We start from the raw sequence: 54,787 nt of genomic DNA, 5'->3' as shown, positions 1-54,787 counted from the left end.
ACCGACCTGTCCAGGAACGCGGGCCTGTTCGTCATCGCGCGCAACTCGGTCTTCGCCTACAAGGGAAAGGCGATGGACGTGCGCGCGATCGCCGAGGATCTCGGCGTGCGCTACCTGCTCGAAGGGAGCGCGCGGCGCGCCGCCGGGCGCGTGCGCATCAACGCGCAGCTGGTCGACGCGGTGAGCGGCGAGCACCTGTGGGCGGAACGCTTCGATCGCAGCCTGGAAGATATCTTTGCCGTCCAGGACGAAGTGACGGCCAAGATCGTCGAGGCGTTGCTCGGCAGGCTGCGCGCATCGCCGCCGCGCAACCGGCCCAAGAATCTCGAGGCCTACGATCTCTGTGTGCGGGCGCGCAAGCTGATCGACGACTCGCCGCAGACGGCACAGGAAGCGCATCTGATGCTGACGCGCGCGGTCTCGCTCGATCCCGAATACGCCGAGGCCTATCGCTGGCTTGCCATGAACCATTGGATGGGGTGGGTACACTGGGGCGAACCCATCGAACCCAACCGCGGCCTTGCGCTGGAACTGGCCCGCAAGGCCGTGGCGATCGATCCCAACGATGCCGGCTGCCGCTGGGTGCTGGCCAACCTGCTTGCCTATGAGCGCCGCTTCGACGAGGCCGATGCGGAATTCGCCAAGACGTTCGAGCTCGACCCGAACGAGGCCGATGCATGGGCGACATTGTCCGACATCAAGGTCTTGGCCGGGCGGGTGGAGGAAGGCCTCGAGCACATTCGCAAGGCGTTCCGGCTGAACCCGTTCCCCCCAAGCTGGTACTATCTGACGCTCGGCGCGGCGCAATATGCGGCGGGCGACTATGAGGCCGCCGTCGAGACGCTGCGCCGGGACGAGACCTATCGCACCAGCTCACGCCGTTTCCTGGCGGCGAGCCTTGCGCAACTCGGCCGGCTCGACGAAGCCCGGGCAGAGGTCGAACTGTTCCTCGTCAGCAATCGGCATTTCACGACCCGCCATTGGGTCTGGACCGAGCCGTTCCGCGACGACGCGACGCTCGAGCATTTCGTCGACGGCTTCCGCAAAGCCGGTCTTCCGGAGTGACGGCTGGCGAGACTACCCAGGCGGCCATTCGATCCGGAACTTGGTTGTCGCCCGCTACTCCTCGAAGCGGCCCTTGGCCTCACGGTCGCGCTCATATCGTCTCGTGAGCGGAAACGGCGGCAGCCACGACTCGCGACGGATGGTCCAGAGCTCGTAGGTTGGCATCAGCTGGTCCGGCGCGTCCAGGGATCCGAGATGCACCTCGACTTCGTCCCCGCTGCGCGCGAAGACGGACGAGCCGCAACGCGGACAGAAGAACCGCCCGGCATAATCGCCTGTTTCGCCCTCGATCGTCACCGCATCCTGGGGGAATATCGCCGCAGCATAGAAAAGCGCGCCATGGTGCTTGCGGCAGTCGAGGCAGTGACAGATGCCGACCCGGTATGGGCGGCCCGACGCCACAAGTCGGACATTGCCGCACAGGCAACTGCCCCTGAACCGGTCCATGCTGTGTCTCCTTCCAAATCAAGCGGTCGAAATGCTTACAACGAACGGCGAGAGAAAGCCTGGGTCGCGCATGCCGACACCCTTCCCTTCGGCTTGCGTTGCCCACAAACCGAATTGCATAACGTATCGCATGACTGCCGGAATCTCCGAGCGGATATCCGCCTTCGTCGAAGCGCTTCCATTGAAGCCGGGACTGCGCGTCCTGGAGATCGGCTGTGGCCCCGGCGTTGCCGCGCGTGCTGTCGCTCGCCGTGTCGGCCACGGCTTCGTTCTGGCCATCGACCGGTCGGAAAAGGCAATCCGGTTGGCGCGGGCGGGATCGGCCGATGAGATGGCTGTGGGCAGCCTGGATTTCAGACATGCGGCAATCGAGGACTTCGCATTGAGGCCTGGTGATGCGCTCTTCGATATCGCCTTTGCCATGCGGGTCGGCGCGCTCGACGGGCGTCACCCCGAGGCTGGCCGGGCGGCCTTGACGCGTATCAAGGCGGCACTGAAACCACATGGCAGGCTCTTCATCGATGGAGGCGATCCATTGAAGGAGATCGATTTGGGCCGTGGCTGGCCGTCCTAGAGCGGTTCAGGAATTCACGGCATCGCCGAGCCATTCTAAGTATTTGTTTTTACGCAATTCCGGACGGAAAACCGTTACATACCTCTCCTGGAATTGCGCTAGAAAAATCCGTCGAGAAACGCCGCCGCCTCGCCAGAGATGCCGACGATCTTGTCCGTCGCCTGACGATAGAATTTGAAGTTGAGCTCGGTCTCGGGCCGGCCATCGTTCCAGTCCTTGAAGCGCTTGAGTTCGTTCCTGCCCACCCTCTTGGCCGCAGTCGCAGTGCGGCGGACGGAGATGCTGACGCGCGGCGTCTGCCGTTCGAGGTCGGGTCTCCTTGGCGTGGTCTCGGAAGATATGACGATGCCGCGCGCGACAAGCCCCTGCCCGCCTTCGTTCTCGCTGGCGAACACGAAGATCGTGTCGCCTTCGGCAATATGCTTGCCGCCATACATGGTCTTCTGCGCGGCGAATGAGAACATCTGCGCCTGCGGGTCCTTGAGCTCGGCCTTGATCGCAAAAGCCATGCCTTACCGCTCCCGGCTGACGGCGATCCGATAGGTCAACGTGCGCTTTGCGCCCGGCTCGATCAGCATCACGCCCGGTTTGTCGGCAAACTCGCCGTCGAAATCGACAGGGCTTGCGATGCCATGCCAGGGCTCGATGCACAGGAACGGCGCCCCGCCCGGCTTGGACCAGATGCCCAGCTCGTTGAAACCCTGCCACGACATCTCGATCGCCGGCCCGCGCTCGGCGGCATAGCGCACGCTGGAGCTGGCCGGCCGGTCCAGGATGACGGCGTCCTTGTCGAAGAGCCGCTCGGAGAGCGCGAGCGTCTTGCCTTCGATGGGCGTGGGTAGCGGCGTTGGCAGCAGCAGACCATCCTTCAGGCGGCGGATCGGCGCAGGGTCGTTTTCGGCAAAGGTCAGCCGGTAGGCTTCCTTGGGCAATTCCGGCAGCAGCGGCCAGTTGAAGGCCGGGTGAGCGCCGATCGAAGCCGGCAGCACTTGATCGCCCGTGTTGGCGACCTCGAAGGTCACACCAAGCTGCCGAGGTGCGAGGCTGTAGCTTATCGCCAGTCGGAACACGAATGGGTAATGGCCGCGGGTTTCGGCGTCGTCGGTGAGGACCAAGGTGCAGGAGGAAGGCCCCTGCTCCGCCCAGGCAAAGCGCTTGTCGCGCGCGAATCCATGCTGCGTCATCGGATAGGCTTGGCCGCCATGGCGCAACTGGTCGCCTTTCAGACGGCCAACGATTGGGAACAGGACCGGAGAATGGCGACGCCAGGCGGGTCCCGCCTGCCACAACAGCTCTGTACCATCTGCATCGCGCAAGGAGACCAGTTCAGCCCCCTGCCCGACGATGGTCGCCGAGATGCCGTCAGCGTGAAGCGTCACCTGTTCCATGTGTCCTCGCGATTGCCTGATGCGGCCGGCAGGCTAGCAAAAGGCCTCGCGTGAACTCAAGGGCGGCGGGTTGCGCCCAGCCTCACGGAACTGCGATGAACGCCGTTCCAAAAAAAGCTGTGGCCGAAAGTCGCCCTCCGGCCACGATGATATCCGAAATGCTGCCTGACGCGGTTCGGACTATTCGCGCTCGCCGGTGAAATTCAGCAACAGCTGGAAGATGTTGATGAAGTTCAGATAGAGCGAGAAGGCGCCGAAGACGGCAAGCTTCTGCTGCGATTCCGCATCGAAATTCTCGGCATACTGCTCCTTGATGGTCTGCGTGTCCCAGGCGGTCAGGCCGATGAAGACGGCGATGCCGATCACCGAGATGGCGAACTGCAGCGCGGTCGAGCCGAGGAACAGGTTGACGAGGCTGGCGATCACCACGCCGATCAGGCCCATGATCAGGAAGGACGAGAACTGCGTCAGGTCGCGCCTAGTCGTGTAACCGTAGAGGCTGGTGGCGCCGAACATCGTCGCAGCGATGAAGAAGGTGCGAGCGATGCTGGTGCCGGTGAAGACCAGGAACACCGAAGCGAGAGACAGGCCCATGACGGCGCAGAAGGCCCAGAACATCATCTGCGCGCTTGCCGCCGACATCGTCTGCATCTTGAAGGAGAAGAGCATGACGAAGGCGAGCGGCGCCAGCATCACCACCCATTTCAGCGGGCTGGAGAAGATGGGCACATAAAGCGCCGGCGTCGAGGCTACCGCAACGGCGACGAGGCCGGTGACTACCAGGCCAAGGCCCATATAGTTGTAGACGCGCAGCATGTGCCGGCGCAGGCCCTCGTTATAGACCGCTCCGGCCTGGGCGCCGGCGCCCATTCGGTATCCCAGATTGGGGCTGTTCATTCGGGTTCTCCTTGGTTGGATCGGTTGTGGGTTCAGTAAAGCGTCCGGGCCAGCTTTTCGGCGGCCCGATCGAGATCGCCGGCATCGCTTCGTCCGACGACCGCATAGGCCACCTCGCCGATCTGGAAGTAGGCGGATGAGATATCGCCCGAGGGGGCGGCCGTCGGCTTCACCACGTCGAAGGTGCCTGGCCTGATGGCAAACAGCGAGACCAGCCCGAGGTCCTTCGTTTCGACCGCCATCTCGACGGTTGGCCCGAAGCGCGACGGATAGACCTGGACGTCGCGTATCCTCCAGTCGTCCGGCAGCACAGGCATGACGATCGCGGTCGCGGCGCGGATTTCATCGGCATTGTAGCCCGGCGCTTCCTGCTGCGACGGCATCGTCTCGCGCACCAGGGTCGTCCGATGCGCACTCACCGCTTCCTCGACATAGGCGGGCGGCTGCGTCGAGGCGACCACCTTTGTCACCATGATCGGTCCGAAGATGCCGTTGGCAAGCCAGCCCGCCGCCACCAGCACAGCCGCCGCTGCAGCCCGTTGCAGCAGGGAAAGGACACGCCCCCTGGCGAGCGCCCTTTCCAGCCGCCGCGCCGCCTCGGTCGTTGCCGGGCGCGCCGTTGCGCCTGGTCCGGCCAGCGCCACGCGCAACTCGTCACGCGTCCTGAGATCGGACATCACCCGCGCAGCCACCTCGGGTCGGGCGGACAGGAATGCTTCGACCTCGATGCGGCGAGCAACCTCGAGCTGATCGTCGACGTAAGCGTCGAGATCGGCATCGGTCACGGGATCGACGATAGCGGTCATGATTCACCTCCCACGATCCTCAAGTGATTTTTGCCGCGCGCCCGAGCGCCCTCTTCCATCTCGCGCAGCGCCGCACGCGCGCGGCCGATGCGCGACATCAAGGTCCCAAGCGGCACGCCGCTGACCTCGGCCGCCTCGGCGTAGCTCACCCCTTCGATGGCGACGAGATGCAGCGCGGAGCGTTGCTCTTCAGGGAGCGACAGGAAGGCTTCCCGCACCTGCGACAGGCGCACCGAATGGTCCTGCGATGCAGGCGCGCTGGTATCGGCGACATGTCCGGCCTGCTCGATGCGCGCAGCTTCCGACCGGCGCGAGCGCATGCGGTCGATGAAGATGTTGTGCACGATCGCGAGCAGCCAGGCGCGCAGGTTGCCGCCCGAGCGAAAGGTCCCGCGCCGCTCGTAAGCGCGCACCAGCGCATCGTGCACGAGATCCTCGGCATCGGCGCTGTCGCGCGTCAGCGAGCGCGCATAGCGCCGCAGCGATCCCAACTGCCCGACGATATCGAAGCGTGCCATCGACCGTTCCATTCCCTGTTTACGGAGCATGTGGGGACTTTAATCCCTGCCCGCCGTTTCTTTTGCGATCCGGCGGGCGTCGTGTTGCGTCGGCGAGCGGGCATCCGGACGAAACTGCTGGCGAAGCGCGGCCGATTTGCGTATCACTCCCCCGCCATTGGAGCCTGATCGATGTTCGAAAGCCTGCAGCCCGCGCCCGCCGACAAGATCCTGGCCTTGATCGGCCTCTACCGCGCCGACACGCGCCCGGGCAAGGTCGACCTTGGCGTCGGCGTCTACAAGGATCGGGACGGCAGGACGCCGGTGATGCGCGCCGTGCGCGAGGCCGAGAAGCGGCTGCTCGCCACCCAGGACACCAAGACCTATCTCGGCCTTGCCGGCGATACCGGCTTCAACGCCGCGATGATCAAGCTTGCCTTCGGCGACAAGGCCGACCTTTCGCGCATCCGTGCCGCGCAGGCGCCGGGCGGATCGGGCGCGCTCAGGCTGGTGGCCGAGCTTTTGCAGCGCACACGCCCCGGCGCGACGGTCTGGCTCTCCAATCCAACGTGGCCGAACCATCTGCCGGTGATGCGCGCCGCCGGCCTTGAGGTCCGCGACTATCCGTATTTCGACGCCGCTTCCGGCACAGTCCGCTTCGACGACATGCTGGCGGCGCTCAAGACGGCCAACAGCGGCGATGTCGTGCTGCTGCACGGCTGCTGCCACAACCCGACCGGCGCCAACCTCGATGCCGCCCAGTGGGCCAAGGTTGCCGACGTCCTGCTGGATCGCGGCCTGCTGCCCTTCGTCGACATCGCTTATCAGGGTTTTGGCGAAGGCCTCGATGCCGATGCCGCCGGGCTGCGGCTGCTCGCCGGCAAGGTTCCGGAGATGGTGGTCGCCTCGAGCTGCTCCAAGAATTTTGCCGTCTATCGCGACCGCGTCGGCGCAGCGATGATCATGGCCAAGGACGGCGCGCAGGCGGACGTGGCGACGAGCCAGATGCTGGCGGCGGCCCGCGCGCTCTATTCGATGCCGCCGGACCATGGCGCGGCAGCCGTGCGCATGGTGCTGGAAGACGCCGACCTGAAGAAGGACTGGGAGACGGAGCTCGAGGAGATGCGGCTGCGGATGCTCAGGCTACGCGTCGCTTTCGCCGAAGCGTTGCGCCGGCAGTCCAACTCCGACCGCTTCGATTTCGTCGCCAGCCACCGCGGCATGTTTTCCCGCCTGGGGCTGACGGAAGCACAGGTCGAGCGCCTGCGCACCGAGCACGCGGTCTACATGGTGGGTGACAGCCGCATCAACGTGGCCGGCCTGCCCGAAGACGGCATGGACGACCTCGCCAAGGCGATCGTCTCGGTGCTCGACTGAAGCCTCGGCAACTGTGGACAACCGGCTTTCGCCAGCCCGCGGCATTGGTCGCTCGCCAAGCTGCGCGTTAGGATTCGCCGCATGAAACCCTCCAAGGACATTTCCCGGCTGGTCGAGATCATGGCGGCGCTCAGGGCGCCGAAGACCGGCTGTCCGTGGGACATCGAGCAAAATTTTTCCACCATCGCGCCCTACACGATCGAGGAAGCTTACGAGGTCGCCGACGCCATCGCGCGCGGTGATCTCGACGATCTGCGCGAGGAACTGGGCGACCTGCTGCTGCAGGTCGTCTACCACGCGCAGATGGCGGAAGAGGCCGGCGAGTTCGCGTTCGGCGACGTCATCGAGGCCATCACCACCAAGATGATCCGTCGCCACCCGCATGTCTTCGGCGACGAGAAGGCGCGCAGCGCCGGCATGGCCAAGGGCATGTGGGAGAAGATCAAGGCGGCGGAGAAGGCCGGCAAGCGCAACGCCCGCATCGCGCGCGGCCTTGACCCGGAAGATCACGGCAAGGGTTATCTCGACAGCGTGCCGGTTGCGCTCCCTGCCCTGACCCGCGCGCTCAAGCTGCAGGAGAAGGCTGCGCGCGTCGGCTTCGACTGGAGCGAGGCGGCGCCGATCCTCGACAAGATAGAGGAAGAGATCGGCGAGTTGCGCGAGGCGCTCGCAGGAGGCGACGCGGCACCGATCAAGGACGAGTTCGGCGACTTGCTGTTTGCCGTCGTCAATCTTGGCCGCCATTTGAAGCTCGATGCCGAAGCCGCGCTCAGCGGCACCAACGAGAAATTCCGTTCCCGATTCCACTATGTCGAGCGGGCGCTCGAGGCCAAGGACAGTTCGCTGGAAGAAGCGACGCTGGACGAGATGGAAGCGCTTTGGCAGCAGGCAAAAAGCGCAAAATAAGCAACGGGTTATCCGCCGTTCCTGCGGTTCAGCCTGCTCTCTATCTCCTGTCTGGCGCTGTGTGTCGCCGTCAGGGAGAGGGTGACGCTGCCGTCCTCATTGTCGGTCCGCGAAACGACATCGCCATTGCGGTAGAGCCAGTCGACCTGGCCGAGCTGGGCCGGATTTAGCGTCACGGTCATGGTCTCGAGCTCGCCTGACACCCTGGTCTCAATGAGCGCCCTCAGCGCGTCGATCCCCTCGCCCGTCGCCGCCGATATCGCGATTGGCGGCGCCTTGCCGCCGACGCTCCCGGCAAGCAGACGTTCGCGATTGCCTTCGTCGAGCAGATCGATCTTGTTCCACACCTCGATCACGCGACCGGTGTCGGCGGCATCGACGCCGAGGTCGCCAAGGATGCGCTCGACATCTTCGGCTTGCGCGGCCGTGTCGGGATCGGAAATGTCTCGCAGATGCAGCACGAGATCGGCCTCGACGACTTCTTCCAGCGTCGCACGGAACGCCGCGACCAGATGCGTCGGCAGGTCGGAGATGAAGCCCACCGTATCCGACAGGATGATCGGTGTGCCATGCAGCAGCCGCACCCGGCGCAATGTCGGGTCAAGCGTGGCAAACAGCATGTCCTCGGCCAGCACCCCTGCACCGGTCATCCGGTTGAACAGCGTCGACTTTCCGGCATTGGTGTAGCCAACGATCGCCACAACCGGGAATGGCACCTTCTTGCGCTTGGCACGATGCAGGTCGCGGGTGCGGCGAACCGTTTCCAGCTCATGCTTCAGCTTGGTGATCTTGTCCTGAAGGATGCGGCGGTCCGATTCGATCTGCGTTTCGCCGGGGCCGCCGAGGAACCCGGCGCCGCCGCGCTGCCGTTCGAGGTGGGTCCAGCTCCGCACCAAGCGGCCCTTCTGGTAGTTGAGATGCGCCAGCTCGACCTGGAGGGTGCCTTCCTTGGTCCTGGCGCGCTCGCCGAAGATTTCCAGAATCAGCCCGGTGCGGTCGAGCACCTTGGCGTTCAGCTCTTTCTCGAGATTGCGCTGCTGCACCGGCGTCAGCGGATGGTCGACGATGACCAGCTCCGCCTTGCGCTCCTTCACGATGTCGGCGAACTCCGCCACCTTGCCGCTGCCGAGCAGCGTTGCCGGGCGCGGATCGGCGACCGTCACCACCGCCGTGTGGACCGGATTGAGATCGATGGCGCTGGCAAGCCCGACAGCTTCGTCGTGGCGGGCATCCGCCGAGCGGCTCAGCCGCGGCCTGCTCGAATCATCGTCGCGCGACTGGCGCGTAAGCACAGGCACAATGACAACCGCCCGGGTCGGATCCTTGGCTTCCGGCCCGAGTTGATGCCCCTGTTTTCCGCGAACGCTGCGGTCCGCGTCCTTTTCACGTGCCAATCAGGCGCCCTGGCTTTCCTCGCCATCGAACATCTGAACCGGCTGGCTCGGCATGATCGTGGAAATGGCGTGCTTGTAGACGAGCTGGGAATGCCCGTCGCGCCGCAACAACACACAGAAATTGTCGAACGAAGTGACGACGCCTGTCAGCTTCACACCGTTGATGAGGAAGATGGTGAGTGGATTTTTGCTCTTGCGAACTGAATTCAGGAACAGGTCCTGAAGGTTTTGCGATCGTTCCGCCATTGTTTTTGTCTTTCGCCGATCCCCTTCGGTCTACGAGCCAATGCGCCAAATTACGCGGCACCTGTCAAGCGCGCAAACCCCCTCTTGCCGCCTAAACGACAAGCAGAACGAGATAGTTGAGGTTCATTCCACCTTTGCGGTTATCAGGCCGGACTTTTTTCCGCAATGTCAAAAAAGGCCTGCCGCAACGAAAGTGTCATAGAACCAGGGTGGCCATTTGCGATCGGCGCACCGTCGATTTCAACCACCGGCATGGCGATCGTGGTCGCCGAACTGATGAAAGCCTCGCGCGCCGCCTTGGCCTCGGCGACCGAAAACCCGCGCTCCTCGATCTTCAAACCGAGCTTGGCGGCGACATCGAACAGCGTCGTGCGGGTGATGCCGCGCAGGATGCCGTGCTCGGCCGGCCGCGTCACCAGAACGCCGTCGCCGGTGATGATCCATGCGTTGGAAGAGCCGCCTTCCTTGACCGTGCCATCCGCGTCGACGAACCAGGCCTCCTGGGCACCCGCTTCCTTGGCCTTCTGCTTGGCGAGCACATTGGGCAAAAGGCCGGTGCTCTTGATGTCGACGCGGTCCCAGCGATTCTCGGGCACGGTGATCACCTTGATGCCGGTTTCGACCCGCTTGGCCGCCGCGGCGGGATCTGCCTTCCTGGCGGTTATCACCAAAGACGACCGGGTGCCGTCTACCGGAAAGACGAATTCGCGGCTGGCGACGCCGCGCGTCACCTGGACATAGACCAGACCGTTCACGACATGATTGCGCCGCACCACCTCGCGGACCAGCAGCGGCAGCACACCCTCCGTGACGGGCCAGGCGATCGACAATTCCTTCAGGGAGCGCTTGAGCCGGGCGAGATGGCGCGGCATGTCGACGATATAGCCGCGCGCCACCTCGCAGACTTCATAGACGCCGTCGGCGAACTGGTAGCCGCGATCCTCGATATGGACGCAGGCTTCAGCGTGGGCGACGTAGCGCCCGTTGACATAGGCAATACGGGGCATGGAACACCTCAGGGAAATGTCCGGCTTTCTTAGGCGATTCCACCGCTGCCGTAATGGACAATCGCGTGGGCCAATAGTCGCTGGGAGTTTACGCAGTTCCGGACGGAAAACCGCTGCGCACTTTTCCTGGAATTGCTTTTACACGCCCAGCGACTTCAGCTTGCGGTGCAGAGCGGACCGCTCCATGCCGATGAACTCGGCCGTCTTCGAGATGTTGCCGCCGAAGCGGTTGATCTGTGCGATCAGATAGTCCTTCTCGAACTGCTCGCGCGCCTCGCGCAGCGGCAGCGCCATGATGTGCTGGTCCGACTGGTTCGGCGTGCGGGGCATGACGTCGCCGATCTCGGAAGGCAGGAGGTCGGCGGTGATCGGCGCGTCGGCGTCGCCGCCGCGCGCCAGGATCATCAGCCGCTCGACATTGTTGCGGAGCTGACGAACGTTCCCCGGCCAGTTGTGCGCCTGCAGCACGGCCAAAGCGTCGTCGCCGATGCGGCGCGGCCTGATGCCGGCCTGGCGCGCGATCTGCTTCATGAAATTGTCGACGAGATAAGGAATATCCTCACGCCGCTCGGCGAGACCCGGCACCATGACCGGAACCACCGCCAGGCGATGATAGAGGTCCTCGCGGAAGCGGCCGTCAGCGATCATCGCCTCCAGGTTTTGCGCGGTCGAGGAGATGATGCGGACATCGACCTTGACGCGCTTGGTGCCCCCTACCCGCTCGAACTGCTGTTCGACCAGCACGCGCAGGATCTTGTTCTGCGTCTCGCGCGGCATGTCGGCCACTTCATCGATGTAGAGGATGCCGCGATGCGCCTCCTCCAGCGCCCCGACCTTGCGCTCGGTGCCGTTCGATTCGGTGCCGAACAGCTCGATCTCCATGCGCTCCGGCGTGATGGTTGCGGCGCTCAGCGTCACGAACGGTCCCGTCTTGCGCGCCGAGAGCGCATGGATGGCGCGCGCCGTCAGTTCCTTGCCCGAGCCGGAAGGGCCGACGATCATGACGCGGCTGTTGGTCGGCGCGACGCGCTCGATGGTCTGCCGCAACTGGCTCATCGCCGACGACATGCCGATCAGGTCGAAGGTTTCGCCGCTGCGCAGCTTGAGGTCGGAGACCTCGCGCCGCAATTTGGAGGTCTCCAGCGCACGTTCGGCGACCAGGATGAGACGGTCGGCCTTGAACGGCTTCTCGATGAAATCATAGGCGCCGCGACGGATGGCCGACACCGCCGTTTCGATGTTGCCGTGGCCGGAGATCATCACCACCGGCATGTTCGGATGCATCGTCTTGATCTCGTCGAGCAGCGCCAGACCATCGAGGCGCGAGCCCTGCAGCCAGATATCGAGGAAAATCAGCCGCGGCGCGCGATCGGCGATCGCCGCCAGCGCGCTGTCGGCATCGTGTGCCGTGCGGGTTTCGTGACCTTCGTCGCTCAGGATACCGGCGACGAGTTCGCGGATGTCTTCCTCGTCATCGACGATGAGAATGTCAGACGCCATTACCGACCTTTTCAGTTTCTCGTTCGTGTTCGTCGCGGCCCTCGCCGCGTGGCGGCGCGGCAACGACCGCCGCCGACGGCAGGATGATCGAGATCATCGCGCCCCGGCCGCCGTGGAAATCCGGCGGCGCGTCGTGCAATTCGAGCCGGCCGCCATGGTCCTCCACGATCTTCTTGACGATAGCGAGGCCAAGGCCGGTGCCTTTTTCGCGCGTCGTCATGTAGGGCTCGAGTAGCCTCTGTCGATTCTCGCGCGGCAGCCCTTTGCCGTTGTCGATAACGTCGATTCTTATGGCGCCATCTTGGCGCCCGGCTTGAATCCGGATTGTGCCGTCGGAACGGTCTTTCGCATCAAGTCCGTCGATGGCTTCAGCGGCGTTCTTGATGACGTTGCCGAAGGCCTGCGCCATCAGGCGGCTGTCGAACGTGCCCTTGAGCGGCTCGTTGCCGAAATCGCGCTGGAAAGCAATGTCGGAGCGGCTGACTTCCACGAGGAACGACGCCTCGCGCAGCGATTCGCGCAGATCGATGACTTTCATCTCCGGCTTCGGCATGCGGGCGAAGGCCGAGAATTCGTCGACCATGCGGCCAATATCCTCGACCTGGCGGATGATGGTGTCGGTACACTGGTCGAAGACCTCGCGGTCCTCGGTGATGACCTTGCCGTAACGGCGCTTGATGCGCTCGGCCGAAAGCTGGATCGGCGTCAGCGGATTCTTGATCTCGTGGGCGATGCGCCGTGCCACATCGGCCCAGGCCGACGAGCGCTGCGCCTGCACCAGATCGGTGATGTCGTCGACGGTGACGACATAGGATTTCTCTTCCGAGCCGTCGTCTCCGGCCTCGATGGTGATCTGGACATTGAAGGTCCGCTCCATGCCGGTGCGGAAGAAAGTCACCTGCTCGCGATAGACCGGCTTGCCGGACTGGCGCCCGATCTCGAACACGCGGCCGACATGCGGCAAGATCGCCGACAGGTTCTGTCCGAGCGCGGCGCTTGCCGAGATCGCGAGCATCGTTTCGGCCGAGCGGTTGACGATGGTGACGATGCCATAAGGATCGACGCCAATGACGCCGGCGGTGACGCCCGCCAGCACCGCCTCGGAGAAGCGCCGCCGCTCGTCGATCAGGTCCTTGGCGGACAGCAGCTCGTTGCGCTGCGATTTAAGCTCGAGGATCATGTTGTTGAAGGTTTCACCGAGCGAAGCGACGTCGCCGTCGGACTGGCGCACGGGGACGGCTACGTCGAGATTGCCGGTCGCCACCTCGTCGGCCGCGCCGATCAGCTGGCGGATCGGCCGCACCAGACGGTCGGCGACCGCAATGCCGGTCCAGATCGCCGACAGGATGATGATCAGCGTCAGCGACAGATATGGCAGCGCGAAGGCCACCTGGGAGGTGCGGCGGTTGTCCTCGAGATTGCGGTATTCGTCGGTGTTGGACCGGACGATCTGGCGCGCCCTGATCACCTCGGGGTCGACCAGTCGGATCGTATAGAGGTAAAGCCCCTCGATCTCGCGCAGCTTGACGATTGCGCCCATGATGTTGCGCGTGCGCGGCTCGATCAGCACAGGCTTGCCGTCGGCGGCAGTGTCGACCGCGCCCGGTGGCGGCCCGGGCATGGCGAAATCGGCGTCGGTCTTGGCGCTCATCACGAAGGAGCCGTCGGGCTTGATCAGCGCCGCGTGCGCCAGACCACGGCCAACCGCTTCCTTGTTCATGAGATCGAGGAAGCCGGTGCGGTCGAGGCCATAGAGCGTGCGCGAGGCGTCGAGGTCATAGGCCATCGACAAGGTCGTGCCCTGCAGGTTGCGCGCGTTTTCCTGGACATAGGCGTCGGCGATCGACAGCGACGAATTGACGATGGTCTTAGTGCGGATCTCGAACCAGCGGTCGAGGCCGATATCGAGAGTGATCGAGGCGATGATCGCCACCATGATCGCCGGAATGGCTGCGACAAGCGCGAACATGGCGACGATGCGCACGTGCAGCCGCGAGGCAGCCCTGCCGTGCCGTCGCGCCATGACGATGCGACGCACCTCGCGAGCGACCAGCGCGATCAGGAACAGGACGAAGACGGCGTTGAGCGCGATCAGCGCCCAGGTCGTGTTTGCATTGGGCGCAATCGGCGTCGCGCCGACCAGAATGGCAAACGAGATCGCCGCCGTGATCATAGCGCCAACGATCGCGACCACGCCGGGCAGCGCCAGCAGCCGGCGGCCGTCGTGAACGCCGACCCGGCTGAAAAGCGGTTGGTTCAATGTTGGAGCCTCAGCAGCCATAGCGCCGTCTAGAGTCGGTCATTGCGTCGGATGTATGCAACGCATTGTGGCGATTATGCAACAAGTGTGGCCGGGACGGAAATCTTTCCCCGGCTCATTCCCGAAAAACAAGGCGCGCTAGATCTGCCTGGCGGACTTGTAGACGTTGACGCCGAGCTCGCGGATCTTCTTGCGCAGCGTGTTTCGGTTAAGGCCGAGCAGCTCGGCCGCCTTGATCTGGTTGCCGCGCGTCGCCGTCATCGAGGCCAGCACCAGCGGATACTCGACCTCGGCAAGGATGCGCTGATAGAGCCCCGACGGCGGTAATTCGCCAGCGAAAGAAGCAAAATAGCGCTGCAGGAAATGTTCGACCGCCTGGCTGATCGACAGATCGTCGGGGATGAGCGGCCCGACGCCCGGCACCACAGGCCTTTCGCCGGTCTTGAGCTCGGTCTCGATGATCTCGGCTGAAATCTCGTCCTGCGAATAAAGCGCGGCCAGCCTGCGCACCAGGTTTTCCAGCTCGCGCACATTGCCGGGCCAGGGGTAGCGCTTCATCAGCTCGATGCCACCCGCCGAAATGCGCTTGGTCTGCAGGCCCTCGCTGGCGCCCTGCTTGAAGAAGTGCCTGACCAGGTCCGGAACGTCCTCGGAGCGCTCGCGCAGCGCCGGCAGCCTCAGCGGCACGACGTTCAGGCGGTAGAACAGGTCTTCGCGGAAAAGGCCCTGGTTGATCAGGGTCCGCAAGTCTTTGTTGGTGGCCGCGACGATGCGCACGTCGGTCTTGATCGGGGTGCGGCCGCCGACTGTCGTGTATTCGCCCTGCTGCAGCACGCGCAGCAGGCGCGTCTGCGCCTCCATCGGCATGTCGCCGATCTCGTCGAGGAACAGCGTGCCGCCTTCCGCCTGCTCGAAGCGGCCGGTCGAGCGGTTCTGGGCGCCGGTGAAGGCGCCCTTCTCATGGCCGAACAGCTCCGATTCGATGAGGTCGCGCGGGATCGCCGCCATGTTGATCGCCACGAAGGGCCCGCCGCGGCGGCGGCCATATTCATGCAGTGCGCGCGCCACCAGTTCCTTGCCGGTGCCGGACTCGCCGCTGATCATCACCGTCAAGTCGGTCTGCATCATGCGGGCCAGCATGCGGTAGATGTCCTGCATGGCGGCCGAACGGCCGACCAAGGGCATTGTTTCCGGCTGCTCATCGGCGCGCGAATCGAGCTTCGGCCGCTTCGGCTCCGACAGCGCCCGGTTGACGATGTTGAGCAGCTCGGTGAGGTCGAAGGGCTTCGGCAGATATTCATAGGCGCCGGTCTCAGAGGCGCGGATAGCGGTCATGAAGGTGTTCTGCGCGCTCATGACGATGACCGGCAGTTCCGGCCGCGCCTTCTTGATGCGCGGCAGCATGTCGAAAGCGTTTTCGTCCGGCATCACCACGTCGGTGATGACGAGATCGCCTTCGCCCGCCGCTACCCAGCGCCACAGAGTTGAGGCATTCGAAGTCACGCGAACCTCGTGCCCCACGCGCGACAGCGCCTGGTTGAGCACGGTGCGTATGGCCGCATCGTCGTCGGCGACGAGAATATTGCCGCGAACGGTCATTTGCGGTCTCCTTCAGTTTCGTCGCCGGCGCCGGGCGAAGTCTCCTTCCAGGCCGGCATCAGGACGCGGAACGTGGTTCCGCGCGACGTCGAATCGCATTCGATGATGCCGCCGTGCTCACCGACGATCTTCGCGACCAGCGCCAGCCCAAGGCCCGAGCCGTTCGGCTTGGTGGTGATGAACGGATCGAACAGGATCGGCAGGATGTCCTCGGACACGCCGGGGCCGTTGTCGTGCACGCAGAATTCCAGCGGCAGCGAGACACGGTCCTGCGTCCCGGGCACGGAAACGCGGATGCCCGGCCGGAATGCCGTCGACAGCACGATCTCGCCCTGCGGGTCGGCGCCGATCGCCTCGGCAGCGTTCTTCACCAGATTGAGGAACACCTGGATGAGCTGGTCGCGGTTGGCAAAGACCGGAGGAAGCGATGGATCATATTCCTCCAAAATCTTGATCCGCTTGGCAAAACCGTTCTTGGCGATCGCCTTCACATGGTCGAGCACGACATGGATGTTGACGGGAAAGCGCTCGATCGGCCGTTCGTCGGAAAATACCTCCATGCGGTCGACCAGCGACACGATCCGGTCGGTTTCGTCGGTGATCAACCGGGTGAGCGCGCGGTCCTCGTCGGATGCCGAAAGCTCCAGCAACTGGGCGGCGCCGCGGATACCGGAGAGCGGGTTCTTGATCTCGTGCGCCAGCATGGCGGCGAGGCCCGTGACCGAGCGCGCGGCACCGCGATGCGTCATCTGGCGGTCGATCTTGTCGGCCATCGACCGTTCCTGGAACATCACCACGACCGAGCCCGGAAACTCGGGCACCGGCGCGACATAGAGGTCAACCATCTTCTCGATGCCGAGGCGCGGCGACGAGACATCGACGCGGTACTCGTTGACCGGCGCGCGGCGCTCGCGGACCTGATCCACCAGCGTCAGCAGCGGGCTGCCGAACGGCACCAGCTTGGACAGCGTGTTGCGGGCAAGCATGGTCGCGCTGGAGCGGAAGAAATCCTCGGCATCCGCATTGGCGAAGGTGATGAATCCTTCGGGATCGACCATGATCACCGGGCGGCGGATGGTGTTCAACACGATGTTGGCGGCATCCGCCATGTCGGTCACCTGTGAGACAGAGCCCTTCATGCCGCGCTCCGCAATTCAGGCGCGCCTTCGGCGAACGCGTGGCGCAGCCCGGTGATGACTTCAGCCGGCTCGAACGAGGTGAGGATATGCTTGCGCTGCTCCGCCGACGCCCCGGCCGCGTGCCGGTCCAGATACCAGCCGAGATGTTTGCGCGCCTGGCGCAGACCGCTTTCGATGCCGTAGAGCGAGAGCATGTCCTCGTAATGGGAAACGACGTAGTCCGCGAGCGCTTGCGGCCTTTCGGGGATGCCCGGCGCAGACATGCCAGCGGCGCCCGCTGCGATGCTGCCTGCGATCCACGGCGCGCCGTAATGGGCGCGGCCGATCATCACCGCGTCGGCGCCGGACTGTTCGAGGATCGTTGCCGCCTCCGCGAGTGAACCGACATCGCCATTGGCAACCACCGGAATCGAAACCGCCTGCTTGACGCGCGCGATCGCGCGCCAGTCGGCCTTGCCCTGATAGAACTGGCAGCGCGTGCGGCCATGCACCGTCACCATGCGTACGCCGGCCTGCTCGGCGCGGCGTGCCAGCATCGGGGCGTTCAGCGCGCTTTCATCCCAGCCGAGCCGCATCTTGACCGTCACCGGCACCGAAACGGCGCCGACCACCGCTTCGATCAGGGACAGCGCGTGGTCGAGATCGCGCATCAGCGCCGAGCCGGCATAGCCGCCCGTTACCTTCTTGGCCGGGCAGCCCATGTTGATGTCGATGATGTCTGCGCCCTCGCCCGCTGCGATTCTCGCGCCTTCGGCCATGTGCGCGGCCTCGCGGCCGGCAAGCTGTACCATATGGACCGGCAGGCCGGAGTGACGGATGCGCAGGTCGCACCCAGCCCTGCCCTTGGCCAGTTCGCCGCTTGCCACCATCTCCGACACGACGAGCCCGGCGCCATGCGCATGGGTGCGCTGGCGGAATGGCTCGTCGGTGATGCCCGACATCGGCGCAAGGAACACGCGGTTGCGAATCCTTACGCCGCCGACATCGAGCGGCGAAGCCAATGTGGTCAATTCATGCATGCACAAAAACCAAGCATGTTCGATTGCTGCACATTCTGTAGCCAGATACAAGCCATTGTGCAACGCGCAATGACGTCACATTAAGGCGCATTTTGGAAAATGCTGGTCTTCCCTTCGAGCCGCGACTAAGCCTCTCGCCATGACTGACGCAAGCGCAAATCAGGGCTCGAACGCGGACGGCAAGGTCGGGGTGGTCATCGTCGCCGCCGGCCGCGGCGCGCGCGCCGGGCAGGCCGACGGCCCGAAGCAGTATCAGCGCATCGGCGGCCGCGCCGTCATCGCGCACACGCTGGAGAGGTTCCTGTCGCATCCCGGTGTCGGGCCGGTGGTCGTGGCGATCCATGCCGACGACCGGGAGCTTTTCGAGCGCGCAGCCGGAGCCGATGCCGGGCGCGTGGTCGCAGTCACCGGCGGCCCGTCCCGCCAGGCCTCCGTCCGGCTCGGATTGTTGGCGCTCAGGGAGCAGGCACCGGCAAAAGTGCTGGTGCACGACGCGGTGCGTCCGTTCGTCGATGCCGGCCTTATCGACCGCACCATCGAAGCCATCGGCGAGCACCAGGGGGCGCTGCCTGCACTGCCCGTGGCTGACACGCTCAAACGGGAATCGGCAACGGGCATGATCGAGGAGACGGTGTCGCGGGCCGGCCTTCATGCGGCCCAGACACCGCAGGGCTTCCCGTTCTGGCCGCTGCTCGCCGCGCATGAGAAAGCGCATCACCTGGGCAAGGCCGAGTTCACCGACGACGCGGCCATCGCCGAATGGGCGCATATTCCGGTCAAGATCGTCGCCGGCTCGCCGGACAACGTCAAACTCACCTGGGCAAGGGATATTGCGATGGCCGACCAGCGGCTTTCCAGCGCGCCGCCGCGCTTTCCGGACATCCGCACCGGTAACGGCTACGATGTTCATGCTTTCGAGCCCGGCGACCACGTCACGCTGTGCGGCGTCACCATTCCGTACACCCAAAAACTCTCCGGCCATTCCGACGCCGATGTCGGTTTGCATGCGCTCACCGATGCGCTGCTCGCCACCTGCGGCGCCGGCGACATCGGCACGCATTTCCCGCCGTCGGACCCGCAATGGAAAGGCGCTGCCTCGAAGATCTTCGTCGAGCATGCCGCGAAACTGGTGCGTAAGCGCGGCGGGCGCATCGCCAATGCCGACGTCACGCTGATCTGCGAGGCGCCGCGCGTCGGGCCGCACCGCGCGGCGATGACGGCGGCGCTGAGCTCCATGCTCGGCATTGCGCCGGAGCGCATTTCGATCAAAGCGACGACGAACGAGAAGCTCGGCTTTGTCGGGCGCGGCGAAGGCATAGCGGCGATCGCCACGGCCAGCGTCGTCTATCCGGGAGATGTGCCGGCATGAGCAACGCAGAACTCGCCATCGCCCTGCTCCAGGCCTGTGAGCAGCGCGGCATCATGCTGGCTACCGCCGAAAGCTGCACCGGCGGTCTGATCATCGCGGCGCTGACCGACATCGCCGGGTCTTCCGCCGTGGTCGATCGCGGCTTCATCACCTACTCCAACGAAGCCAAGATGGAGATGCTCGGCGTCTCCGCCGCGACGCTCGACGCGCATGGCGCCGTCTCGCGCGAAACAGTGCTCGAGATGGCGGATGGCGCGCTTGCGCATTCGCGAGCGAGCCTTTCCCTTGCCGTCACCGGCATCGCCGGCCCGACCGGCGGTTCGGCGGAAAAGCCGGTCGGCCTCGTCTGGTTCGGGGTAGCGCTTACCGGGCAACCGGTCGTCGCCGAGCGCCAGTTGTTTGGCCACAAGGGCCGCGAATTCATCCGTCACGGGACAGTGCGGCACGCATTGCAGCTGGGGTTGCGCGCGCTGGCCTAGGCATTCGCCGGCTCAGGCTGGCTTTGCGCCGTAGATGACATCGGCGCGCTTCTCGAAGGCTTCGGAGAACATGCGGAAGGCACGATCGAACATCGCGCCCATGAGGGCGCCAAGGATGCGGCTCTTGAATTCGTAGTCGATGAAGAAGTGCACCTCGCAGCCGTTGTCGGCCGGATCGAAACGCCAGATATTGCTCAGATATTTGAACGGGCCGTCGATGTATTTGACGTCGATGGCGTTCTCGTCGGGCTTCAGGAGCACCTGCGTGGTGAAAGTCTCGCGGATCGCCTTGTAGCCGATGCTCATGTCGGCGACGAGGATGGTGCGACCATCGCGTTCCTTGCGCGAGCGCACCGTCAGCGCCTCGCAGAGCGGCAGGAATTGCGGATAGGCCTCGATGTCCGCCACCAGCGAAAACATCTCTTGCGGCGTGTGGGCGACGCGGCGGGTGGCTTCGAACTTCGGCATTTAGACGGTCAGCTGGCTTTCTCGAGCTGCGCCTGGCGTGCCTCGCGCAGCCTGGCGAAATCCTCGCCGGCATGGTGCGAGGAGCGCGTCAGCGGGCTCGACGCCATCAAAAGGAAGCCCTTGGTCTTGCCGATCGTCTCGTAGGACTTGAACTCGTCCGGCGTGATGAAGCGGATAACTGGATGGTGCTTCTTCGAAGGCTGCAGATACTGGCCGATGGTCATGAAGTCGACATTGGCCGACCGCAGGTCGTCCATCAGTTGCAGCACCTCGTTCCGCTCCTCGCCGAGGCCGACCATGATGCCGGACTTGGTGAAGATCGACGGATCGAGTTCTTTCACGCGCTGCAGCAGACGGATCGAATGGAAATAGCGGGCGCCTGGCCGGACCGTCAGGTAGTTCGACGGCACGGTCTCGAGATTGTGGTTGAAGACGTCCGGCTTGGCCGCAACAACAATCTCAAGCGCGCCGTCCTTGCGCAGGAAGTCTGGCGTCAGGATCTCAATCGTTGTCGACGGCGTCGCCGCACGGATGGCATGGATGACGTCGGCGAAATGCTGCGCGCCGCCATCGTCAAGATCGTCGCGGTCGACCGAGGTGATGACGACGTGGCTGAGGCCCATCTGCTTGACGGCATGCGCGACGCGCGCCGGTTCATCCGGGTCGAGCGCGGTCGGGATACCGGTGGCCACATTGCAGAAGGCGCAGGCGCGCGTGCAGATCTCGCCCATGATCATGAAGGTGGCGTGCTTCTTGTCCCAGCATTCGCCGATGTTCGGGCAGCCGGCCTCCTCGCACACCGTCACCAGCTTGTTCGACTTCACGATCTCGCGCGTCTCGGCATAGCCCTTCGAAACCGGCGCCTTGACGCGGATCCAGTCCGGCTTGCGCAACACTTCCTGGTCCGGCCTGTGCGCCTTTTCGGGATGCCGCGGACGCGGTGCGTTGGCGATCGTGTCGAGAACAGTGACCATATCAAACCCTTCGCGGCCGCTGGCATCGCGGCCGCCTGTCTGCGTCATCTAAGACTTTTCGGAGCAAAGAAAAAGGCAGCGCCGGCGCATGCCGCCGCAGCCATTTTCGCATAGCGGCGTTCGCTGGGGCTCAGCGGCGTACCAGCCGACCCGCGAAGATCAGCAGGCAGGCGCCGATGAAGCCGGTGATCAGATAGGCGAACCAGCCGACGCCGAAGGCCTCGATGTTGAGCGCTCTCAGGATTGCGTTCAGCACCACCGCGCCGGCAATGCCCAGAATGATGTTCATGAAGATGCCGGTGTTGCTCTTCATGACCATCTCGGCGAGCCATCCGGCCAAGCCGCCGATGATAATGGCTGCGATCCAGCCCACGCCATTCACGTCCATATGCCAACTCCTCCTCGGTCAGGTGAAAATGCATCCGGATACGAACTGCCTTGCCAGAGTCCCTCGGCCGTCGCGTCTGAGTCTGGCGCGGCCAATCTATCACCGATTGGCGATTTATCATGCGTTCAAAGCGCGGCCATAGGCGTCGAGCACGCTCTCCTTCATCATCTCCGACAGCGTCGGATGCGGGAAGATGGTGTGCATCAGCTCTTCCTCGGTGGTCTCCAGGTTCATCGCCACGACGAAGCCCTGGATCAGCTCTGTCACCTCGGCGCCCACCATATGCGCGCCGAGAAGCTGGCCGGTCTTCTTGTCGAAGATGGTCTTGACGAAGCCCTGGTCCTCGCCGAGCGCGATTGCCTTGCCGTTTGCGCCGAACTGGAAGCGGCCGACGCGGATGTCCTTGCCTTCGGCCTTGGCTTTGGCCTCCGTCAGCCCGACCGAGGCGACCTGCGGATTGCAATAGGTGCAGCCCGGGATCTTCAGCTTGTCGGTGGCATGCACGCCGGGGAAATTGGCGATCTTCTCGATGCAGACCACCCCCTCATGCTCGGCCTTGTGGGCGAGCATCGGCGGTCCGGCCACGTCGCCGATGGCATAGATGCCTGGCACATTGGTCTTGCCGTAGCCGTCGACGACGACGCAGCCGCGATCCGTCTTCACGCCGAGCGCCTCGAGGCCGAGGTTTTCGATGTTGCCCTGCACGCCGACGGCCGAGATCATGCGGTCGGCGGTGATCTTCTCGATCTTGCCGTCCTTCATCTCGACATGCGCGGTGACCGAGTTGGCCCCCTTCTCGACCTTCGTCACCTTGGCTTCGAGGTGGATCTTCATCCCCTGCTTCTCGAACTGTTTTTGGGCGAACTTCGAGACCTCGGCGTCCTCGACAGGCATCACCGCAGGCAGGAGTTCGACCACGGTCACGTCGGCGCCCATGGTGCGATAGAAGGACGCGAACTCGATGCCGATGGCGCCAGAGCCCATCACCAGCAGCGACTTCGGCATCTCCTTCGGCACCATCGCTTCGAAATAGGTCCAGATAAGCTTGCCATCCGGCTCGATGCCGGGCAGCGCGCGCGGGCGCGCGCCGGTCGCAAGAATGATGTGCTTGGCCGTGTAGGTGCCCTCGCCCTTGACGCCTTTCGGCACCGGCGGCTGCGGCTCCATCGCCTTCTTGGCGGTCTTGGAGACGACGATCTCGCCGGGCTTGGTGAGTTTCGCCTCACCCCAGATGACGTCGACCTTGTTCTTCTTCATCAGGAAGGCGACGCCGCCGTTCAGCCGCAGCGATACTTTTCGCGAGCGGTCGACGACGGCCGCGGTGTCGGCGCTGACCTTGCCGTCGAGCTTCAGGCCGTAATCCTTGAGGTGATCCGAATAGTGCATGATCTCGGCCGAGCGCAGCAACGCCTTAGTCGGGATGCAGCCCCAGTTCAGGCAGATGCCGCCGAGATGCTCGCGCTCGACGATCGCCGTCTTGAAGCCGAGCTGAGCGGAACGCACCGCGGTGACATAGCCGCCGGGACCTGAGCCGATGATGATGACGTCGTAATTCTCAGCCACGGGTTTTCTCCCTGATCTTTCTGAGGGTTAGAGTGAGAGCATCACACGCACGAGCGGAGCCAGCGCCTGGCCGATCCGCCGCGTGTTTGCCGCATCGAGATGGACGCCGTCGAGTGGCGTGGTCGTCGCCACGGTGCCGGCGTCGAAGAAGCCGCAGCCGGCCTCGTCGGCAAGCGCGGTATATTGCGGCGCCAGCCGCTTCGAGGCGTCGTCGCCGCCGGCGAACATCTCCTTGAATTCGGCATTGTCGGTCCGCGTCACCGCAGGCGGCGCGACGATGAGGATCTGCGGCGCCGGCCAGTCGAACGGATAGTCGTGGCCGCGCACGATATCGATCAGGCGCTGCACGCCCTGCTTGGCTGCGACCGGATTGCCATGGATCCACGGCTTCATGTCGTTGGCGCCGAGCATGAAGATGATCAGGTCGAGCGGTGCATGGGTCGTCAGGATCGTCGGCAGCGTTCGCGCGCCGTTGCGGTCGGCTCCGGCAAGGTGATCGTCAAAGGCGGTGGTGCGGCCGTTCAGCCCCTCGGCGATAACCTCGATGCCGTCGCCCAGCGCCGCCTTGAGCACGCTTGGCCAGCGGTCCTCAAGCGGATGGCGGCCGAGACTGGCGGCGTCATAGCCCCAGGTCAGTGAATCGCCATAGCAGAGAATTGTCTTCATGCGCCTGCCCCACCTCTGCCGAACGTTGTGACCGAGCGTTTGAGCCGCCAGCGCACGAACAGCCATTGCACGATGATCGCCACGGCGCCGGGCAGGATCAGCCCGGCAACGATCGAAAGGTCACTCGCGGTCGCCCGGTTCTCGGCCGGCACCGAAAACGTCCAGTCGGCGAGCGCGATTAGAACGATCCCGAAGATCGCAAGCAGCCACCACAACACCCGGTCGACCGCCCGGATAGGCTCGGCCCGGAACTGGACCAGGAAGAAGGCGATCGTGACGACGATGAGGATCATCACCGCCGCTGCGAAGACCAGCATGTACTCCTCGGTCGCGCCGGTAAGCACGGCCAGCTCTTGAACAATCAGCGCGCCGGCCAGGCCGGAGAGGATGAAGGCGAAAAGGCTGGTGAAGAATTTCCGCACCGCCTTCTTCCTTCCTAGACCAGCATGCCCATCGGGTTCTCGATCATGCGCTTGAAGGCGCCGAGCAGCTCCGCCCCAAGCGCGCCGTCGACGGCACGGTGATCGGTGGACAGCGTCACCGACATCACGGTGGCGATCTTGATCTCGCCTTTCTTGACCACCGCGCGCTCCTCACCCGCGCCGACCGCAAGAATGGTGGCGTGCGGCGGGTTGATGACGGCGGCGAAATCCTTGACGCCGAACATGCCGAGATTGGACACCGCCGTCGTGCCGCCCTGGTATTCCTCGGGCTTCAGCTTGCGGCTGCGGGCGCGGCTTGCCAGGTCCTTCATCTCGTTGGAGATGACCGATAGCGTCTTTTCGTCGGCATGGCGGATGATCGGCGTGATCAGGCCGCCGGGGATCGACACGGCGACGCCGACATCGGCATGCTTGTGCTTGACCATGGCGTTGTCGGTCCAGGAGGCGTTGGCGTCCGGCACCGCCATCAGCGCCATCGCCATTGCCTTGATCACCATGTCGTTGACCGACAGCTTGTAGGCGGGAACCTCGCCCTTCTCGGTTTTCTTCATCGGCGCCGCCGCGTTGAGCTGCGTGCGCAGCGCCAAGAGCGCGTCGAGCTCGCAGTCGAGCGTCAGGTAGAAATGCGGAATGGTGCTCTTGGCCTCGACCAGGCGGCGCGCGATGGTCTTGCGCATATTGTCGTGCGGGACGAGCTCGTAGGAGCCCTCGGCGAACAGCTTCAGCACCTGGTCGTCCGACATCGGCTTCGGCGCCGGAGCAGCCGACGGCGCGCCCGCGGGCGCCTTGGCGGCGGGTGCGGCCTTGGCGCCGCCGGAGGCAATCGCCGCCTCGACGTCAACCTTCACCACGCGGCCATGCGGGCCGGTGCCGGTCAGCGCCGCCACGTCAACGCCGGCATCCTTGGCGATGCGGCGGGCGAGCGGCGAGGCGAACACGCGCTCACCGCCGGCGTGGCCATTGGGGACCGGAGTTGGCTCGGCCTTCGCCGGTGCAGGTGCTGCGGCTGCCGCGGCCGGCTTGGGTGCTTCCTTGGGCGCTTCGGCCTTCGGAGCGTCCGCTTTCGGAGCTTCCGCCTTGGGCGCGGCGCCGCCGTCGGCTTTTGCAGCGGCACTGGCATCCTCGCCTTCACCGGCCAGGATGGCGATCACGGCGTTGACCTTCACGCCTTCGGTGCCGGCCGGAACGACGAGCTTGGCAACCGTGCCTTCGTCGACGGCCTCGACTTCCATCGTCGCCTTGTCGGTCTCGATCTCGGCGATCACATCGCCGGGGGAAACCTTGTCGCCTTCCTTGACCAGCCACTTGGCGAGATTGCCCTCTTCCATTGTGGGCGAGAGGGCCGGCATGGTGATATTGATTGGCATCGCTCACTCCTGAATGAATTTGAACAGGCCGCGCATGACCGTCAGCGTGGCGACGACGAAGACCGGCGGCAGGACGCCGAAGTGGAAACTGCTTTTAGTCATTTCCAGGCTCATCATGCCGCTCGTCTGGTCGACTTGGGCCGAGCCGGTCGCGACAGTTGCGAAAACGAGCGAAGCGACACCGCTGAGCATCAGTAGGATCGCATCGAATTTGCCCGTCATGGAGCGCACCAGAAAAGCAATCCCGACGGTGGGGGCGATGACCGCGGCCAAGACCCAGAAGGACGGCATCGGCGTCGTTCCTTATCGATACGTGACGGCTTTGACCGCTTCGACGACCTCGCCGACATTGGGCAGGGCCAGCTTCTCGAGGTTCGCCGCGTAAGGCATCGGCACGTCCTTGCCGGCAATGGTGATCACCGGCGCATCGAGGAAGTCGAAGGCGCGCTGCGACACCTGGCTGGCGATGTGGTCGCCGACCGAGCTCTGCGGGAAGCCTTCTTCCACCACCACCAGGCGGTTGGTCTTCTTCACCGAGGCGATGACGGTGTCGAAGTCGAGCGGGCGGATGGTTCTCAAATCGATGATCTCGGCATCGATGCCCATGCCGCGCAGCTCTGCCTCGGCCTTGACGGCATAGGTCATGCCGATGCCGAAGGAGACGATGGTGACGTCCTTGCCCTGCTTGTGGATGCGGGCCTTGCCGATCGGCAGCACGAAATCGTCGAGCTTCGGCACATCGAACGAATGGCCGTAGAGGATTTCGTTCTCGAGGAAGATGACCGGGTTCGGATCGCGGATCGCGGCCTTGAGCAGGCCCTTGGCGTCGGCCGCCGAATACGGCATCACCACCTTCAGGCCGGGGATGTGGCTGTACCAGGCGGCATAGCATTGCGAGTGCTGCGCGGCGACGCGGGCGGCTGCGCCGTTCGGGCCACGGAACACGATCGGCGCGCCCATCTGGCCGCCGGACATATAGAGGGTCTTGGCGGCCGAGTTGATGATCTGGTCGATCGCCTGCATGGCGAAGTTGAAGGTCATGAACTCGACGATCGGCTTCAGCCCGGCCATCGCCGCACCGACGCCGACGCCGGCAAAGCCGTGCTCGGTGATCGGCGTGTCGACGACACGGCGCGGTCCGAACTCCTGCAGCAAGCCTTGGGTGATCTTGTAGGCGCCTTGGTATTCGGCAACCTCCTCGCCCATAACGAAGACGTCGCCGTCGCGACGCATTTCTTCCGCCATCGCGTCACGGAGCGCCTCGCGCACCGTGGTCGAAACCATTTCAGTGCCGGCGGGGATATCGGGATCGGCGGCAACTTCTGTCTTCGGCGCAGCCGCGACAGGTGCCGCGGCCTCGCTCTTGGCGGCAGCGGGCGCCGGTGCCGGCGCTGCCGCTTCAGGCTTGGCTGGCTCTTCTTCGCCGATGCCTTCGCCGGCCTTGTCGACGTCTTCGCCATCCACGGCAAGTACGGCGATCACGGCGTTGACCTTGACGCCCTCGGTGCCGGCGGGAACCACGATCTTGGCGAGCGTGCCTTCGTCAACGGCTTCGACTTCCATCGTCGCCTTGTCGGTTTCGATCTCGGCGATGACGTCACCGGCGACGATCTTGTCGCCCTCGTTCTTCAACCACTTGGAAAGATTGCCCTCTTCCATCGTCGGCGAGAGCGCGGGCATGAGAATTTCGATCGGCATGTCCTGGCCCTCTCCTTAGAGTACGATGTCGGTCCAGAGCTCGGACGGATCCGGCTCGGCGTCGTTCTGGGCAAATTCGGCGGCGTCGGCGACGATGTCGCGAACCTCCTTGTCGACGGCCTTGAGCTCGTCCTCGCTCGCCCACTTCTTTTCCATCAGCCGTGCTTTGACCTGCTCGATCGGGTCATGCTCGGAGCGCATCTTCTGCACTTCCTCCTTGGAGCGGTATTTCGCCGGGTCGGACATCGAGTGGCCGCGATAGCGATAGGTCTGCATCTCGAGGATCAGAGGGCCGTTGCCGGCCCGGCACCATTCGGTGGCGAGATCGGCGGCCGACTTCACTGCGCGAACGTCCATGCCGTCGACTTGCATGCCGGGAATCTTGAAGGAAGCGCCGCGATTGGAGAAGTCCGTCTCGGCGGAAGAGCGGGAAACCGACGTGCCCATGGCGTAGCGGTTGTTCTCGATGACGTAGATCACCGGCAGCTTCCACAGCGAAGCCATGTTGAAGCTCTCGTAGACCTGGCCCTGGTTGGCCGCGCCATCGCCAAAATAGGTCAGCGAGACGTTCTTGTTCTCACGATAGCGATTGGCGAAGGCGAGACCGGTGCCGAGCGATACCTGCGCGCCGACGATGCCGTGGCCGCCATAGAAGTGCTTCTCCTTGGAGAACATGTGCATGGAGCCGCCCTTGCCCTTGGACAGGCCGCCGCGGCGTCCCGTCAGTTCGGCCATGACGCCGCGCGGCGACAGGTCCATCGCCAGCATATGGCCATGGTCGCGATAGGCGGTGATCATCTGGTCGCCGTCGATCAGCGCCATCTTCATGCCGGTGACCACGGCCTCCTGGCCGATATAGAGGTGGCAGAAGCCGCCGATGAAGCCCATGCCGTAGAGCTGGCCGGCCTTCTCCTCGAATCGACGGATGAGCAGCATGTGCCGGTAGGCGGAAAGCTCTTCTTCCTTGGTGAATTCGGCCGGCTTCGGCGCGGAAAGGTTTGGCAATTTGTCGGATTTGGATCTGGCAGGCGCTTTTTTGGCGGCGGTGGCCATGCATCACTCCCTGTTGGCGTCTCTTCGCGGACATTTCAGGGAGAGCGGTCGTCTCCCCACCGATTTGAGGGAAGCTAACACGCAAGGATGCATTGCGCCATGCTGAAAAATGCATGGCTGGCATGCATCTAAGCGATTAGAATCATTGCAAATAAGGGCGATTAACCGAAATTCGGTTATTTCGCGGAGGCGGGCAGCATTATGGTGATTTCGTCAGGTTGGGAGAGATTGAGCGCCTTTCGGGCCTGCTCGTCAAGCATGTCCTTTTCCAGCGTGCCTTCATGCATGAGCTGGACACGGCGTTCGAAGTCGACGCGGCGCGCCTTGACGACGTCGAGCCGGGCCTGCAACTCGGCCGCCTGGGCCTGCAGCCGGTACTTGGAGTAGATGCCGAACTCGCCATGATAGGCGTGGAAGCCGAAATAGGCAAGGAACAGCGCGCAGAGCGACGGAATGATCAGCCTGCCGGTGTTTCTCTGCTTGTGCTGACGTGTCCACATGACCCGAACCCTCGCGGCCGCGAACGCTAGCGGCTGTCCGAATCTTTTCGCCCAATTGTGCTTAATGGACGGTTACGGCCGGCCGGAACGAAACCTGCCGAAACAAAAAAGAGGCGGGGAAGACCCGCCTCTCTCAATAGCCAGGACAGGTTGTCCTGATCAGCCTTTGATCACCGACTTGCCGGCGTAGCGCGCCTGCTTGCCGAGCTCTTCCTCGATGCGGATGAGCTGGTTGTACTTGGCCATGCGGTCCGAGCGCGACAGCGAGCCGGTCTTGATCTGCCCGCAATTGGTGGCCACCGCGAGGTCGGCGATGGTCGAATCCTCGGTCTCGCCCGAGCGGTGCGACATGACGGCGGTGTAGCCGGCCTTGTGCGCGGTCTCGACGGCATCGAGCGTCTCGGTCAGCGAGCCGATCTGATTGACCTTGACCAGGATCGAGTTGGCGACGCCCATGCGGATGCCGTCGCGCAGCCGCGCCGTGTTGGTGACGAACAGGTCGTCGCCGACGAGCTGGGTCTTCTTGCCGATCAGGTCGGTCAGGATCTTCCAGCCTTCCCAGTCATCCTCGGCAAGGCCATCCTCGATGGTGATGATCGGATAGTCGGAAGCAAGCTTGGCAAGGTATTTGGCCTGCGCCTTCGGATCGCGCGTCTTCTTCTCGCCCTCATAGACATAATTGCCGTCCTTGAAGAACTCGGTCGCGGCGCAGTCGAGGCCAAGCGCCACGTCCTCACCCGGCTTGAAGCCCGCCTTCTCGATCGACTCCATGATGAAATCGAGCGCCGACGGCGCGCTCTTCAGGTTGGGGGCGAAGCCGCCCTCGTCGCCGACATTGGTGTTGTGGCCAGCGTCCTTCAGCTTCTTGCGCAGCGTGTGGAAGATCTCCGAGCCCCAGCGCACGCCGTCGCGCAGCGTCGGCGCGCCGACCGGCAGGATCATGAATTCCTGAAAATCGATCGGATTGTCGGCGTGGGCGCCGCCATTGATGATGTTCATCATCGGCACCGGCAGGATGTGCGCCTTTGTGCCGCCGACATAGCGGTAGAGCGGCAGACCGGCGGCGTCAGCGGCGGCCTTGGCGACCGCCAGCGAAACGCCGAGAATGGCGTTGGCGCCGAGGCGGCTCTTGTTCGGCGTGCCGTCGAGCTCGATCATCGTCTGGTCGATATGGATCTGGTTCTCGGCTTCCATGCCGCCGATCGCCTCGAACAGTTCGCCATTCACCGCTTCGACGGCGCGCTGGACGCCCTTGCCGAGATAGCGCGGCCCGCCGTCGCGCAGCTCCACCGCTTCATGCGCGCCGGTCGAGGCGCCAGACGGCACCGCGGCACGGCCCATCGAGCCGTCTTCCAGCACCACGTCGACCTCGACGGTCGGATTTCCACGGCTGTCCAGGATTTCACGCCCGACAATGTCGATGATGGCGGTCATTTGCGATGTCCCCGATTGATCGATTGAAGCGTCGCGCCCCTCTTAGCCAAAGCACCGCAAAAGGCAATCGGGCCGCCCGCAATTATTGCCGGCGGCAAGAGTCACGAAGCGCAAATTTCTGTCATCATAAGTCATGCGCGCCAGGCGCGGTTCCGATCTATGGTCGTGTCCGCGCGGGGCGAAACAGGAGGAGTTTCGCCATGTCCCAGTTGAGCGGTATCGTGAGTTTGTTCCTGATCGCGGCAGCGTTTCTGACATCCTGCGACACTCAGAAACCTCAGCAAAGCTCGGTGGAGCTTTTTCACGCGGCGGAGTAGTGCAGACGCCAAAGGCCCCGGTCTTGCCGGGGCCTTTTCGATTCGAGCCAACCGATCCGGTTGGTCAATGCCAGTAGGGCTTTATGTGATAATACTTGAAGGACGCATCGCGGGCCGCTTCGCCGTCGGCGCCGGTCAGCTCGTCGATCGAATAGGCCGGGGCGGCCTTGAGCTGCTCCTTGGTGAAAGGCACGACGTAGCCGCCCCTATCCTCGTCATAGTCCAGGGTCGCCCACGGGACCGCGTGATACTTCTCGCCCATGCCGAGGAAACCTCCGAAGCCGATCACTGCGAACATGATGCCGTTCGACATCTTGTCGAGCATGACGTCCTCGATGCTGCCAATGCTGTCGCCTGCGGTATTGTAAACCGATGTGCCGATGACGCGCGAGGCGGCGATGGCTTCGGTGTGGCCAGACGGGGTGGTCATAAGAATGCTCCTCTTGTTGAATGCCTGTTGGGACAATGAGAGGAGCGGGCGAAGGTTCCAGACTTTTCGCGCTGAAAACCTGATCCTAATCGGTGAGGATGAAGGTCACCTTCATGTTGACGCGATAGGCTGCAATCTTGCCGTCCACGACGACGATCTTCTGGTCCTGGATCCAGGCGCCCTCGACATTCCTGAGGGTTTTTGCAGCGCGTGAGATGCCCTTCTCGATCGCGTCCTGAAAGCTTTTCTTGGACGACGCCGTGATTTCGGTGACGCGGGCGACAGACATTGGCTTCCTCCTGCCAAGACGCTCAGTTGCCCGGGCGAGCGTACCCCCGGCTTACTGCAACCACAAGCCGCGCGGGCCACGGGCTTGTCGCCATTGTCACCCAGCCTCAGTGCATGGCAGTGTTGCGCCAAGGGAGTTGGCGGATGGGCGGAAAGCGCAATCGGCGGCAGATCACGGCACCAGCGCCGGCGCCGACGATCGACGCCAACGCCGCCAATGCATCCAGCGGATACTTCTTTGCCGGTGGCATGGGCCTGATCGGCATATTGATCGTCTGGTATTTCGAGCTTCCACTCAACTTCGACGTCACCGATCGCGAATTCAATCCGCTGATCTTCGTCCCAGCCGTATTCATCCTGATCGGGTTCTACTCGCTGCTGAAAGCGGTGCGCGACACGTGGCGGGTTCGCAAGTTCGGTGCGACGACTCTGGTCGCCGGACCCGCGATGGCCGGCAGGCGCTTGAAGGTTCGCTGCGATCAAGCCGCGATCTGGCCCCGGACGGCGACTACACGGTGCAACTGAGGTGCATCCGCACCTACCGGGTCGGCGGACCGATTGTGACCAGCGGGAGCCAAAGATCGACCTACAAGGAAGAACTCAGGTGGCAGGAAGCGGTCATCGTGCCATGCGCGTCGGTCCGGTCGAGCACAGGCGTTCCCTTCGCCTTCCAGATACCGCCCGATGCGCTAGCCTCCAAAGGGCCACCGATATACGAACGGGTGCACGGCAATGTGCGATGGATCCTGATCATCACCGCTCCCATGCCGGGGCTGAACTACTACGCCGCCTTCGCAATTGACATGCATGGTGCCGGCCGTAGCGAATGACGGGGGCGAGATCTAGCGCTCCTTGGCGATCCGGTCGAACGCCATCAGCCTTTCCAGCAACGCAGGGAGGTTCTTCAACGGCACCATATTGGGGCCGTCTGACGGCGCGTTGTCGGGGTCCTGATGCGTCTCGATGAACACGCCGGCAACGCCGACCGCCACGGCCGCGCGCGCCAGTGTTTCGACGAAGCGGCGATCGCCGCCGGTCGAGCCGCCCTGCCCGCCGGGCTGCTGCACTGAATGCGTGGCATCGAAGATCACCGGCGCTCCCATCTCGGCCATGATCGGCAGCGCGCGCATGTCCGACACCAGGGTGTTGTAGCCGAAGGAGGCGCCGCGCTCGGTGACCAGCACGTTGGCATTGCCGGACCCGGTGACCTTTGCGATGACGTTCTTCATGTCCCAAGGCGCGAGGAACTGGCCCTTCTTGACGTTCACCACCTTGCCGGTCCGCGCCGCGGCAATCAGCAGGTCCGTCTGCCGGCTGAGGAAGGCCGGTATCTGCAGCACATCGACATGCGGCGCGACAAGCGCGCATTGCTCCTCGGTGTGGACATCGGTCAGCATCGGGAGGCCGAACGCCTTGCGCAGGTCGTCGAAAATCGGCATCGCCGCCTCGAGGCCGGCGCCGCGTGCGCCGCCGAGCGACGTGCGGTTGGCCTTGTCATAGCTGGTCTTGTAGACGAGCCCTATGCCCAACCTGGTGGTCAGTTCCTTCAGGGCGCCGGCCATGTCGAAGGCGTGCTGGCGCGATTCAAGCTGGCAGGGCCCGGCAATCAGCGACAGCGGCGCATCGTTCGCAAAGACAACCTTGCCGACAGTTACGGATGCATTGGGCGCCAGGGGTTCGCTCATGGGATCTCCCGAAAGATGAAGGCCGCGCCCTGACCGGGCGCCGACGGCACAACGATATCGCTGCCGCTCATGTTGTGTTCGATTGCGTTGGCTGCAAGCAGATGCGCGGCGCCGGCTGTGCTGCGGGTCGAAAAAACGATGGCTGCAAAACGCAAGTCCGAAGGACCTCTTGCCGAAACGCCGAAGCGGGAGGCGAATGAGCCAGGCGTCAGGACGGTCAGGGTCGCGTTGGGCAGCTCAACCTTGTCACCTTCGTTCGTGTCCCGGCCGGCAGCGGTCGACACAAGGCCGGCCTGGCTCGAAGGGCTGTCGCTGACCGCGACGACCTCGACGACGCCGGTCACCCCATTGGCATGCGCCTGCAGGGCCGTGCGGTCGATCTCCGGCGCGTTGATGCGCTGGCAGGCGAACAGGAATGCGTCCGTTGCTTTTCTATCGGCCACGAATGCCAGTTTGAACGATGCCGTGTCGCTTTTGCCCGCGGCGTCGGTGAAGGCGCGCGAAAAGCTCAGCATGTCCCCGGCCGACAGCCCGGCTTCGACATAGCGCGCATGGTCGGCACCGGCATCGGGGGTGCCGAAAACAACGGCGGAAAAACCCTCGTCGCCAAGCCTGTTGCGGAAAAGGCGGTCGCGCGCGACGAAGACGTTGCCTTCGCCTATCGCCTGGCGAGCTGTCTTTTCATCGCCGACGGCCAGCGGCTCCAGATAAGTTCCGTCGGCAAAAAAGACGCAAGCGTTCTCGGTCCCGAAAGGATGGATACCGGTCGGCGCGACGACAAAGCCGAGCGCCGAGAGGCGCTGCCTTGCGACCTCGAGGCTCAGCGTAGGCAAAACCAGATGGTCGAGCGGGTGGGTCGAAGTCTTGATCATGCAGGCGCGGTGTGCCTCATTCCGGAAACCGGTTCAAGGTCTGGCGTAGGCGAAGCGAATTGCCTTCGGCTCAGGCAGCGGCCACGACGTCCGCCGAATAGCGCAGCTCGCGCAACGGCTTCACTTTGCTGGTCGTCTCCGCATAGATCGGATGCGCCTTGTAGGCGGCGAGCGCAGCTTCGTCCTCGAACTCGGCATAGACGACCACGTCGATCGCGTTGGAGAACAGATCGACCTTGGTGTTGAGCGTCACCTCGAAATGTTGCGAATGCGGGATCTTGCCAAGTTCCTGCAGGCCCGACCGCACAGGCTCCACATCCTCCTTGCGCCGCACGCTGAAGAAAACGATGTGCCGGATCAAACCAGCCTCCTTGATCGACGGATCAGCGCGTTTTGTGGGAGCGAGGCCGTCGCGTCAACCGGCAACGATGTCGCGGCCTGCCGCCGGGGCGGCAGCGTCGAGGCTCAGGCCGCGCCGGTGACGTAGCGCACGATACGCGACATCTCCCTGACGGTCGCGTCGAGGTAGCGGCCCTGGTTGTAGAGGCCGTCCCAGATCATGAAGAAGGTGATGGCGACGATGACAATCACATAACGCATGGCTAACGCTAACGCATGTCGCAGGCCGGAACCAGAGAGCCTTCCCGGCAATTGACCGAGGTCACGGCTTTTTGTGCTTTCAGGTTGCCTTGCCGGCGGTTCGATGCGAATTCGGCCGGTTGTTGGACCAGACTTGAGGATTGGACACATGGCGCTCAAACGAATGGACAACGTAGGAATCGTCGTCGATGACCTCGGAGGGACGATTGAGTTCTTTCGCGAGCTCGGCCTTGAGCTCGAAGGGCGGGCAACGATCGAAGGCGAATGGGCCGGACGCGTCACTGGACTGGGTGATCAGCACGTCGAGATTGCCATGATGCGCACGCCGGACGGCCACGGCCGGCTCGAGCTGTCCCGCTTCCTCACACCGCCTGTCGTCGCGGATCACCGCAACGCCCCGGTGAACGCTCTAGGCTACCTGCGCGTCATGTTTACCGTGGACGACATCGACGAGACGCTTCAAAGGCTCCGCAAGCGCGGGGCTCAGCTCGTCGGCGAAGTGGTCCAGTACAAAGACGCGTATCGGCTCTGCTATATCCGCGGGCCTGAAGGGCATCTCATCGGACTCGCCCAAGAACTCAGTTGAGCGCAATCCGAAGACAATGGCGAAGCGCGGCCAGTGTTTAGCGGGCGCGTCTCACAAGGGTCCTGCCGCGACTTCAAAGCGTGATGCGGTATTTGGCAAATCCCGCCTCGCCCTCTCCCGCAGGCTCGATTTTCAGCGACTTCACCTGATCGATGAAGTCCTTCGCCCTCGGTCCGGTCTCGAAGACGACGCTGGTACCAAGCAACGGCACGAACGACCAGTTGCCGTCCGCCGACGGGTTGATCGTGCCCTCGCTGATGACATAGCGCACGATCACGTCGCGGTTGGTGTCCGGCGCCTCATAGATGATCTTCGATGCGTTTATGTCGGGGAAGTTGCCGCCGCCGCCGGCGCGGTAGTTGTTGGTGGCGACAACGAATTTCGCTGCCGGATCAATCGGTTTGCCGTCGAACTTCAGGTCAATTATGCGACTGGAGTCGGCATTGGCGACGCCGCCCTTGGAATCGTATCTGGCCGGCTGCGACAGGTCGATCCGGTAGGTGACGCCGTCGATGACGTCGAAATTGTATGACGGAAAATCGGTGTTGATCAGCGGCTGGTCCGCCTTGCCGGGATCGATCCGGTTAAAGATGCCGGCCGACATCTCCAGCCATTCCTTGACTTGCGCGCCAGTGATTTCGACCGCCCGCACCGTGTTCGGATAGAGGTAGAGGTCGGCGACGTTCTTGATCGCGATGTCGCCCACCGGAACGTCGGTATAGTAGTCGGCGCCGTTGCGCCCGCCCGCCTTGAAGGGCGCGGCGGCAGAAAGCAGCGGCACGTCCTTCCACTGCGTGTTCTTCAATATGTCTTTCAGGTACCAACTCTGCGCCTGGTTGACGATCTGCACCGACGGATCGTCCGCGACCAGCGCGAAATAGGAATAGAGCGGCGCGGAAGTCTTGCCGACAGGGCGGCGCACATAGGCAAGCGTGGCCTGATGGTCCTGCTCGAGCGCCGCGATGATGCGCTTGTCGTCGCCTACCGTCGCCTTGTTCTTGTTGTCGACGCGCTCGTAGATCGGCCGCGCCTCGGACGTCGCCGAGACGACGCGCCATTTCTTGCCGTCGCGCTCCAGCAGAAGATCGATCAGGCCCATATGCGAGCCCCAGAAACCGCCCATCACCGCCGGCTTGCCCTGCAGCGTGCCCTTCTCGGCATCGACGCCGTCGAGCGCCTGGAAATCCTTCTTGCCGGGGAAGACGAGATGCTGGTGGCCGGTGAAGACCGCGTCGATGCCCTCGACGCCGGCGACAAAGAAGGAGGCATTCTCCATCTTGTCGCCCTGCTTGATGTCGATGCCGGAATGCGAGAGCGCAATGACGATGTCGGCGCCCTCCTCCCTGATCTGCGGCACCCAGGCCTTGGCAGCCTCGACGATGTCGCGCGTCTGGACGTTGCCTTCGAGGTTCTTCAGATCCCAGACCATGATCTGCGGCGGCACGAAGCCGATGACGCCGATCCTGATCGGCTGTTCGGCGCCCGAGCCGTCCTTGATCTTCTTGTCGAGGATGACATAGGGCTTGAGGTAGAGCTTGTCGTCGCACGGGTTGGCGGCAAGCGTGGTGCCGCGGATGAGGTTGGCGCAGACGAAGGGGAAATTGGCGCCGGCCAGCACCTTATCCAGGAAGGACAGGCCGTAGTTGAACTCGTGGTTACCGAGCGTCGAGCATTCGTAGCCGAGCAGGTTCATGCCTTTCATGATCGGATGCAGATCGCCGTCCTTCATGCCCTTCTCATAGGCGATGTAGTCGCCCATCGGGTTGCCCTGCAGCAGATCGCCATTGTCGATCAGCATCGCATTGCTGGCTTCCTTGCGCACCGCGTCGATCAGCGAGGCCGTGCGCGACAGGCCCATCGTGTCGTTCGCTTTGTCGGCGTAATAATCATAGGGCAGCAGATTCACATGGATGTCGGTGGTTTCCATGATCCTCAGATGCGCCTGGTTGGCCTGAGCGCGGGCTGAGAACGGATGCAGCATGATCAGCGCTCCGGTGGCGGCGGCTCCGGCCAGCAACGAGCGGCGAGTGACGAGCGGTTGTGACATTGCTTTCCTCTTCTTCGACAACGTGACAACCCCTGCCCCGGACGCGGAGCATGGCGCTGAAGGCATTTTGAGTCCACGTCTGTCGAAAGCCTGTTGATCACGACAAGGTGACGCGTCGATGAAGCAGGCGCGGCGAGCAATCAGCCCTTGTCGTCGTCTCCCTGGGTGATCAGCCGGGCGCTGCGCTGGCCGGTGAAATATATCCATAGCCAGCTAAGCGAGACCGCCAGCCGGTTGCGGAAATCGATCAGGAAATAGATGTGAGCGATGCCCCACAGCCACCAGGCGAGCCAGCCGGTGAGCTTGATCCAGCCGAAATCGATCGCAGCCGCGCGTTTGCCGATCGTTGCGAGATCGCCGTCATGCCGGTAACGGAACGGACGCGGCGCCGTGTCGCCGGCGAGACGCGCCTTGATGGTCGCGGCGACATGCTTGCCCTGCTGCTTGGCGGCGGGGGCGACGCCCGGCACCGGCTTTCCATCCGGGCGCAACAGAAGCGCGGCATCGCCGATGACGAAGATCTCGGGACTGCCCGGCACCGTGAGATCGGGCTCGACCAGCACCCTGCCCGCCCGGTCGGCTCTCGCGCCCAGCCATTCCGCTGCCGGCGAAGCGGCGACGCCAGCTGCCCAGAGGATCGTCCTTGCCGGCAGAGGCGTACCGCCAAAGACGACGCCCTCGGCATCCAGGGCAGTGACGGCGCGGCCGAGCTCGACCGTCACGCCAAGCCGCTCCAGCGCTTTCTGCGCATAGGCCGAGAGTTCCGGCGCAAAATTGGCGAGGATCCGGTCGCCGGCCTCGATCAGCACCACGCGCGCCTGCCGCGTGTCGATGTTGCGGAACTCGCCGCGCAGCGTGTCATGCGCAAGCTCGGCGATCGTGCCCGCGAGTTCGACCCCGGTCGGCCCGCCGCCGACAATGACCAGCGTCAGCAATGCCTGGCGCCTGTCGGGATCGGTCTCGCGCTCGGCCTCTTCGAACGCGAGCAGGATGCGGCGCCGGATCGTGGTGGCATCTTCCAGCGTCTTAAGCCCAGGCGCGAAAGGCTCCCATTCGTCGTGGCCGAAATAGGCGTGCCGCGCGCCGGTAGCGAGCACCAGCGTGTCGTAAGGAACCGCGCTGCCATCATTGAGCAGCACGCGCTTGGCCTGGCGGTCGACGCCGGCCACATTGCCAAGAAGCGTCGTCACGTCCTTGCGCTTGCGCAAGAGGTGCCGGATCGGCCAGGCGATCTCCGAAGTCGCCAGCGACGTGGTCGCCACCTGGTAGAGCAGAGGCTGGAACAGGTGGTGATTGCGCTTGTCGATCATGGTGATGCGCACCGGTGCTCCGGCCAGCGCCCGGGTGAGTTCCAGGCCGCCGAATCCCGCGCCGACGACCACGACATGATGCTTGGCTTCGTCCATTTTCAGTCACCTCGCCAAACCAACCCAACTGCCTAGATGTAGGCGGTTTTGTGCACTGCAACAACGTTGCCTTGTTCGGGGCCATTGCCTGGGAGTCGTCGCCCGGTGTCGTGAACGCGCATGCCGGCCCCTAGTGCCGTGTATAGCGTGGGACCGGAACGATGGGAGCCAAGCATGACTGACAACCGCGACGACGAAGGCCCGGCCCAATACGCCTCGCCGCCTTGTTTCATGCACGAGCTCGACCCGGCTTATCAGACGCCGCTCACCGACTGGACCGATGTCAGGCGCTGGCGCAAGGCAGAGCGCGAACGGTTGATCGGCGCCCGGCTTGCGGTTTCCGCCGACGCGCGCGTGGCCATGTCTGCGCGCATTGCCGATGGCCTAGACATGCTGATCGGCGACGTTTCCGGCCGCATGGTCAGCCTCTACTGGCCGTTCCGTGGTGAGCCGGACTTGCGCGGCTGGATGACTTCGATCAATGCGCGAGGCGGCCGCACGGCTCTGCCCGTCGTCATCCAGATGGGCCAGCCGCTGGTGTTTCGCGCCTATGCGCCCGGCGACCGTCTGGAAAAAGGCGTCTGGAACATCCCGATCCCGGCCGAAGGCGATCCGGTGCTGCCGGACATCGTCATCTCGCCGATGGTCGGCATCGGCCCCGGCAATTACCGGCTGGGCTATGGCGGCGGCTTCTACGACCGCACGCTGGCCGCGATGCCGTTCAGGCCGCTGGTGATCGGGGTCGGCTACGAGTTGCAGCGCATCCCGACCATCTACCCGCAGCCGCACGATATCCCGATGGATCGGATCGTCACCGAAGTTTAAGAGCCTGTCCGACTTGGTCGACAAGTAATATGATCTTCAAGGACCAGGCTGTGCAGGACTGTTCGACATGCGCTCTGGGCGGATTCAACAGTGTCCGGCCGCTCCGAGATTGGCTGCTTCACAACGGATGACAGATGATCAGGCGAACTACAGCGGCTGCCCTTGCAATAGCGTTTTCCTTTTCGCCGTCGCATGCGCAACCACAGCATCGTTTGCCGAGCGGCTATAAATGGGGCCGCTGCCTGCTCATTGTTAACGGGCAGACTCGCATATCCGGAAGATGCTCCTATCAAATCGAGAAGGGCGGCGATTTCAATATCCAGGGGCCTCGACAAGTTTTCGCAGGTATCGACTATCATGATACGAACAGTGGAGCTGGTGAAATCTCCAAAGATTACTGGGCAGTGGTATACAAGGACGGTGATTTTTGGGCAGGCTATGGGAACTCGGATATTCGCGCCACTCACGGTGAACCAGGAGATTGGGGAGAACTCCGGCGCGAGGGCGCATGCTATGTGGGGAAGGACGTCCGGGTGTGCCTTTGGCGTTAGGCCATCTCGGGCCTTAACCCGACCGCCGTGCGATCGACAATCTCACGCAAGGCAAAGGACGAATTGATCTTCGTCACATGTGGCATGGCCGACAGCCATTCCTTATGGATGCGCTCATAATCGACAAGGTCCTTCGCCGCGATGCGCAGGATGTAGTCGTATTCACCCGACATCAGGTGACAGGACAGCACGTTCGGGCAGCGTTTGATCGCCGCCTCGAAATCCGACAGCGTCTTCTCGAATTGTCCCGATAGCGATATATGCACGATCGCCGTCATCTGGTGGCCAAGCGCCGCATTCGACAGCCGCGCGTGATAGCCGCGGATGGTTCCGGATTTCTCCAGATTGTCGAGCCGCCGCGAGCAGGCCGATTGCGACAGTCCAACCTTCTCGGCCAGCGCCGCATTAGGCATCCGACCATCCTTCTGCAATGTCTCCAGAATGGCGATATCAATCCTGTCGAGCGGCATTTTTCGTGATTCCTGCGAAGATGACGGCAATTTGCGCAACGATTATCGAAGAAGACCACCTGCCGCAAGTGCATTCGCAAACACATACGGAACGATTCGTGGTTGACTGCGTCTATTGCATGTCGCCCGAGATCGCGCGGCGTTTTGGTGCCGGCTGCATGCACGAAATGACAGGGAGAGCGCCCTTTCAAGGGCCGGACAGGAGAAGAAAATGCGCGTCGGCTGCCCCAAGGAAATCAAGAACCATGAATACCGCGTCGGGCTGACGCCCGGCTCGGTCCGCGAATATGTCGCGCACGGCCACGAAGTGCTGGTGGAGACCGGCGCAGGCGCCGGCATCGGCGCCGATGACAACGCCTATCGCGCCGCCGGCGCCACCATCGCCAAGACGGCCGCCGACGTGTTCGCCAAGTCGGACATGATCGTCAAGGTCAAGGAGCCGCAGCCCAACGAATGGGTCCAACTCCGCGACGGCCAGATCCTCTACACCTATCTCCACCTCGCTCCCGATCCGGAGCAGACCAAGGGCCTGCTCGCTTCCGGCGTCACCGCTGTCGCCTATGAGACGGTCACCGACGATCGCGGCGGCCTGCCGCTGCTCGCGCCGATGTCGGAAGTCGCCGGCCGCCTGTCGATCCAGGCCGGCGCGACGGCGCTGCAGAAGGCCAATGGCGGTCGTGGCGTGCTGCTCGGCGGCGTGCCGGGCGTGCTGCCGGGCAAGGTCACGGTGCTCGGCGGCGGCGTCGTCGGCCTGCATGCGGCCAAGATGGCCGTCGGCCTCGGCGCCGACGTCACCATCATCGACCGCTCGATCCCGCGCCTGCGCCAGCTCGACGATATTTTCGGCGGCCGCGTACACACCCGCTACTCGACGGTCGAGGCACTGGAAGAAGAGTGCTTCTCGGCCGACGTCGTCATCGGCGCCGTGCTGATCCCGGGCGCAGCCGCGCCCAAGCTCGTCACCCGCGAAATGCTCTCCGGCATGAAGAAGGGCTCGGTGCTGGTCGACGTCGCCATCGACCAGGGCGGCTGCTTCGAGACCTCGCACGCCACGACCCATGCCGAGCCGACCTATGAGGTCGACGGCGTGATCCATTACTGCGTCGCCAACATGCCGGGCGCGGTGCCGGTCACCTCGGCGCATGCGCTCAACAACGCGACGCTGCACTATGGCCTGCAGCTTGCCGACAAGGGCTTGAAGGCGCTGGTCGACGACCACCACCTGCGCAACGGCCTCAACGTCCACAAGGGCAAGATCACCAACCGCGCCGTCGCCGAAGCGCTCGGCTACGAAATGGTCGAGCCGAAGGCGGTGCTTGCGGCCTAAAGTGCGTCGCGATCTTTCAGATTCGCTCCATGCGCTTTAGGTTCTTGATTTTACGCATGTCTTTGTCCCGAAACCAGTTCCCACTTTCGGGAGACATGCTTTAACACTAACAAGAGCTTCCTCCTGTCGCGCCCGCCGGTTCCTTCCGGCGGGCTTTTTTTCGAGAGAAATCCGGGCAACAAAAAAGCGGAGCCAAGGCCCCGCTTCCTCGATGTTGTGACATGCCGCCGGTCCATCCGCGGTCGGCAGTCGATCAACGCTACCCTTTTAGCGTTGTTATGCGACGGGAGTACGACAGCGCTCGCGCGGCTTCGCCGATGCTTGCTGCCGCCAACATGCGTTATGTGAAGTGTTTCACATTCGACGTCCGGTAAAAATGCCTAGACACGACCGGCCTGCTTGGCGATTTCGCCAATGGCTTCTGTCGCAGGCTTTTACCCCAACTGCCCGCCAGACCATCGGCGGGCATCTTTTTTCCCTGACGCCCGCTCGATGCGGCACTGGTAGCAATTGTTGCGCGCCGAGCGGACATGGATGTAGGCGATGTCGTCGCGCTCGAACAAAGTCTCGGCGCGGGCCGCGATATCGCCGGTCGCAATGACGGCGCCGCTGCCGTAGACGATGCGATCGTCCTTGCCGTAACCGCGCACGATGTAGTCAGTGCTTTCGAGCATCTCGGGCAGTGCGTCCGCCTCCGCGGCGCGCTCGCATTCCTGCGCATGCAGGAAAATCGGCCCGGTCTCGGCATAGGGCTGAAGCTCCGGGAACGGGCGGTATGCGAGGATCAGATAGCCATCGCCTTCCGCAACGTTCTTCATGCAATGCCGGCACGGCACACCGTCGCCGTCGGAAGTCCTTCGCTCCGGCGTGTGGCCATAGGCGTCGGGCCCTCCCCGCTGCAAGGCACGCACGGCTTCGGTCGGCAAGGCTTTGAACAGGATGCCCATGGCAAAATCTCCGATGTCCTTCGGCCGGAAGTTATGCTCGAGACCGAAGTGGTCCCACCCGATTCCTGCCAAGCGGCCGCGCATCGCTCGGAGCGCAATGTCGAAATATTTCGAACCCGAAATCACACACTGGAGCTATCGGACTCGCCAGACACGGCGCTCCGAGCCATGATGATCCTGAACACGGTGGGCGCGGGGGGCCCGAGGTCTGGCGATGATCCGAGCATGATCACTGGGGGATGCCTGTGTGGCGCAGTCCGCTACGAGAGCCGCGCGGAGCCGATCACCGCGCGTATGTGCTGGTGCCGCTTCTGCCAGTATATCGCGGCCGGCAACGCCGCGGTGAGCGTCTGCTTCCTGACGACGCACATCAGGATCGCCGGCGAGACGCGCGATTATGAGAGCGTTGCCGATAGCGGCAACAGGATGCACCGGCGCTTCTGTCCAGCCTGTGGCGTGCATCTCTTTAGCGAAGCGGAGTCGCGCCCGCATTTGATCTTCGTGCGCGCCGGCACGCTGGACGATCCGAACATGATCAGGCCGGCAGCGACGATCTGGACGACCATGGCGCCCGCCTGGGCCTGCATCGACACCTCGCTGCCGACGTTCGAGGGCCAGCCGCCGCCGGTGGCGTAGGCCGGCATCGGCGCGACCGGCCGATCGGTTTGTTCCTATTGTCCGGCGCTCCGCCCCTGACTACGGCCGCATCACACTTGCCGAGCGCTCGGCGAAGGTCAGCGGATGGACGACCTCCTTCTTCTGCGCCACAGGCGCAAAGCCGAGCTTCTGATAAAGCGGCAGCGCCGCCGGATGGTCGAGCGTGCAGGTCTGGACCGTGACGCGCTTCGGCCCGTGCGCCCAGGCAGCCGAAATCGCAGCACCCAGGAACCAGCGCCCGATGCCCTGGCCGTGCGCGTGCTCCATCATGCCGAAATAGGCGAGTTCCACTTCGTCCGGCAGATGCGGCTTGAGGTCGAAGAAGCCGGCTGGAGAACCGTCCAGGTAAAGCACCCTGATGTCGCGATCCTCGCGGTGCAGGCCAGCGGCCAGTTCTTCATCGCTCAGCCGCAGCACATTGACCCAGTGCCATTTCCGCCCCACCCGGTCCATCAGGTAGCGGTAGAAATGCAGCGGGATGTCCCTGGTCTTCAAGAGCGCGATCTGGCGGTTATAGGGAACCGGCGGCGACGCCGCCGGCGGCGCATGCATTTCGAGGAATGTGACCGTGACCTCGATATCCTTCGGCGCACCGTTTTCCATCGCCGTCATTCCTTGCCCGTCACCACGGGCGTGTCGGAGAGCCCGCCCCATTCGGTCCATGAGCCGTCGTACAGCCTGTTGTCGGAGTGGCCAAGAGTCTCCAGCGCCAGCGTGATCGCCGCTGCGGTGATACCCGACCCGCACGAGGTGACGACCCGCTTGGAAAGATCGATGCCGGCATCCTCGATCACCTTGCGCAAGCCGTCCCTGGACAGCAGCTCGCCGTTCTCGGCAAGGGCAGCAATCGGAACGTTGCGAGCGCCGGGCATATGGCCGGAACGGACGCCGGGACGCGGTTCCGGATCGGTTCCGGCAAAACGCCCGGGCGAACGCGCATCGGCGATCTGGCTTTCCCCGCTTCCGACAATCCGGCGCATCTCGTCGAGGCTGACGACCCGGCTCGCGTCGAAATCGGCATAAAAGACGCAAGGCGCTATCCTGGTCCGCTCCGCCGTCACCGGCCGGCCTTCCGCCTTCCAGCGGTCGAAGCCGCCGTTCAGGATATAGACCTGGAACACGCCCATGACGCGGAACATCCACCAGGCGCGCGGCGCCGAGAAGAAGCCCGGCCCATCATAGACGACGATCGTGTCGTCGGCAGAGACGCCCATGGAGCCGACATATTGCGCGAAATACTGGGGCGACGCCAAAGTATGCGGCAGCTTGGAATCAGGGTCCGAGACGGCGTCCTGATCAAGGAAAAGGGCGCCCGGAATATGGGCGGCGTCATATTCGGCGCGTGCGTCGCGCTTCTGCGCCGGCAGGTACCAAGAAGCGTCGATGATGGTGACCCCGGGTGTGCCCAACCGCTTCTCGAGCCACTCCGCGTCGACGATGAAAGGGCTGTCCTCAGCCATATTTCCTGCTCCTGCCGCTTCTCGCGATGCTCGCCCGTCTTGACCCGTCAATTCGCCGGCATTGGCCCGAAGCGGATGCGGAAGCGGCGGTTCTCGCGGCCCTTTTTCTCGATCTTGCCGACGTGGATCTCGCCCACCTCGCCGGTGCTCTTCACATGGGTGCCGCCGCAGGGCTGGCTGTCGAACGAGGCATTCTCGCCGATGCAGACCAGGCGGATCCTGCCGGTGCCGACGGGCGGCCGCACATTCTTCGATTTCACAAGCCCGGGGTTGGCCGAAAGTTCCCCGTCGGTGATCAGCCGCGTGAAGATCGGATGATCGGCGCGCACCAGTTCCATCAGCCTCGCCGTCACATCCTCCTTGGTGAAGCCGGCGTCGGGAATGTCGAAGTCGACGCGGCTGTCATCCTCGGCGACCGCCGCCCCGGTGATCGGAAACGGACAGACGACGGTGAGCAGATGGCAGGCGGAGTGCATGCGCATCAGAAGATGCCGCCGCTCCCAGTCGATGGCGAGCCTCAGCCTTTCGCCGACCGCCGGCAAGGCCTGTTCCGGCGCAGGAACATGGATGATCTCGTCCTTTGTCTCGCCGGTGATGGTGGCAGCGATCGCGATACGGCCACCGTCGGCGCGTTCAAGCATGCCGGTATCGCCAGGCTGTCCGCCCGACGTGGCGTAGAAGATGGTGCGATCGAGAAGGATGCCGCCGCGATCGTTAATGGCGACGACTTGCGCCTCCGCCGTCTTCAGATAGGCGTCGTCGCGAAACATCGCTTCGGTATTTTGCGCCATCACGCCACCTTTTCGAACGGCACCGAGATGTCGGCTTTCTCTTCCATCCAGCCCGGCACCGGCAGGTTCTTGCCGCGCAGGAATTCTGGATTGAACAACTTCGACTGGTAGCGAGTGCCGTAGTCGGCGAGGATTGTCACGATGGTATGGCCGGGGCCGAGCTCGCGCGCAAGCCGGATGGCGCCGGCGATGTTGATGCCGGTCGAGCCGCCGACGCAGAGCCCCTCCTCCTGGATCAGGTCGAAGATGATCGGCAACGCCTCCTCGTCCGGGATCTGGTAGGAGAAGTCCGGCGTGAACCCCTCGAGATTGGCGGTGATGCGGCCTTGGCCGATGCCTTCGGTGATCGAGCTGCCCTCGGCCTTGAGCTCGCCTCTGGTGTAGAAGCGGTAGAGGGCGGCGCCGAGCGGATCGGCAAGCGCGATCTTGACGGCCTTGCTCTTGGCCTTGAGCCCGATCGCAACGCCGGCGAGCGTGCCGCCGGAGCCCACGGCCGACACGAAGCCGTCGACCCGGCCGCCGGTCTGGTTCCAGATTTCCTCGGCCGTCGAGCGGATATGACCGTCGCGGTTGGCGACATTGTCGAACTGGTTGGCCCAGATCGCGCCGTTCGGCTCCGACCGCGCCAGCTGCTCGGCGAGCCGCCCCGACAGCTTCACATAGTTGTTGGGATTCTTGTAGGGCACGGCCGGTACTTCGATCAGTTCGGCGCCCAGGATCTTGATCGTGTCCTTCTTCTCCTGACTCTGTGTGTCGGGGATGACGATCACTGTCCGGTAGCCGAGCGCCTTGGCGACCAGCGTCAGGCCGATGCCGGTGTTGCCGGCGGTCCCTTCGACGATGACCCCGCCAGGTTTCAAAAGTCCGCGCTGCTCGGCATCCCTGATGATGAAGAGGCCGGCCCGGTCCTTGACCGATTGCCCCGGATTCATGAATTCGGCCTTGCCCAGGATCTCGCAGCCGGTCGCGTCCGAAGCCTTGTTGAGCCGGATCAAGGGGGTGTTGCCGATCGCTTCGATCACATTACGAGGCATGAGGATTCCTTTATGCGTGCGGCGAGACCCTAGAAACCGGAAGCCGCGGTTTCAAGGCAAGATTTTATCTGGTCCAGTCGCATTGCGGACGCTGCAACGCAGCCAATCATTTCGACGATGCGCCCAAAAGCGCTCTTTTCATCCGATTTCTTCACCGCTAGAGCACTAGCGCCGCGGGTCCGATCGGCCAGCGCGGCGGAAACATTCGCAGGGCTTTCAATGGCGCTCTACCGGGCCAACCCGAAAGACGGTGTCGTCTGGATCACAGGTGGCAGCAGCGGCCTTGGCCGGGCGCTGGCCAAGGATCTCGCAAGGCAGGGCTATGCTGTCGCGGTGACGGCGCTGCCGAGCGACCCGGCCGACACGCTGCTGGTCGAGACGGCGCAGATGGCCGGCCATGTGAAGTCCTTTCCCTGCGATGTGACCGACGAAGACGGGATGGCGCGGACGGTCGCGGCGATCGAGAAGGACATGGGTCCGATCGTGCTCGCCGTCTTCAACGCCGGCAACTACATCGCCACCCCCGGCGAGCATCTGGTGGTGCGTGATTTTCACCGCTCCTTCGCCGTCAATTATTTCGGCATCGTCAACGGCCTTGTGCCCGTGGTCGACTATATGCGCACACGAGGGCGCGGGCATGTCGTCCTGGTCGGATCGGTCACGGCCTATTCCGGCTGGCCGACGACCGCGGCCTATGGCGGCACCAAGGCGGCGATCAACATCCTGGCGGAATCGCTGAAATACGACTTCGACAAGATGAATATCCGCATCCAGGTGATCAACCCGGGCTTCGTCGACACCCCGCTGACGGAAAAGAACACGCTGCCGATGCCAAGCCTGATGCCTGTGCAACGCGCGTCGCGTCGCATGGCGCGCGGCATCAGGAAGGGCGGCTTCGAAGTCACCTTCCCCTACCACATAAGCTGGCCCTTGAAGCTGCTTGGGCTGTTGCCGCGTCCGATCGGCCGCCTGGTCATCAGCCTGACGACCAGTTGGAAGGCTCGGCCGCTGTTTTTCGATCGCAAGATACCGGGCGAGACGGGCCCGTCATCGGAAAAGGCGAAATAGGCCAGCGAAACCCGCGATTGCCTGCCGGCGGATGCGGCCATAAAAGCGCGTCGCGCTGAAATGGGTTCAGGCGACGCGCTTTATGTCTTTGTTTTTATGCATGTCGTTTTCGCAAAACCGCTGCACACTTTTGCGCGACATGCATTAGGTTGAGAATTGTTGCTTGGAGTCGGCGATGGGGCGAAGGATCGTGCTTGCGGTGCTGGGTCTCGCCCTCTTCCTGGTCACTGGTTTCTTTCTCGGTCCGCGCGTGACGGTCGACACGACGATCCATTTCGATCCTTCGGTCATCGGCGACGATCCGCAGGCCTATCTGGCGCGCGAAGAAGCGGCGGTGCCCAACATCCGCGACGGGCTGGACAAGGAGATCATCTGGGCGAACCCGATGATTCGCGACAAGACGAAGCTTGCGATCGTCTACATCCACGGCTTTTCGGCCTCCAAGGGCGAGGTCCGCCCGCTGCCGGACGATGTCGCCGACGAGCTCGGCGCCAACCTCTTCTACACCCGCCTGACCGGCCACGGGCAGGACGGCGCGGCCATGGCCGAAGGCAGCGTCAATGCCTGGATCAACGACTATGAAGAGGCGCTGGCAATCGGCCGTGCGATCGGCAATAAGGTGATCGTCATCGCCACCTCGACAGGCGGCTCGCTGGCGGCATGGGCCGCGACTCAGCTGGGCGCCTCCGACGATGTCGCCGCGATCGCATTCATCTCGCCGAATTTCGGCGTCAAGGCGTCCGGCGCCGAGTTGCTGACCATGCCGTGGGGCAGAGAGATCGCCGAGATCGTCGGCGGCAGGGAGCGGAGCTTTCCGGCGCGCAACGCGCTGCACGAAAAATTCTGGACCACCAAATATCCGATGGCGGCGACCTTGCCTATGGCCGCGCTCACCGAACTCGCCTATGGCGCCCCGGTCGAGAAGGCGACGGTCCCTGCCCTGTTCATCTTCTCGGACGCCGACAAGGTGGTGCGGCCGGACCGCACGCGCGAGATCGCCGGCCGCTGGGGCGGTGCGCACGAGCTGGTGCCGGTCGACGACACCGGCGACCAGGACAACCACGTCATCGCCGGCGATGTGCTGTCGCCGCAGACGACGGCCTTTCTCACCCAGCGTATCGTGGTGTGGGTGAAGGCACTGATGCAGTAGCTCAAATGAAAAAGCGGCCGGAGCAATGCTCCGGCCGCTTTTCCCAAACGGGTCTTTGATGACGAGCGGGCGTTTAACCCGGCTCAGGCGGCGCGGTTCGCTGGTCGCTTGCCGCCGAAGCGGCGCTTGTTGTTGCCCTTGAAGCGCTTGAAGCCGTCAGGCTTGCGCTCTCCATTCGGCTTGGCGCCCGCCGGACGGTCGCCTTGCGGCTTCGGCGCGAATTGGCGCTCACCACCAGGCTTGCCACCGAAACGCTTCTTGCCGTTGTTGCCGCTGCCGGGACGACGGCCGTCGCGGCGTCCGCCGTGATGCTCGCGGTCGTTGGCCGGCTCGAAATGACGCTCGGTCTTTTCCTTCGGATCACGCTGCGGGTCGGGGCTGCCGAGATGATCGGCGATGACAGGAAGCTTCATGCGGATGATGCGCTCGACCTGCCTCAGCTTGCCGTTCTCCGACGGATCGCAAAGCGTGATCGCGATGCCGTCCCTGCCGTTGCGGCCGGTGCGGCCGATGCGGTGGACATAGCTTTCCGCCTCGTCCGGCAGGTCGAAATTCACGACATGGCTGATGCCGGGCACGTCGATCCCGCGCGCGGCGATATCGGTCGCCACCAGGATGCGCACCGAGCCGTCGCGGAAATCGTTAAGCGCCTTCTGGCGGGCGTTCTGCGACTTGTTGCCGTGGATGACCGCGGCGTTGAAACCGTCGCGGGCAAGGTCCTTGGTGACCCGGTCGGCGCCATGCTTGGTGCGCGAGAACACGATCACCGAGCGCATCATCTCATCGGCCAGCATCTTGGACAGCACCTGACGCTTCTGCTTGGTACGCGCGAGCACCACGCTCTGCACGATCTCGGCTGCCGTCGTGCTCTGCGGCGAAACCTCGATGCGAACCGGGTCCTTCAGCAGGCCCTTGGCGAGCTCGGCGATCTCGTTCGGCATGGTGGCCGAGAACAGCGCGGTCTGGCGGTCGGGTGCGGTTGCCTTGGCGATGCGCTTGACGTCGTTGATGAAGCCCATGTCGAGCATGCGGTCGCCCTCGTCGAGCACCAGCCATTTGGTGTCGGCAAGGATGAGATCGCCCTCGCGCACCAGGTCGGTCAGCCGGCCGGGCGTGGCGATCAGGATGTCGACGCCGGGGCCGATCTTCTTCACCTGGCTGTAGCGCGACACGCCGCCCAGCACGAGCGCGGTCGAGATGTGTGCGCCTTTGGCGAGCAGCTTGATCGTGTCCTCGATCTGCACGGCAAGCTCGCGCGTCGGCGCCAGGATCAGGGCGCGCGCAGTCTTCGGCCTGCGCTTGGTGCCGAGCCCGATGATCTTCGACAGGATCGGCAGCGCGAAGGCGGCCGTCTTGCCCGAGCCGGTCTGCGCGATGCCGAAAATGTCGCGGCCTTCGAGCTGCGGAGGGATCGCGTGCGCCTGGATCGGCTTCGGATCGGTGAAGCCCGCGGCATTGGCGGCCTTGAGCAGCGCGCCGGTTATTCCAAGGGCTGCGAAACCGTTCGGTTCCGCTTGGTTTTCATTGGTCAAAATAGTCTTCTTTCACGCGGCCCAGTGGCCGCAAATATCATCGCGGCAGGGCGCAACCTGCCGTCGAAAAATTGTCAGGAAACGACAAGGCGGCGGACGGGAGCGTCCGCGCGGCTGCGCTGTCGTGCCCGCGGGCGTCATGCCCCGGGGCTTTTTCGCCACCTTGCCGGACTGCCGGACAGAAGAACCGACTTTCGGAAAGAGGGAAAACAGACGCAACCAGTCTCATGCGTGGAGAAAGCCGGACAGTTCCGGCCCAAGCGCCTATGGGGCCGCATATGGCCGAGTCCGCGCCGAAATGCAAGGGCCGATGTTGCAGCGCAGCAAAAGCGTGACGGAAAAGCGCCGCTTGCGCTTGGCTGCCCTCGCCATTACCACAAATCACCTTTCCTTTTTGGGGGCATCGATGAAGGACGTGCTGAAGGAACTCGAGCGCCGCCGCGAGAGCGCCCGCATGGGCGGCGGCAAGGATCGGATCGAAGCCCAGCACAAGAAAGGCAAGCTCACCGCCCGCGAGCGCATCGAGGTTTTCCTCGACGAGGGTTCGTTCGAGGAGTTCGACATGTATGTCGAGCACCGCTCGACCGATTTCGGCATGGAGAAGACCAAGATCGCCGGCGACGGCGTCGTCACCGGCTGGGGCACGGTCAACGGCCGCCCCATCTATATCTTCGCCAAGGATTTCACCGTGTTCGGCGGCTCGCTGTCGGAGGCGCATGCGGAGAAGGTGATCAAGGTCCAGGAGATGGCGCTGCGCAATCGGGCGCCGATCATCGGCCTCTACGATGCCGGTGGCGCCCGCATCCAGGAAGGCGTGGCCGCGCTCGGCGGCTATGCCGAGATTTTCCAGCGCAACGTGCTCGCCTCCGGCGTCATCCCGCAGATTTCGCTGATCATGGGTCCCTGCGCGGGCGGCGACGTCTATTCGCCCGCGATGACCGATTTCATCTTCATGGTGCGCGACACCTCCTACATGTTCGTCACCGGGCCGGATGTGGTGAAGACGGTGACCAACGAGACGGTGACGGCCGAAAGCCTCGGCGGCGCCACCGTGCACACGACCAGATCCTCCATCGCCGACGGTGCCTATGACAACGACGTCGAGGCGCTGCTGCAGATGCGCCGGCTGGTCGACCTGCTGCCGGCGTCCAATACCGCCGAGATTCCCGAGATCGAATGCTACCAGTCGGTGACCGATCACGACCTGTCGCTCGACCGGCTGATCCCCGACAACGCCAACAAGCCCTACGACATCAAGGAACTGATCCTGAAGGTCGCCGACGAAGGCGACTTCTTCGAGATCCAGGCGAGCTTCGCCAAGAACATCGTCACCGGCTTCGGCCGCGTCGAAGGTCGAACCGTCGGCTTCGTCGCCAATCAGCCGATGGTGCTGGCGGGCGTGCTGGATTCCGACGCCAGCCGCAAGGCGGCGCGCTTCGTGCGCTTTTGCGACTGTTTCTCGATCCCGATCGTCACTTTCGTCGACGTTCCGGGCTTCCTGCCCGGCACGGCGCAGGAATATGGCGGGTTGATCAAGCATGGCGCCAAGCTGCTCTTCGCCTATGCCGAGGCAACCGTGCCCAAGATCACCGTGATCACCCGCAAGGCCTATGGCGGCGCCTATGACGTCATGGCGTCGAAGCATCTGCGCGGCGACATGAACTACGCCTGGCCGACGGCGCAGATCGCGGTGATGGGCGCCAGGGGCGCGGTCGAGATCATCTACCGCAAGGACATCGGCAATGCGGAGAAGATCGCAGCTCACACAAAGGCTTACGAGGATCGCTTCCTGTCGCCTTTCGTCGCGGCCGAACGCGGCTATGTCGACGAGGTGATCATGCCGCACTCGACCCGCCGCCGGGTCGCGCGGGCGCTGCGCATGCTGCGCAACAAGGACATGCAGAACCCCTGGAAGAAGCACGACAATATCCCGCTGTGAGGCGGCGATGTCGCGGCTGGTCCTTATAGCCGGCGAACGTTTCGGCAGATTTGCCGTCCTGCTTTTTGCCTTAGCGCTCTTCATCCCGCTTGTCGTCGGGCTGTATTTTCTCGACATGCATCCGCTTGTCGTCATTGCAGGGGGTACCGTCGCCATTCCGGCCGCAATGCTGGCTCTCGTCCTGCTGATTGGAATGATTTTCGCGGGCTTTCGGCGAAGCAAGGTAGAGGGCATTTCGAGAGACGCGGCCCCACGGCTATGGCAGACCTGGGAAGATCTTGCCGGCACGCGCCGCGCGGCTCGGACGACGATCGTCCTGACTTCCGACCTCAATGCCAGCATCGGTGAGGAGCGGCCATTTCTGGGCATCTTCGGCCGCTGGTCGATCCTGGCCGTCGGCATCCCGCTGCTTGCGGTGACCGACGAGGCCGCTCTTGCTGCCATCCTTGCCCACGAGGATGCGCATCTCAGAAACAGAGACACAAATGGCAGCCTCAATTTGGCCGAACTCGAAAAGTGCTTCGAGTTGATCTTCGACTATGCGCCGCCGGGCAGGACGGTGTCCGGCAGCCTGTTCTATTGGATGCTCAGTCCGCTTTCCAAAACGCTAGGGCGCGAAGAAATAAGGCTATCGCGTCATGCTGAGATAGAGGCGGATCGACATGCGGCCCGAACCGGCGATTCGTACAGCACTGCACGGGCGCTGCTTTTAGCCGGGGCAGCTGGTGTGCTGTTCGAAGATCGGGCCTATCGCCCGCTCCGGCGCGAATTGCTCGGCTCGATGGCGCCACCTGAGCCGCCATTGGCCAGAACGCTGAAAGCCGCCTTGGGACTTTCCGATCCTGATACGCTGCGAGAGTATGTACAGAAGGCTTGGGACGCGCCGGACGATACAACATCGGACCATCCACCCTGGCCGGAGCGTCTCGCGGCGCTCGGATACAGTTCGCCGCCGACAATCGAGCCAGTGGAACATCCCGCGCTATCCACTTTGCTCCGCAGTGAAACGGTTGCTGAACGGGTCCGGCATTTCAATGATGAGTGGACGTCGAAGGTTGCCGATCATCTGGACCGGTAGAACTCGTGTTGCCAGGCGAACTGGCGACAATCCTTTCGATATGCCGGCGGCTAGCGGGGAAAAGCTGCTGGGCCGAAGTCAGATCCGCCGCGAGAGGGCGTCTTTTTCGAAAATGTCCTTCTCGCCGCTATCGGTTCAACGGCGTCGTTGACGGAGAAAGGTTCCGATCTAGTCGTAAGTCTCGTAAGATTTTTCTTCGATAATCGCCGACTTCAACAGAAGGTTGATTTCGCGCTTTAGCGCGGCGCGACGATCATTTGTCCGGTAGACGCTCCGGGCAAGCTCGATAAAACGATCGCCGAAACGCTTGTTGAGCTCTTCCACGCGGATATTGTCCTCGATAAGCCATAGTTCCTGATTGACAGCCTTCAGTTCCGCGTAGAGGCCTACCAATTTTTCCGACGTTGGAAGATGCCCGTCGCGCACTCGCGACAGCTGTTCCAGTTCGAGCAGGACATTGGCGCGCTTGGAGGAGTCGGCGATATTTGCCGCCTTGATTTCAAGGATCGAAATCTTGTCGAGCAATTCGCCGGGGGCAATCTCGACGAGTATGGGCCTGACCATGTGCTGGCCTTTTCTGGTGAACTTGCCAAATGTTGCCGGCTAGGAATATGGACCGCTCCGGCTGGGCTGGGGCAATAGCCAGCCGAAACGGGCTAAGTCAATCTCCAAACGGCCGCTGGGCGCCGTGACGGAGAGAACGGGAAAGGTACTGCTCTTGACTCCAATTCTCGTGGTCTGTTTTCCGGCGGTCGGCGATTTCGTCCGCTGCCATTCGGCCATTCGCATCCTTGCCAAGAAATTTCCGGGCCATCCGATCGATGTCGTGACATCGCCCGGCAACGTAGCTTTTGCCCGGTTCATGCCGCATGTCCGCAAAGCCTGGGCACTCAAGAAGCAGCATTTGCGGCTGGGCTGGACGGAACGCCGCGATCTCGTTGCCGAACTCCGCAACGAGAATTACGGCTCGGCCTATCTCATGACGAGTTCGATCAAAGCGGCCTTAATCCCTTTCATGGCCGGAATACCTGAGCGCATCGGCTATCCGCAGGAACTGCAGTTCGGCCTGGTCAACCGCCTGCCGGCGGATTGGCTGCGACATTTGTGGGCGTTCGGTCCGCGCAAGACGCGTCTCTACGAAGAGGTCTGCTCCATCGCCACGCTGGGCGCAAAGCCGACAACAAACGTCGACTGGCCGTCTCCA

Annotated in this window: 58 protein-coding genes (2 of these 58 cut by a window edge); 16 read left to right on the top strand and 42 right to left on the bottom strand. The window is 63.6% G+C overall.

The window, feature by feature from the left end; all coding sequences use genetic code 11:
• A protein-coding gene (locus EN853_RS04835) for a winged helix-turn-helix domain-containing protein (protein ID WP_189343859.1) crosses the window boundary here: on the top strand, nt 1-1,065 show its 3' portion. The gene continues 453 nt to the left of window position 1, outside the view; 1,065 of the gene's 1,518 nt are visible here — the last part of the coding sequence; its start codon lies off the left edge, out of view; the stop codon is at nt 1,063-1,065.
• A 54-nt stretch (nt 1,066-1,119) separates the two neighbouring features.
• Here EN853_RS04835 and EN853_RS04830 read toward each other — a convergent pair whose 3' ends face one another.
• A complete protein-coding gene (locus EN853_RS04830) occupies nt 1,120-1,512 on the bottom strand; it encodes a GFA family protein (protein WP_127858147.1) in 393 nt (130 codons plus the stop codon).
• Nucleotides 1,513-1,582: 70 nt separating this feature from the next.
• Between EN853_RS04830 and EN853_RS04825 the strand changes: the two genes are divergently transcribed.
• A complete protein-coding gene (locus EN853_RS04825; protein ID WP_127858148.1) occupies nt 1,583-2,086 on the top strand; it encodes a methyltransferase domain-containing protein in 504 nt (167 codons plus the stop codon).
• 98 nt (nt 2,087-2,184) lie between these two features.
• Here the strand turns inward: EN853_RS04825 and EN853_RS04820 are convergent, their stop codons facing one another.
• From EN853_RS04820 to EN853_RS04800, 5 genes are all read right to left on the bottom strand, one after another.
• On the bottom strand, nt 2,185-2,595 hold the full coding sequence (locus tag EN853_RS04820) for a hypothetical protein (RefSeq protein ID WP_127858149.1): 411 nt from the start codon (nt 2,593-2,595) through the stop codon (nt 2,185-2,187).
• Nucleotides 2,596-2,598: 3 nt separating this feature from the next.
• Entirely contained in the window at nt 2,599-3,474 is an 876-nt protein-coding gene (locus EN853_RS04815) for an aldose 1-epimerase family protein (protein WP_127858150.1), read from the bottom strand.
• A gap of 180 nt (nt 3,475-3,654) precedes the next feature.
• The gene (locus EN853_RS04810) at nt 3,655-4,371 is read right to left on the bottom strand and encodes a Bax inhibitor-1/YccA family protein (RefSeq protein ID WP_127858151.1); all 717 of its coding nucleotides are present in this window, start codon (nt 4,369-4,371) and stop codon (nt 3,655-3,657) included.
• A gap of 32 nt (nt 4,372-4,403) precedes the next feature.
• The gene (locus EN853_RS04805; protein ID WP_127858152.1) at nt 4,404-5,177 is read right to left on the bottom strand and encodes an anti-sigma factor; all 774 of its coding nucleotides are present in this window, start codon (nt 5,175-5,177) and stop codon (nt 4,404-4,406) included.
• On the bottom strand, nt 5,174-5,695 hold the full coding sequence (locus tag EN853_RS04800; RefSeq protein ID WP_245516819.1) for a sigma-70 family RNA polymerase sigma factor: 522 nt from the start codon (nt 5,693-5,695) through the stop codon (nt 5,174-5,176). The genes EN853_RS04805 and EN853_RS04800 overlap by 4 nt, the downstream gene beginning before the upstream one ends.
• A 171-nt stretch (nt 5,696-5,866) precedes the next feature.
• On the opposite strand from EN853_RS04800, the gene EN853_RS04795 reads away from it, so the two are divergent.
• Nucleotides 5,867-7,051 (top strand): amino acid aminotransferase, encoded by a 1,185-nt coding sequence (locus tag EN853_RS04795; RefSeq protein ID WP_127858154.1) that lies wholly within the window; start codon nt 5,867-5,869, stop codon nt 7,049-7,051.
• A gap of 81 nt (nt 7,052-7,132) precedes the next feature.
• On the top strand, nt 7,133-7,957 hold the full coding sequence (gene mazG, locus EN853_RS04790; RefSeq protein WP_127858155.1) for a nucleoside triphosphate pyrophosphohydrolase: 825 nt from the start codon (nt 7,133-7,135) through the stop codon (nt 7,955-7,957).
• Between the two features lie 8 nt (nt 7,958-7,965).
• Here the strand turns inward: mazG and hflX are convergent, their stop codons facing one another.
• From hflX to dusB, 8 genes are all read right to left on the bottom strand, one after another.
• Nucleotides 7,966-9,351, bottom strand: coding sequence for a GTPase HflX (gene hflX / locus EN853_RS04785; protein WP_127858156.1), 1,386 nt, complete (start codon nt 9,349-9,351; stop codon nt 7,966-7,968).
• Nucleotides 9,352-9,597, bottom strand: coding sequence for an RNA chaperone Hfq (hfq, locus tag EN853_RS04780; RefSeq protein WP_006202172.1), 246 nt, complete (start codon nt 9,595-9,597; stop codon nt 9,352-9,354).
• A 143-nt stretch (nt 9,598-9,740) separates the two neighbouring features.
• Nucleotides 9,741-10,604: a D-amino-acid transaminase gene (locus tag EN853_RS04775; RefSeq protein ID WP_127858157.1), complete on the bottom strand. Its 864-nt coding sequence runs from the start codon at nt 10,602-10,604 to the stop codon at nt 9,741-9,743.
• 138 nt (nt 10,605-10,742) lie between these two features.
• Nucleotides 10,743-12,104, bottom strand: a complete 1,362-nt coding sequence (locus EN853_RS04770) for a sigma-54 dependent transcriptional regulator (RefSeq protein ID WP_127858158.1) — start codon at nt 12,102-12,104, stop codon at nt 10,743-10,745.
• A complete protein-coding gene (locus EN853_RS04765) occupies nt 12,094-14,385 on the bottom strand; it encodes a PAS domain-containing sensor histidine kinase (RefSeq protein WP_127858159.1) in 2,292 nt (763 codons plus the stop codon). Before EN853_RS04765 ends, EN853_RS04770 begins: the two co-directional genes overlap by 11 nt.
• Nucleotides 14,386-14,502: 117 nt before the next feature.
• On the bottom strand, nt 14,503-15,963 hold the full coding sequence (gene ntrC / locus EN853_RS04760; RefSeq protein WP_127858160.1) for a nitrogen regulation protein NR(I): 1,461 nt from the start codon (nt 15,961-15,963) through the stop codon (nt 14,503-14,505).
• Nucleotides 15,960-17,102 carry a nitrogen regulation protein NR(II) gene (locus EN853_RS04755; protein ID WP_127858161.1) on the bottom strand — a complete coding sequence of 381 codons (1,143 nt, stop codon included), beginning with the start codon at nt 17,100-17,102 and terminating at the stop codon, nt 15,960-15,962. The genes ntrC and EN853_RS04755 overlap by 4 nt, the downstream gene beginning before the upstream one ends.
• Nucleotides 17,099-18,121, bottom strand: a complete 1,023-nt coding sequence (dusB, locus tag EN853_RS04750) for a tRNA dihydrouridine synthase DusB (RefSeq protein WP_127858162.1) — start codon at nt 18,119-18,121, stop codon at nt 17,099-17,101. Before dusB ends, EN853_RS04755 begins: the two co-directional genes overlap by 4 nt.
• A gap of 139 nt (nt 18,122-18,260) precedes the next feature.
• Between dusB and EN853_RS04745 the strand changes: the two genes are divergently transcribed.
• A complete protein-coding gene (locus EN853_RS04745) occupies nt 18,261-19,490 on the top strand; it encodes a bifunctional 2-C-methyl-D-erythritol 4-phosphate cytidylyltransferase/2-C-methyl-D-erythritol 2,4-cyclodiphosphate synthase (protein ID WP_127858163.1) in 1,230 nt (409 codons plus the stop codon).
• Nucleotides 19,487-19,969, top strand: coding sequence for a CinA family protein (locus EN853_RS04740; RefSeq protein WP_127858164.1), 483 nt, complete (start codon nt 19,487-19,489; stop codon nt 19,967-19,969). Before EN853_RS04745 ends, EN853_RS04740 begins: the two co-directional genes overlap by 4 nt.
• 12 nt (nt 19,970-19,981) lie before the next feature.
• On the opposite strand, the gene EN853_RS04735 is transcribed toward EN853_RS04740, so the two are convergent.
• The 14 genes from EN853_RS04735 to EN853_RS04670 form a co-directional block, all read right to left on the bottom strand.
• Complete coding sequence (locus tag EN853_RS04735) at nt 19,982-20,437, bottom strand: type II toxin-antitoxin system RatA family toxin (protein ID WP_127858165.1); 456 nt, start codon at nt 20,435-20,437, stop codon at nt 19,982-19,984.
• Between the two features lie 8 nt (nt 20,438-20,445).
• Nucleotides 20,446-21,411, bottom strand: coding sequence for a lipoyl synthase (lipA, locus tag EN853_RS04730; RefSeq protein WP_127858296.1), 966 nt, complete (start codon nt 21,409-21,411; stop codon nt 20,446-20,448).
• 130 nt (nt 21,412-21,541) lie between these two features.
• Nucleotides 21,542-21,799 carry a GlsB/YeaQ/YmgE family stress response membrane protein gene (locus tag EN853_RS04725; protein ID WP_127300202.1) on the bottom strand — a complete coding sequence of 86 codons (258 nt, stop codon included), beginning with the start codon at nt 21,797-21,799 and terminating at the stop codon, nt 21,542-21,544.
• A gap of 117 nt (nt 21,800-21,916) precedes the next feature.
• Nucleotides 21,917-23,362: a dihydrolipoyl dehydrogenase gene (lpdA, locus tag EN853_RS04720; RefSeq protein WP_127858166.1), complete on the bottom strand. Its 1,446-nt coding sequence runs from the start codon at nt 23,360-23,362 to the stop codon at nt 21,917-21,919.
• A gap of 27 nt (nt 23,363-23,389) precedes the next feature.
• Nucleotides 23,390-24,028: an SGNH/GDSL hydrolase family protein gene (locus EN853_RS04715; protein ID WP_127858167.1), complete on the bottom strand. Its 639-nt coding sequence runs from the start codon at nt 24,026-24,028 to the stop codon at nt 23,390-23,392.
• Nucleotides 24,025-24,450 carry a hypothetical protein gene (locus tag EN853_RS04710; RefSeq protein ID WP_127858168.1) on the bottom strand — a complete coding sequence of 142 codons (426 nt, stop codon included), beginning with the start codon at nt 24,448-24,450 and terminating at the stop codon, nt 24,025-24,027. The genes EN853_RS04715 and EN853_RS04710 overlap by 4 nt, the downstream gene beginning before the upstream one ends.
• A 14-nt stretch (nt 24,451-24,464) precedes the next feature.
• Entirely contained in the window at nt 24,465-25,838 is a 1,374-nt protein-coding gene (locus EN853_RS04705) for a pyruvate dehydrogenase complex dihydrolipoamide acetyltransferase (RefSeq protein WP_127858169.1), read from the bottom strand.
• Nucleotides 25,839-25,841: 3 nt separating this feature from the next.
• Entirely contained in the window at nt 25,842-26,129 is a 288-nt protein-coding gene (locus EN853_RS04700; protein WP_127858170.1) for a hypothetical protein, read from the bottom strand.
• A 12-nt stretch (nt 26,130-26,141) separates the two neighbouring features.
• On the bottom strand, nt 26,142-27,536 hold the full coding sequence (locus EN853_RS04695) for a pyruvate dehydrogenase complex E1 component subunit beta (RefSeq protein ID WP_127858171.1): 1,395 nt from the start codon (nt 27,534-27,536) through the stop codon (nt 26,142-26,144).
• A gap of 15 nt (nt 27,537-27,551) precedes the next feature.
• Entirely contained in the window at nt 27,552-28,589 is a 1,038-nt protein-coding gene (gene pdhA / locus EN853_RS04690) for a pyruvate dehydrogenase (acetyl-transferring) E1 component subunit alpha (protein WP_127858172.1), read from the bottom strand.
• A gap of 176 nt (nt 28,590-28,765) precedes the next feature.
• Nucleotides 28,766-29,089, bottom strand: coding sequence for a septum formation initiator family protein (locus EN853_RS04685; protein WP_127858173.1), 324 nt, complete (start codon nt 29,087-29,089; stop codon nt 28,766-28,768).
• A gap of 159 nt (nt 29,090-29,248) precedes the next feature.
• A complete protein-coding gene (gene eno / locus EN853_RS04680; protein ID WP_127858174.1) occupies nt 29,249-30,523 on the bottom strand; it encodes a phosphopyruvate hydratase in 1,275 nt (424 codons plus the stop codon).
• Between the two features lie 381 nt (nt 30,524-30,904).
• On the bottom strand, nt 30,905-31,270 hold the full coding sequence (locus EN853_RS04675) for a PRC-barrel domain-containing protein (RefSeq protein ID WP_127858175.1): 366 nt from the start codon (nt 31,268-31,270) through the stop codon (nt 30,905-30,907).
• 85 nt (nt 31,271-31,355) lie between these two features.
• Nucleotides 31,356-31,559, bottom strand: a complete 204-nt coding sequence (locus EN853_RS04670; protein WP_127858176.1) for a dodecin family protein — start codon at nt 31,557-31,559, stop codon at nt 31,356-31,358.
• 143 nt (nt 31,560-31,702) lie between these two features.
• On the opposite strand from EN853_RS04670, the gene EN853_RS04665 reads away from it, so the two are divergent.
• Nucleotides 31,703-32,083, top strand: a complete 381-nt coding sequence (locus tag EN853_RS04665; RefSeq protein ID WP_127858177.1) for a hypothetical protein — start codon at nt 31,703-31,705, stop codon at nt 32,081-32,083.
• 317 nt (nt 32,084-32,400) lie between these two features.
• Here the strand turns inward: EN853_RS04665 and kdsA are convergent, their stop codons facing one another.
• From kdsA to EN853_RS35075, 4 genes are all read right to left on the bottom strand, one after another.
• A complete protein-coding gene (gene kdsA / locus EN853_RS04660; protein ID WP_127858178.1) occupies nt 32,401-33,243 on the bottom strand; it encodes a 3-deoxy-8-phosphooctulonate synthase in 843 nt (280 codons plus the stop codon).
• Nucleotides 33,240-34,115, bottom strand: coding sequence for a VOC family protein (locus EN853_RS04655; RefSeq protein WP_127858179.1), 876 nt, complete (start codon nt 34,113-34,115; stop codon nt 33,240-33,242). The genes kdsA and EN853_RS04655 overlap by 4 nt, the downstream gene beginning before the upstream one ends.
• 70 nt (nt 34,116-34,185) lie before the next feature.
• Entirely contained in the window at nt 34,186-34,476 is a 291-nt protein-coding gene (locus EN853_RS04650) for a Dabb family protein (protein ID WP_127858180.1), read from the bottom strand.
• A 104-nt stretch (nt 34,477-34,580) separates the two neighbouring features.
• On the bottom strand, nt 34,581-34,715 hold the full coding sequence (locus tag EN853_RS35075) for a hypothetical protein (RefSeq protein WP_281061481.1): 135 nt from the start codon (nt 34,713-34,715) through the stop codon (nt 34,581-34,583).
• Between the two features lie 148 nt (nt 34,716-34,863).
• Between EN853_RS35075 and EN853_RS04645 the strand changes: the two genes are divergently transcribed.
• A complete protein-coding gene (locus EN853_RS04645; protein ID WP_127858181.1) occupies nt 34,864-35,301 on the top strand; it encodes a VOC family protein in 438 nt (145 codons plus the stop codon).
• 73 nt (nt 35,302-35,374) lie between these two features.
• Here the strand turns inward: EN853_RS04645 and EN853_RS04640 are convergent, their stop codons facing one another.
• Together EN853_RS04640 and EN853_RS04635 are read right to left on the bottom strand one after the other, a co-directional pair.
• Complete coding sequence (locus EN853_RS04640) at nt 35,375-37,348, bottom strand: bifunctional 2',3'-cyclic-nucleotide 2'-phosphodiesterase/3'-nucleotidase (protein WP_127858182.1); 1,974 nt, start codon at nt 37,346-37,348, stop codon at nt 35,375-35,377.
• A gap of 140 nt (nt 37,349-37,488) precedes the next feature.
• Complete coding sequence (locus tag EN853_RS04635; RefSeq protein WP_127858183.1) at nt 37,489-38,754, bottom strand: NAD(P)/FAD-dependent oxidoreductase; 1,266 nt, start codon at nt 38,752-38,754, stop codon at nt 37,489-37,491.
• A 174-nt stretch (nt 38,755-38,928) separates the two neighbouring features.
• On the opposite strand from EN853_RS04635, the gene EN853_RS04630 reads away from it, so the two are divergent.
• Nucleotides 38,929-39,579: a 5-formyltetrahydrofolate cyclo-ligase gene (locus EN853_RS04630; RefSeq protein WP_127858184.1), complete on the top strand. Its 651-nt coding sequence runs from the start codon at nt 38,929-38,931 to the stop codon at nt 39,577-39,579.
• Nucleotides 39,580-40,126: 547 nt separating this feature from the next.
• On the opposite strand, the gene EN853_RS04625 is transcribed toward EN853_RS04630, so the two are convergent.
• Nucleotides 40,127-40,600, bottom strand: coding sequence for an Lrp/AsnC family transcriptional regulator (locus EN853_RS04625; protein WP_127858185.1), 474 nt, complete (start codon nt 40,598-40,600; stop codon nt 40,127-40,129).
• Between the two features lie 211 nt (nt 40,601-40,811).
• On the opposite strand from EN853_RS04625, the gene ald reads away from it, so the two are divergent.
• Nucleotides 40,812-41,927, top strand: a complete 1,116-nt coding sequence (ald, locus tag EN853_RS04620) for an alanine dehydrogenase (protein WP_127858186.1) — start codon at nt 40,812-40,814, stop codon at nt 41,925-41,927.
• A 434-nt stretch (nt 41,928-42,361) separates the two neighbouring features.
• On the opposite strand, the gene EN853_RS04615 is transcribed toward ald, so the two are convergent.
• Complete coding sequence (locus tag EN853_RS04615; protein WP_127858187.1) at nt 42,362-42,874, bottom strand: DUF1203 domain-containing protein; 513 nt, start codon at nt 42,872-42,874, stop codon at nt 42,362-42,364.
• A 225-nt stretch (nt 42,875-43,099) separates the two neighbouring features.
• Between EN853_RS04615 and EN853_RS04610 the strand changes: the two genes are divergently transcribed.
• Nucleotides 43,100-43,510: a GFA family protein gene (locus EN853_RS04610; protein ID WP_127858188.1), complete on the top strand. Its 411-nt coding sequence runs from the start codon at nt 43,100-43,102 to the stop codon at nt 43,508-43,510.
• Between the two features lie 60 nt (nt 43,511-43,570).
• On the opposite strand, the gene EN853_RS04605 is transcribed toward EN853_RS04610, so the two are convergent.
• From EN853_RS04605 to EN853_RS04590, 4 genes are read right to left on the bottom strand one after another with little or no spacing between them, the layout of a single operon-like run.
• Nucleotides 43,571-44,134, bottom strand: a complete 564-nt coding sequence (locus EN853_RS04605) for a GNAT family N-acetyltransferase (RefSeq protein ID WP_127858189.1) — start codon at nt 44,132-44,134, stop codon at nt 43,571-43,573.
• 5 nt (nt 44,135-44,139) lie between these two features.
• Complete coding sequence (gene sseA, locus EN853_RS04600) at nt 44,140-44,991, bottom strand: 3-mercaptopyruvate sulfurtransferase (RefSeq protein ID WP_127858190.1); 852 nt, start codon at nt 44,989-44,991, stop codon at nt 44,140-44,142.
• A 47-nt stretch (nt 44,992-45,038) separates the two neighbouring features.
• Nucleotides 45,039-45,782, bottom strand: a complete 744-nt coding sequence (locus EN853_RS04595) for an alanyl-tRNA editing protein (RefSeq protein ID WP_127858191.1) — start codon at nt 45,780-45,782, stop codon at nt 45,039-45,041.
• The gene (locus EN853_RS04590) at nt 45,782-46,816 is read right to left on the bottom strand and encodes a cysteine synthase A (protein WP_127858192.1); all 1,035 of its coding nucleotides are present in this window, start codon (nt 46,814-46,816) and stop codon (nt 45,782-45,784) included. The genes EN853_RS04595 and EN853_RS04590 overlap by 1 nt, the downstream gene beginning before the upstream one ends.
• A gap of 219 nt (nt 46,817-47,035) precedes the next feature.
• Between EN853_RS04590 and EN853_RS04585 the strand changes: the two genes are divergently transcribed.
• Together EN853_RS04585 and EN853_RS04580 are read left to right on the top strand one after the other, a co-directional pair.
• Nucleotides 47,036-47,884 carry an SDR family oxidoreductase gene (locus EN853_RS04585; protein WP_127858193.1) on the top strand — a complete coding sequence of 283 codons (849 nt, stop codon included), beginning with the start codon at nt 47,036-47,038 and terminating at the stop codon, nt 47,882-47,884.
• 175 nt (nt 47,885-48,059) lie between these two features.
• Nucleotides 48,060-49,034, top strand: a complete 975-nt coding sequence (locus EN853_RS04580; protein WP_127858194.1) for an alpha/beta fold hydrolase — start codon at nt 48,060-48,062, stop codon at nt 49,032-49,034.
• 83 nt (nt 49,035-49,117) lie between these two features.
• Here the strand turns inward: EN853_RS04580 and EN853_RS04575 are convergent, their stop codons facing one another.
• A complete protein-coding gene (locus EN853_RS04575) occupies nt 49,118-50,566 on the bottom strand; it encodes a DEAD/DEAH box helicase (protein WP_127858195.1) in 1,449 nt (482 codons plus the stop codon).
• Nucleotides 50,567-50,972: 406 nt separating this feature from the next.
• Here EN853_RS04575 and EN853_RS04570 point away from each other — a divergent pair, with 406 nt between their 5' ends.
• Together EN853_RS04570 and EN853_RS04565 are read left to right on the top strand one after the other, a co-directional pair.
• Complete coding sequence (locus EN853_RS04570) at nt 50,973-52,505, top strand: acyl-CoA carboxylase subunit beta (protein ID WP_127858196.1); 1,533 nt, start codon at nt 50,973-50,975, stop codon at nt 52,503-52,505.
• 7 nt (nt 52,506-52,512) lie between these two features.
• Nucleotides 52,513-53,583, top strand: a complete 1,071-nt coding sequence (locus EN853_RS04565) for a M48 family metallopeptidase (RefSeq protein WP_127858197.1) — start codon at nt 52,513-52,515, stop codon at nt 53,581-53,583.
• A gap of 168 nt (nt 53,584-53,751) precedes the next feature.
• Here EN853_RS04565 and EN853_RS04560 read toward each other — a convergent pair whose 3' ends face one another.
• On the bottom strand, nt 53,752-54,147 hold the full coding sequence (locus tag EN853_RS04560; protein WP_127858198.1) for a DUF6165 family protein: 396 nt from the start codon (nt 54,145-54,147) through the stop codon (nt 53,752-53,754).
• 124 nt (nt 54,148-54,271) lie between these two features.
• On the opposite strand from EN853_RS04560, the gene waaF reads away from it, so the two are divergent.
• Nucleotides 54,272-54,787, top strand: partial view of a lipopolysaccharide heptosyltransferase II gene (gene waaF / locus EN853_RS04555; protein ID WP_245516817.1) — the start only. Its footprint extends 537 nt past the window's final position; the window shows 516 of its 1,053 coding nt (coding positions 1-516); its start codon is at nt 54,272-54,274; the stop codon falls past the right edge of the window.

The sequence above is a fragment of the Mesorhizobium sp. M1C.F.Ca.ET.210.01.1.1 genome (genome assembly GCF_004791585.1).
Classification (GTDB): Bacteria; Pseudomonadota; Alphaproteobacteria; order Rhizobiales; family Rhizobiaceae; genus Mesorhizobium.
The sequence above is the reverse complement of the archived record's forward strand: the minus strand, read 5'-3'. Positions and strand labels throughout refer to the sequence as shown.

Coding starts and splice junctions, on each gene's coding strand:
- EN853_RS04590 (WP_127858192.1), bottom strand. CDS start 46,816: ATGCCTCGTAATGTGATCGAAGCGATCGGCAACACCCCCTTGATCCGG.
- EN853_RS04675 (WP_127858175.1), bottom strand. CDS start 31,270: ATGACCACCCCGTCTGGCCACACCGAAGCCATCGCCGCCTCGCGCGTC.
- EN853_RS04685 (WP_127858173.1), bottom strand. CDS start 29,089: ATGTGGACACGTCAGCACAAGCAGAGAAACACCGGCAGGCTGATCATT.
- EN853_RS04630 (WP_127858184.1), top strand. CDS start 38,929: ATGACTGACAACCGCGACGACGAAGGCCCGGCCCAATACGCCTCGCCG.
- EN853_RS04765 (WP_127858159.1), bottom strand. CDS start 14,385: ATGGCTGCTGAGGCTCCAACATTGAACCAACCGCTTTTCAGCCGGGTC.
- eno (WP_127858174.1), bottom strand. CDS start 30,523: ATGACCGCCATCATCGACATTGTCGGGCGTGAAATCCTGGACAGCCGT.
- EN853_RS04820 (WP_127858149.1), bottom strand. CDS start 2,595: ATGGCTTTTGCGATCAAGGCCGAGCTCAAGGACCCGCAGGCGCAGATG.
- EN853_RS04695 (WP_127858171.1), bottom strand. CDS start 27,536: ATGCCGATCGAAATTCTCATGCCCGCGCTCTCGCCGACGATGGAAGAG.
- EN853_RS04825 (WP_127858148.1), top strand. CDS start 1,583: ATGCCGACACCCTTCCCTTCGGCTTGCGTTGCCCACAAACCGAATTGC.
- EN853_RS04810 (WP_127858151.1), bottom strand. CDS start 4,371: ATGAACAGCCCCAATCTGGGATACCGAATGGGCGCCGGCGCCCAGGCC.
- EN853_RS04740 (WP_127858164.1), top strand. CDS start 19,487: ATGAGCAACGCAGAACTCGCCATCGCCCTGCTCCAGGCCTGTGAGCAG.
- EN853_RS04745 (WP_127858163.1), top strand. CDS start 18,261: ATGACTGACGCAAGCGCAAATCAGGGCTCGAACGCGGACGGCAAGGTC.
- pdhA (WP_127858172.1), bottom strand. CDS start 28,589: ATGGCCACCGCCGCCAAAAAAGCGCCTGCCAGATCCAAATCCGACAAA.
- EN853_RS04670 (WP_127858176.1), bottom strand. CDS start 31,559: ATGTCTGTCGCCCGCGTCACCGAAATCACGGCGTCGTCCAAGAAAAGC.
- EN853_RS04655 (WP_127858179.1), bottom strand. CDS start 34,115: ATGATCAAGACTTCGACCCACCCGCTCGACCATCTGGTTTTGCCTACG.
- EN853_RS04775 (WP_127858157.1), bottom strand. CDS start 10,604: ATGCCCCGTATTGCCTATGTCAACGGGCGCTACGTCGCCCACGCTGAA.
- EN853_RS04605 (WP_127858189.1), bottom strand. CDS start 44,134: ATGGAAAACGGTGCGCCGAAGGATATCGAGGTCACGGTCACATTCCTC.
- EN853_RS04715 (WP_127858167.1), bottom strand. CDS start 24,028: ATGAAGACAATTCTCTGCTATGGCGATTCACTGACCTGGGGCTATGAC.
- EN853_RS04725 (WP_127300202.1), bottom strand. CDS start 21,799: ATGGACGTGAATGGCGTGGGCTGGATCGCAGCCATTATCATCGGCGGC.
- EN853_RS04805 (WP_127858152.1), bottom strand. CDS start 5,177: ATGACCGCTATCGTCGATCCCGTGACCGATGCCGATCTCGACGCTTAC.
- EN853_RS04815 (WP_127858150.1), bottom strand. CDS start 3,474: ATGGAACAGGTGACGCTTCACGCTGACGGCATCTCGGCGACCATCGTC.
- hfq (WP_006202172.1), bottom strand. CDS start 9,597: ATGGCGGAACGATCGCAAAACCTTCAGGACCTGTTCCTGAATTCAGTT.
- EN853_RS04610 (WP_127858188.1), top strand. CDS start 43,100: ATGATCACTGGGGGATGCCTGTGTGGCGCAGTCCGCTACGAGAGCCGC.
- EN853_RS04560 (WP_127858198.1), bottom strand. CDS start 54,147: ATGGTCAGGCCCATACTCGTCGAGATTGCCCCCGGCGAATTGCTCGAC.
- EN853_RS04585 (WP_127858193.1), top strand. CDS start 47,036: ATGGCGCTCTACCGGGCCAACCCGAAAGACGGTGTCGTCTGGATCACA.
- EN853_RS04615 (WP_127858187.1), bottom strand. CDS start 42,874: ATGGGCATCCTGTTCAAAGCCTTGCCGACCGAAGCCGTGCGTGCCTTG.
- EN853_RS04570 (WP_127858196.1), top strand. CDS start 50,973: ATGAAGGACGTGCTGAAGGAACTCGAGCGCCGCCGCGAGAGCGCCCGC.
- EN853_RS04645 (WP_127858181.1), top strand. CDS start 34,864: ATGGCGCTCAAACGAATGGACAACGTAGGAATCGTCGTCGATGACCTC.
- kdsA (WP_127858178.1), bottom strand. CDS start 33,243: ATGAGCGAACCCCTGGCGCCCAATGCATCCGTAACTGTCGGCAAGGTT.
- EN853_RS04635 (WP_127858183.1), bottom strand. CDS start 38,754: ATGGACGAAGCCAAGCATCATGTCGTGGTCGTCGGCGCGGGATTCGGC.
- EN853_RS04735 (WP_127858165.1), bottom strand. CDS start 20,437: ATGCCGAAGTTCGAAGCCACCCGCCGCGTCGCCCACACGCCGCAAGAG.
- mazG (WP_127858155.1), top strand. CDS start 7,133: ATGAAACCCTCCAAGGACATTTCCCGGCTGGTCGAGATCATGGCGGCG.
- EN853_RS04640 (WP_127858182.1), bottom strand. CDS start 37,348: ATGTCACAACCGCTCGTCACTCGCCGCTCGTTGCTGGCCGGAGCCGCC.
- EN853_RS04795 (WP_127858154.1), top strand. CDS start 5,867: ATGTTCGAAAGCCTGCAGCCCGCGCCCGCCGACAAGATCCTGGCCTTG.
- ntrC (WP_127858160.1), bottom strand. CDS start 15,963: ATGACCGTTCGCGGCAATATTCTCGTCGCCGACGACGATGCGGCCATA.
- sseA (WP_127858190.1), bottom strand. CDS start 44,991: ATGGCTGAGGACAGCCCTTTCATCGTCGACGCGGAGTGGCTCGAGAAG.
- dusB (WP_127858162.1), bottom strand. CDS start 18,121: ATGCATGAATTGACCACATTGGCTTCGCCGCTCGATGTCGGCGGCGTA.
- lipA (WP_127858296.1), bottom strand. CDS start 21,411: ATGGTCACTGTTCTCGACACGATCGCCAACGCACCGCGTCCGCGGCAT.
- EN853_RS04800 (WP_245516819.1), bottom strand. CDS start 5,695: ATGGCACGCTTCGATATCGTCGGGCAGTTGGGATCGCTGCGGCGCTAT.
- EN853_RS04705 (WP_127858169.1), bottom strand. CDS start 25,838: ATGCCAATCAATATCACCATGCCGGCCCTCTCGCCCACAATGGAAGAG.
- EN853_RS04665 (WP_127858177.1), top strand. CDS start 31,703: ATGGGCGGAAAGCGCAATCGGCGGCAGATCACGGCACCAGCGCCGGCG.
- EN853_RS04700 (WP_127858170.1), bottom strand. CDS start 26,129: ATGCCGTCCTTCTGGGTCTTGGCCGCGGTCATCGCCCCCACCGTCGGG.
- EN853_RS04580 (WP_127858194.1), top strand. CDS start 48,060: ATGGGGCGAAGGATCGTGCTTGCGGTGCTGGGTCTCGCCCTCTTCCTG.
- EN853_RS04770 (WP_127858158.1), bottom strand. CDS start 12,104: ATGGCGTCTGACATTCTCATCGTCGATGACGAGGAAGACATCCGCGAA.
- EN853_RS04625 (WP_127858185.1), bottom strand. CDS start 40,600: ATGCCGCTCGACAGGATTGATATCGCCATTCTGGAGACATTGCAGAAG.
- EN853_RS04595 (WP_127858191.1), bottom strand. CDS start 45,782: ATGGCGCAAAATACCGAAGCGATGTTTCGCGACGACGCCTATCTGAAG.
- EN853_RS04830 (WP_127858147.1), bottom strand. CDS start 1,512: ATGGACCGGTTCAGGGGCAGTTGCCTGTGCGGCAATGTCCGACTTGTG.
- ald (WP_127858186.1), top strand. CDS start 40,812: ATGCGCGTCGGCTGCCCCAAGGAAATCAAGAACCATGAATACCGCGTC.
- EN853_RS04755 (WP_127858161.1), bottom strand. CDS start 17,102: ATGAAGGGCTCTGTCTCACAGGTGACCGACATGGCGGATGCCGCCAAC.
- EN853_RS35075 (WP_281061481.1), bottom strand. CDS start 34,715: ATGCGTTATGTGATTGTCATCGTCGCCATCACCTTCTTCATGATCTGG.
- EN853_RS04565 (WP_127858197.1), top strand. CDS start 52,513: ATGTCGCGGCTGGTCCTTATAGCCGGCGAACGTTTCGGCAGATTTGCC.